This is a genomic window from Phyllobacterium sp. CCNWLW109 (genome assembly GCF_037203905.1).
In the GTDB taxonomy this organism is placed as follows: Bacteria; Pseudomonadota; Alphaproteobacteria; order Rhizobiales; family Rhizobiaceae; genus Phyllobacterium; species Phyllobacterium ifriqiyense.
The window spans coordinates 967,925-1,011,081 of sequence record NZ_JBBCBK010000003.1 but is presented as its reverse complement, the minus strand read 5'-3'; the positions used below and the strand labels follow the sequence as shown (position 1 = coordinate 1,011,081).

Genomic DNA, 43,157 nt, shown 5'->3' with positions numbered 1-43,157 from the left:
GCATTCGGCAACCGCCAGCGGCGCCCCGCCCTCGTTGTGTCGGTATATAGACCCCACTCCACAAAACTGTCAACAACGTTTTTGAACTTATTATGAAAAATATGACAGAGCCTGTGAATTTCGCTTTCGCATATAATTATGTGTCCCAAACTCCGCGTGGCCCTGTGGATAAACAGCGGGGTCACAAACATGCCCGATTTGCGAAATAGCGCTCCTTCACTGCGTGGTGGCTATCCACATAATGAGAGTTAAAGACACGTCGCGTTGACACAGCGATCTTACGGGGGCAAAACTGCGACCGCATGAAATAGCAAGGCGAGGCCGCAAGGCTCGTATGCTGATCATCTCGCAAAGCCTTAATCTGATAAATGGCGATAGGTTCGACACGTAATCGTATGAATGAGTATGAGGGGCATTCTCTGATCGATCCAGGCAATGAGCCTCCGCTGATTACAGACGGGCGCCGAGGGCCTCCGGATCGCCGTGAGGTTTCCGCGCGTTGGCTTGCGGGCACGTTTTTAACCGGCATTACGTCGAGCATGCTTATTGGTGTTGCGCTCTTTGCTGCTCTTGATGGGCGCGAACAACTGGCTACGCCGCCTGAGCTTATGGCGCGCAATGCAATGCCAAGCGCCAATAATAGCGATGTTGTTAAAGGCGCCCGTGTTGCGGCGACCACCCCTATTCAGAAAAACCGCGACCGCCGACGCCTTGATGTATCAACGATGTTTAAAGAGGGTGAACGCGATGTTATTCGTACAATGCCTTTTGAACTCGTTCATATAGCGCTCGCAGATGTTCACAACACCAATCGCAGATATCCTTCATTTAATCCGCTGAATGTGTTTGCCGAAGCAAATGCCAACACCGATCCTGCCCCCCGAACCGGCTTGATCTATGGTGCCAAGGTTGAGAGTGAGGTCAGTCTGCGAACATTGGACTTTCCCTTGGCAACAGCCCAATACGATCCTTCTGACGATCTGAGCGTTGATGAGGTTGAAGAAGTCGTCCGGAATACCGGCGCATTGCTTTCCGATGGTGCCATTCAAGTCGCCTCACTTCATTATGTGGATCCATTGCGCTTTGGTTCCGATGAGGACCCTTACAATTTGCGCAGCCCCCTTGCGGTCAAGATTATTCAAGAAAATGTAAGCGTATCGCCCAGAATGGCTGAGGACGCTGTGAGCGCCGGCTATTCGGAGGAGCTGATTCCATTCCGGCGCGACAATGACGTACTCGCTGCGCTTAGCGATGCCGGCTATGAAGGAAGCGACGCCGAAGGCATGGCAGGGGCAATCTCAAAGCTGCTAAATTCCACGCGACTGAAAGCTGGCAGTGTATTGCGGCTTGGTGTTGAGTCGGAAAACAATACCGACCGGATCATTCGTGCCAGCGTTTATAATCGTTCGACCCATATTCTCACAATCGCTCTCAATGATAATGAGCAATATGTTCCCGCTGATGAGCCGGAGATGACACCGGGACTTCAGGTCGCATTCGACGATAGCCCGCCCGTCATGCGCCGCGCTGAAGACCTGCCGACCGTCTATGATGGTATCTATAGAGCAGGACTGGCATATGGCATGACCGACACGATGATCCAGCAGCTGATAAAGATGCTGGCTTCCGATGTCGATTTCCAGGCTCAACTATCGCCAACCGACCAGCTGGAAGCATTGTTCTCTTTGCCGACAGGCTCCGAGAAAGCCGATGAACAGTCTGAAATTCTTTATGTAGCTGCCAATTTCGGCGGTGATCTGAAAAAGTTCTACCGGTTCCATAGTGATGATGGCACCACGGATTATTACGACGAGAATGGCAAGAGCTCTAAACAGTTCCTGCTGCGCAAGCCTGTTCCAAATGGCGTCTTCCGGTCACCCTTTGGAATGCGTCGGCATCCAATTCTCGGTTATTCGCGCATGCATACCGGCGTTGACTGGTCAGCGCCTCGCGGCACTGCAATCATCGCGTCGGGCAATGGCGTGGTGGAGCGGGCCGGATGGACCAACGGTTACGGCAATCAGACTTTGATTCGCCATTCCAATGGTTATGAAAGCAGCTATTCCCACCAAAACGCTATTGCGAGCGGTGTAACCCCCGGTTCAAAGGTCCGGCAGGGGCAAGTCATCGGCTATGTCGGTTCAACGGGTCTTTCGACCGGTCCACACCTGCATTATGAAGTGATGGTGAATGGGTCGAAAGTCGATCCGATGCGCATACGCCTTCCAAGCGGCGGCGAACTTCGCGGAGATGAGCTCGTAGCGTTCAAGCGTGAACGCGAACGAATCGACCAGCTCATTCAGGATGATGGAACACCGCCGACCAAAGTGGCAGCCAGCGGCTGATCCTATTCGTGGAACTCTACCGTCACGCCTTTTTGCACGAGCTTTGACAGTTCCGTCGCGTCCCAATTGGTAAGACGCACGCAACCATGGCTGTTGGTCTTGCCGATCTTGGAAGGTTCCGGCGTTCCATGAATGCCATAAGTTGGTTTCGACAGTGCGATCCAAACCGTCCCGACCGGACCATTGGGGCCGGGCGGAATTGTCAGCACCTTGTCATTTTCGCCCTGCTTGAAGTTCAGCTTTGGATTATAGGTATAATTGGGATTGAGTGCGATGCGCTCGACCTGAACTGTTCCGGAAGGCGAAGGCGTGTCTGTTGATCCGATTGTCGCCGGATAAGCCACAATCAGCTTGCCCTCGGCATTATATCCACGCACCTGTTTGCGCCCCTTGTCCGCAATGATCTTGGTCACCGCGCCACCGGCATTCTGTCCCGTATTAACAACCTGAATCGTTACCCCGGGCGTATTGAAATCAACGCCCGGATTAATCTCTTTCAGATAATTCTCATCCATATGGAACCGTTCTGCCAGCAATTCGGTCACTGAAGTAAATGCCATGCGCTCAAGCTGAGCTTTGTGAGCATAGTCCTCGGGAATGGAAGCGACATAGGGGTATGCGGCATCCTCCGATGAGATCGTATAAGACGTGAAAGCGGGACCGCCGGTTTGCTCCAGCGAAGCATTGATCCCCTCTTCATTCAGCGGATCAAACTGCTGTCCTGTCATTTCTTCAAATGCGGCGACGGCTTTATCAACGTTACCGCCCTTATGGCCGTCGATAACGCCAGGTGAGACGCCAATTCTGTCGAGCAAGACCTGAATAGCCGTAATCTTCGCCTTGGCGCCCTGCCCTTTCGGCAGTTCGACAGTTGGAGCTGGATTTGGATGAGCTGGAATTTGCTCTTGAGGCGCATCGCTCAACCCGTCAGCTGGAAAATCAGGATCAATGAGATTGGGATCAGATGGCTGCAAACCGGGTTCGCCATTTGCAGGCGGCAAAGGCTCACGGGACACACTTCCATAGTCCTGCTCGGAGGGGCCAGATGGTTGCCCGCCATAGGGATCGTTGGGAATTGCGCCTGTACCGTAAGGATCTTGCGGCGCTTCGGGAAAGTAATCCGGGCTTTCGCCATATTGATCGTTTTGCGGCTCTTCGACAGATACAATCCTGCCGCGGCGATCTACCGTAACCCGGCGGCCATATTCATCAAAGTAGGATCGGAATGCTTCACGGCGCGGACGACGTTCTTGCGGCTCGAATAATTGTGCAACCTCAAAGGATTTCTGGTTGTTCGCATTCACGCCAGGTTCGGCAGCCGCCATTCCCATGCCTATGGTGCCCGCTGAAGCAGCGAGCAGAATCTTCATCAACGAACCGCGGTAGAACGTCATGCCTAAGCTTCCGATTTCTCTAATAACTTGTCATTAATCATAAAATGACGCGTTTTCATGTTTTTATGGTTAATGAATAGAATGATTGTCGCATTTATCGGATGAACGAGACATGAAAATGGCCGCTATGTGGCGGCCATTTTGCATCTTGAGAAAGCCGCCTACGCAGCTTCATTGTCCTCAATGACCGGACTCGCTTTCGAAGCCTTGAAATTGAGCCGGTCCGATCCAGACGTAATCTTGACAGTCGAGCCGTCCAGTATTTCGCCGAGAAGAATCTTCTCCGCTAGCGGATCCTGCACCTGCTTTTGGATAACGCGCTTGAGAGGGCGTGCGCCATAAGCGGGATCATAGCCCTTATCAGCAAGCCAATTTGTAGCATCGTCGTCGATTTTCAGAACGATCTTTCGATCGGCGAGAAGAGCCTGCAAACGCTGGAGCTGGATCGCAACAATGGTGCCCATTTCCTTGCGCTTCAAACGGTGGAACAGAATCACCTCATCCACCCGGTTGAGGAACTCCGGCCTGAACGAGGCTTTGACCACGTTCATCACATTCTCGCGCACATCCTCAACATCCTGGTCCTCACCCAGCGAAACAAGATATTCCGCGCCAAGATTGGATGTCATGATGATCAGCGTGTTGCGAAAATCGACAGTGCGACCCTGTCCATCAGTCAGGCGACCATCATCAAGAACCTGAAGCAGCACATTGAACACATCAGGATGCGCCTTTTCGATCTCATCGAAGAGAACAACCTGATAGGGACGACGACGAACCGCTTCAGTCAGAGCTCCACCTTCTTCATAGCCAACATAGCCGGGAGGCGCACCGATCAAACGGGCCACCGAGTGCTTTTCCATATATTCCGACATGTCGAGGCGAACCATTGCCGTTTCATCGGAAAACAGGAACGAAGCCAGCGATTTTGTCAGCTCGGTTTTACCCACACCTGTCGGTCCGAGGAAGATGAACGAACCGATAGGCCTGTTCGGATCCTGCAAACCGGCACGGGCACGGCGCACTGCTCTGGATACAGCTTGCACGGCCTCGCCCTGTCCAACCACCCGTTTGGCAAGTTCATCTTCCATGCGGAGCAACTTGTCGCGTTCACCTTCCAGCATCCGGTCAACCGGAATGCCGGTCCAGCGGGAAACGACCTGTGCAATATGATCCGGCGTTACGTTCTCCTCAACCATTGAGGTCGAACCGTCATTCTTCTCCGACTCAGCCAGTTGTTTTTCCAATTGCGGGATCGTGCCATAGGCCAACTCACCCGCCTTTTGAAATTCACCATTACGCTGTGCCGATGCCAATGCATTGCGTGCGTCATCAAGCTGACGTTTGAGATCAGCTGCCAGACCAAGCTTCTGCTTTTCCGCCTGCCACGTATTGGTAATTATGGTCGACTGCTCTTCCAGATCGACAAGTTCTTTTTCCAGTCTCTCGAGACGGTCGCGGGAAGCATTGTCTGTCTCAACCTTCAAAGCCTCGCGTTCGATCTTCAGCTGCATGATACGCCTATCGATTTCATCCAGCTCTTCGGGCTTGGAATCCACCTGCATGCGGAGTCGCGCAGCACTCTCATCGATCAGATCAATGGCCTTGTCCGGCAAAAACCTGTCCGTGATGTAACGGTTCGAAAGAGTGGCAGCAGCGACAAGCGCCGAATCGGAAATGCGCACCTTATGATGCTGCTCGTATTTTTCCTTCAAACCGCGAAGAATCGAGATTGTATCTTCAACAGTTGGCTCATCGACAAACACGGGCTGGAAACGCCGCGCAAGGGCAGCATCTTTCTCGACATGTTTGCGATATTCATCAAGCGTGGTGGCGCCAACGCAATGAAGTTCACCCCGGGCAAGCGCTGGCTTCAGCAGGTTCGATGCATCCATCGCACCTTCGCTTTTGCCCGCGCCAACAAGCGTGTGCATCTCATCGATAAACAGAATGATATCGCCATTTGCAGACGTGACTTCGGAAAGCACACCCTTCAGGCGCTCCTCGAATTCACCGCGATATTTTGCACCTGCAATCAATGAACCCATATCGAGGGCCATCAATTGCTTGTCCTTGAGTGATTCAGGCACATCACCATTGATAATACGCAGCGCCAGTCCCTCGGCGATAGCTGTTTTACCAACGCCAGGTTCACCGATAAGCACCGGATTATTCTTGGTGCGGCGCGACAAGACCTGAATTGTCCGGCGAATTTCATCATCGCGGCCAATGACAGGGTCAAGTTTCCCCGCCCGCGCATCGGCAGTCAGATCCCGTGCATATTTCTTCAAGGCATCATAGCTGTTTTCCGCCGAAGCAGAATCAGCCGTCCGGCCTTTGCGGATATCGTTGATAACTGCATTGAGACCCGCAGCCGTAACGCCGGCGCGGCTTAATATTTCCGATGTCTTGGACGATTTTTCGATAGCCATGGCCGTAAGCAGCCGTTCTACCGTGACAAAGCTGTCACCAGCTTTCTGCGCCACTTCCTCGGCTGTAGCAAAAACTTTTGCCAGCGGCTGGGCAAGATAGAGCTGACCATTGCCGCCGGTTACTTTAGGCAAAGCGTCCAGTGCCGCCTGCAGTCCAAGCCGCACATCGGCAATTCGCCCGCCGGCCCTTTCGATCAAGGACGCAGCAAGACCTTCTTCATCGTCAACCAAGACTTTCAGAAGATGCTCTGGGGTAAATTGCTGATTATTGGATGAGAGGGCAAAAGTCTGCGCGGACTGTATGAAACCGCGAACCCGCTCGGTATATTTTTCAATGTTCATTCTTGTCTCCTTTTACCCGGCAACCCGATTTTCGGCATTGCCCGGCGTGTTGGTGACGGATCCCCTGCAACGAGGCAGATCCATTCGCTCGATGCAGATATGGGAATATTATCCCCGGGGTACAAGACCGGATATTCTGCTTTTATGACGCTTTAAATCTAGCATGTATGCCCCCTCCTTGCCACGCCCGCTTTCCGCGTCTGGCTATTGAGATGGTGGGAAAGACGGGCGGTCATCGAAGCGCGTCTTTGTAGTAGGTTAAGCGATCCGAAGACCGCCCGTCCGGCGATTTTGCATTCTGTCCGTTCCGCTTGGGAGGCCTCGGCTACCCAAGGAGTGCCATTTGCGGCACACCATGCGTTAGCCTTGCGCCCCTTAAAGTGCTCGTCCAGCACGCGCCGTTCCTAGTAACGGCAGGGGAACCCTTGGACAGAACGTCCCCGGATGGCGGGTCCGTAACCCGCCATCGGAGGCGCCCATCCTTCCCCAAACTTCGAACGGCTCCGGAAGCTGTTCCCCGCGGGAAGGACAGGAACAGAATAATTCAGTGCGGGAACTGTTGGATAAGTTTGTCGAGATTATTTTAGGAAGGCCAGATTTGCACAAGCCAAGTGCGTCCTTCGACAAGCTCAGGATGAGGGAGATGGGTTGATTGCAGGGAGCCAACTCTTGCAACTATTGCAACTATTGCAACGCTAGCAAGTTGTCGCTGCAACCCACAAAACTTCCCTCATGGTGAGCTTGTCGAACCACGCACCAACTTCAAATGCAGTCAAATAAAAAACGCCACCCGCAGGTTTCCCCGCGGGTGGCGCATTATTCAACTCGATCAGATCAAACGTCAGATTCAGCCGCAGCGCGGCGCTTTTTGACTTCAGCCACAATACTGGCCGGAGAAAGATCCGACGCAGCTTCCGGAGCGTTTGCCGCTTCCGCATTGCCTTCAGTTACCCGTGGCTCACGCGGACGGGCAGGTCTGCGACCACGCGGTGAGCGGCGAACAGCGGGCTTTGCCTCAGCAGCTTCTTCCGAACCAGCAGCGACAGCCTCAACTTCCTGATTTTGAGCAGGTTGGGCCTGCGGCTGACGCTGGCTGACAGTGTCATCATCATAAGCAACCTCGGCGGGCGTGCCTTCGATGACGGGCTGAGGACCGCTGCCATTGATCGGCTGGTGCACAACGCGCTCGGGTCGGTCACGGCGTTCTGAACGTTCCGGACGATCCTGGCGTTCGTGGCGCGGCTGGCGCTCCTGCCGGTCTTGACGTTCAGGGCGTTCCTGACGCTCGGCACGATCCTGACGTTCAGGACGTTCCTGGAACTCCTGCTCGTTATTGCCGACATTGTTGCCGTCGTCTTCGTAATTATTGTCGTCATCCTGTTCCTGATCATCGCGATCGTCGCGCTGATATTGAACGGGTGCTGCGGCCTGTGCAGCCATGATGATTCGATTGTAGTGTTCTGCATGCTGAAGATAGTTTTCAGCCATAACGCGATCGCCCGCACTTTGTGCATCACGTGCAAGGGTCGTATATTTCTCTGCTACGTGCTGAGCATTTCCCCGAATTTTAACGTCAGGACCGTTGCTCTCATAGTTACGGGAAAGTGGGTTAGGACCTTTGCTGCGGTTATTGTTGTTACCGCGTCCGCGCATGCGCCTATTCTGCTGTACTGGCCTCATACTTATCTCTTTTCAGAAAATCAGGGGCGCTCATTTGCTCAACATTTCGAGTCAAAAAGCTTCGCTTCTCAAGTGCCGATCTGAAGCGCGCCCCGCGCTTCAATCGCATCCAAAGTTCATAAAACTTTTGTGCTACCCCAAGAACCATTTCTCCAAAACAAATGTAGGGAGAAATCAAACCCCGGAAATTTGCGTATCAATTATCTTGATAGGCAGAACCAGAGTTGTTCGGTTTCGAGCGGTAACTGGAAACTAGCGGGCTTCTCCGCAAATTCCAAGCCTTTTTTCATTATTTTTCGATTGTTGTGAACAGAAGGGCGCGGTCGTGCCCTCCGAAATCTTGCCTCACACCGCTCATCACGAAATTCCTGGCGTTAAAAATCGCCTCAATATCCTGCCGCTGCCCTGCCCCGATCTCCAGTGCGACCACGCCACCAGGACGCAAGTAACCAGCGGCATGATCAGCAATGATCCGATAGGGCTCCAGCCCGTCTGGACCTCCATCCAGCGCCCGAACCGGATCATGAAGAACAACTTCTCTTTGCAACTGCGCAATATCGCCAGTGCGGATATAGGGCGGATTGGAAATAATCATGTCATATGAACCAGTTAGCTCCGAAAACCAGTTGGATGACAATGCTGCAAAACGCGAAGAAACATTCGAAAGCACCGCATTTTCACGCGCGGTAGCAAGGGCATCGGCCGATATATCCACGCCCACGGCGCGCAATTGCGGCAACTGATCGAGCAGCGAAAGGGCGATCGCTCCTGTTCCTGTTCCAAGGTCAACAATGTCGGCGACACCATGGTTGGAAATGCGGTTTTGGAGAAAGGGCAAAGCCAGTTCCACAAGCGCTTCCGTGTCGGGACGCGGCTCGAGCGTTTCTGTGGAAAGGCTCAATTCAATGCCGAAAAATGCCCGCTTGCCGATAATGCGATGCACCGATTCACCCTTGATTCGGCGAGCAAGCATGGCCTCAAGCGCCTCATATTCATGCTGGCCAAGCTCGCGATTCGGGTTACGGATTATTTCCAGCCTGTCGCAGCCTGCAATCCATTCAAGCAAAAGACGGGCATCAAGCTCCGCAGATTCTATTCCCGCTTCGGCGAGAGAAGCACGCGCGCTCCGCAGAACATTCATCAATTGGTGTCTGTGGTCAGAAGCCGTCATTCATCTGTGCCAGCAAAGCGGTTTGGTAATCGGAAATGAGCGCGCCAATCAACTCATCCAGATCGCCTTCCATGATGCGGTCTAGCTTATAAAGGGTCAGATTGATCCGATGGTCCGTGACCCGTCCCTGCGGAAAATTATAGGTGCGGATGCGTTCGGAACGATCCCCTGAACCGACCTGGCTGCGGCGGGCTTCGGAACGTTCGCTATCTGCTTTTTGACGCTGCATATCGAACAGGCGCGAGCGCAGCACCTGCATGGCGCGGGCGCGGTTTTGATGCTGCGACTTTTCGGCCTGCACAACGACAATTCCAGATGGAATATGGGTAATGCGAACGGCCGAGTCGGTTGTGTTAACGTGCTGTCCGCCCGAACCCGATGCACGCATCGTATCGATACGGATGTCATCGGGGCGAATGTCGATGTCGATCTCTTCAGCCTCCGGCAGCACCGCGACAGTTGCTGCCGATGTGTGGATGCGTCCGCTGGCTTCGGTATCGGGGACCCGCTGGACGCGATGGACACCCGATTCAAACTTCAGTTTGGCGAATACGCCCTTGCCGGAAACCATAGCGATAACTTCTTTGTATCCGCCCGCTTCGCCGTCACTGGCCGAGATCAGCTCAACCCGCCAGCCATTGGCCGACGCGTAGCGTTCATACATGCGGAAAAGATCGCCGCCAAAAAGTGCCGCTTCAGAACCGCCAGTACCTGCGCGTATCTCGAGAATGGCATTGCGCTCATCGGCAACATCCTTGGGCAAAAGCAGAACCTGAATATCCTTTTCAAGCTCTTCAATGCGCTCTTCGATTTCCGGCAATTCAGCTTCGGCAAGCTCGCGCATGTCGCGATCGGTTGAGCCATCATCCAGCATTGCCTGCAAATCAGCCGCTTCGCTGCGGGCGGCAAGAAAATCGCGGATCTTGAATACGACCGGCTCCAGTTCGGAATATTCCGAAGCAAGCTTCACATATGTTTCGGAATCGGGATTGCTCGCCATCTGCGTTTCCATCATCGAAAAACGCTTCAGCAGCTGATCCATGCGATCCTGCGGAATAGACATCAGATTAGCCTCACAGTGATATGCCTGCCCGCTCTGCAAATTTGGTCAGGATGTGGCGCAGCGAGCCGGTATCGCCATGATTATCCATGGCATCAGCGAGTTGCGCCCCAAGCTCGTTCACATCAAGCGAACCAAGCATTGCCTTGATCGGCCCGATGGAAGCAGGCGACATTGAGATCGAGCGAAACCCAAGGCCAAGCAGTGCGAGCGCCGAAATTGGCTTTCCGGCCATTTCGCCGCAAAGCGTTACATCCGTATTATTGCGGATGCCTGCTTCGACGATCTGGCGAAGCACGCGCAGGAATGGCACGGAAAGATTATCGAAGCGGTTGCTAATGATCGAATTGCCTCGATCAACCGCCATGACGAATTGGAACAGATCGTTGGAACCAACCGAGACGAAATCAACCACCGACATCAGTTCGTCAAGTTGCCACAGCAAGGAAGGCACTTCCACCATGGCGCCGATCTTGACCCGGGTTGGCAGATTGTGAGCAAAGCGCGAAAGGTGCTGCACCTCGCGGTTGATCAACTCGCTCGCTTTGCGTACTTCCGCGATTTCAGTGACCATTGGCAGCATTAGGCGCAGCTCGCGCCCGCCAGCAGCCTTCAACAAGGCGCGAACCTGTGTGCGCAATAGCCCCGGGCGATCAAGCGTCAGGCGGATCGCCCGCCAGCCCAATGCCGGATTTTCTTCATGGGTCTCGCTGCGGAAATAGGGCAGTACCTTGTCGCCGCCAATATCGAGCGTCCGGAAAGTCACCGGCTTGTCGCCTGCAGCTTCAAGCACGGAACGATAAAGCCGCTCCTGCTGCTCCGCCCGCGGGAAAGTCGACGCGACCATGAATTGCAATTCCGTCCGGAAAAGTCCGATACCGGCCGCGCCTGCCTCAACGAGTTGCGGCAGATCGACCAGCAAACCCGCATTCATCAGCAAGGTGATCGGCACACCGTCCCTGGTCACCGAAGGACGGTCGCGCAATTCGCGATAAAGTGCCTGACGCTTGGCTCGGAACTTGACCTTCTCGGAATAGGCCGCTTCAACGTCCGATTGCGGACGTAAATGCACCTTGCCATCATCGCCGTCGACAATGATCGCATCATTGTTTTCAGCCATGGACACGACGCCCTTGACCTGACCGGCAACGGGAATACCCATAGCGCGGGCAACGATCACCACGTGACTCGTCGCAGCGCCATCTTCCAGCACCAGGCCTCGCAGGCGTTCGCGCGGATAATCCAGCAGCTCGGCAGCGCCCATGGAACGCGCCACAATGATCGCATCCTTGGCCAGCGATCCAGCCATGGTCTTCACGTCACGGCCCATCAACTGACGCAACAACCGATTGGCGAGATCATCGAAATCGCTCAACCGCTCACGCATATAAGGATCGGTCAGATGCATCATGCGCGCACGTGTGTCGCTCTGCACTTTTTCCACTGCCGCTTCCGCGGTCAAGCCGTTGCGGATCGCTTCTTCAAGACGGCGAACCCAGCCATTATCATGGGCAAACATGCGATAGGCTTCCAGCACCTCGCGGTGCTCGCCCTCAAAGGCCACGTCACGGCGCGACAGCATGTCATCAATAGAAACACGCAATGATCCAAGCGAGCTTTCGAGCCGGTCGATCTCGGCATCAATATCTTCATTGAACAGGTTGGTCACAACAATGCGCGGCTCGTGCAGCACAACATGCCCAAGACCAACACCATCATTGAAAGCACTGCCGGCAAAACTCATCGGCTTGCCCATATCGAGTTCTACGCCCGGACGCGCCAGCCGCGTAAGACTGCCCGCTGCAACCATCTCGGCCAACACCATGGCCGTGGTTTCCAACGCCTCAATCTCATCTTCGCGGTAGACCCGCTTAGTCCTGTTCTGGACAACGAGAACGCCGAGGGTTCGCCCTGCCCGCAGGATAGGTACACCAAGGAATGAATTGTAAATTTCTTCCCCTGTTTCCGGCAGGTAGGCGAATGCCGGATGGGTTTGCGCATCTGTAAGATTGAGTGGACGCGCACTAGCAGCAATCGTACCAACAAGACCTTGACCAAGGCGCAGTTGCGCCAGATGAACGGCCGACGGGTTCAAACCTTCGGTGGCATAAAGCTCAAGCACGCCATCGGAACGCAGCACATAAAATGAGCACACTTCCGCGACCATGTTCTGAGCAATGTCGCGAACAATGCGGTCAAGCCTCTCCTGTGGCTCAAGAGCCTCCGCCATCAATTCGCGGAGCCGCTTCAGCATGACACGAGGGCCGGTTGTCTGCTCGCGCGTGGGCACCATTTGCTCCATAGCATTTATTGGCAGAGCCGGAATGACCTTGCCAATGTGAACTTTAGATCATCTTAGTCGGCAGAAATACCGGCAAACAGAATCTCTTCTGTCAATGCTTATCCAGACCGTAGACAGAATGCAAAGTGCGTACTGCAAGTTCTGCGTATGGGCCGTCAATTAGAATGGAAATCTTGATTTCCGATGTGGTGATAGCTCGGATATTGATGCCCTTGTCAGCAAGCGCCCGGAAGGCCGTTGCTGCAACACCCGCATGGCTGCGCATGCCGATGCCGATTACCGATACTTTGACCATGCCAGCTTCCGACTGGATAATATCGCAGCCGATTTCGGCTTTGACCTTTTCCAGCACCGCAAGCGCCTTATCAAGATCACCGGATGGAACGGTGAATGTCATATCGGTCTTGGTGCCGTCTTCGGACACATTCTGTACGATCATGTCGACATTGATATGGGCCTCAGCAAGCGGGCCAAAAATACCTGCCGAAATACCCGGACGATCCGCAACGCGGCGAAGCGATATCTGCGCTTCGTCCTTGGCATAGGCAATTCCTGTGACAACCTGCTGTTCCACGATTTCTTCCTCGTCGCAAATAAGAGTACCGGGCGGATTGATCAGATCACCCATGCCCGGTGCATCGGGGTCTTCGAAACTGGACCTGACAAATGTGCGCACTTTATGCACCATGGCAAGCTCGACCGAGCGCACCTGCAAGACTTTCGCGCCAAGCGAAGCCATTTCCAACATTTCTTCAAATGAAATGCGCGAAAGGCGGCGCGCCTTGGGCTCAACCCGGGGATCGGTGGTGTAAACACCGTCGACGTCCGTATAGATATCGCACCGATCCGCCTTGACCGCTGCTGCAATGGCGACAGCACTTGTGTCCGAGCCGCCGCGTCCGAGCGTAGAAATGCGATTGTCCGGGCCGATACCCTGGAATCCGGCAATAACAGCCACCTGACCTTCCTCGAAGCGCTCAATCAGGAAGGAGCCGTCAATATCGGTAATACGCGCAGCACCATGCGCATTGTCTGTTTTGATGGGTATCTGCCAGCCTTGCCAGGAGCGTGCATGGACGCCCATCGCCTGCAAAGTGACCGCGAGAAGACCGGCCGTTACCTGCTCACCGGAAGCAACGATGGCATCATACTCGCGCGCATCGTGCATCGGCGATGCTTGGCGCGTCCAGGCAACGAGTTCGTTGGTTTTGCCCGCCATGGCCGAGACAACCACTGCGACTTCATGACCGGCATCGACTTCACGTTTGACATGCCGGGCCACATTACGGATGCGGTCGATATCGGCCACCGAAGTGCCACCGAATTTCATCACAATGCGAGCCATGGAATTACCGTTCTGGAAAGGCCTGAAATTATATTGGAAGAGAACCAGTCGAATGAACAGGTTCCGCGCCAGTTGAATGCGGCTTCCCATAACCAAATTATGACATAACTGCAAGAACGCGGGACGATTTGCGCCTTGACATTTTTTACGTGAATGGGCCACTCGATAGGAAGAGCAAAGGATAAGGCAATGGCCCAGGCAGAACGCAGTACAATTGATGCCGTAGAAGTGGAGCGTTTTTCACGCATGGCTGCGGAGTGGTGGAACCCACAAGGCAAGTTCCGCCCGTTGCACAAGTTCAATCCGACCCGTCTTGCCTATATCAAGGAAAAGGTCTGCGCTCACTATAATCTCGACCCGAACAGCCCCCAGCCATTCAAGGGTCTGCGATTCCTCGATATTGGTTGCGGTGGCGGGTTGCTGTGCGAGCCGATGGCACGGCTTGGCGCGACGGTAGTCGGTGCCGATGCTGGCGAAACCAATATTGAAGTTGCCAAAATTCACGCCGCCCAAAGCGGGCTGGACATTGACTACCGGGCAACCACTGCGGAAGCTCTGGCCGAAGCCGGCGAAAAATTCGACGTTGTTCTCAACATGGAGGTCGTCGAGCACGTGGCTGATGTTGATCTGTACATGTCCGCCTGTTCGCAAATGGTCAAACCGGGCGGCATGACCTTCGTCGCTACGATAAACCGGACATTGAAAGCCCTTGGCCTTGCAATTTTTGGCGCGGAATATGTGTTGCGCTGGTTACCGCGCGGAACCCATCAATATGAAAAGCTTGTGCGCCCTGAAGAGCTGGAAACTGCGCTCAGCACAGCCGGACTGACTGTTACCGAGAAAGTCGGCGTGACCTATAATCCCTTTGCCGATAGCTGGAACCGCTCAAACGATACCGATGTGAATTATATGGTGCTGGCTGTTCGAAACTAAACCACGCCAGACCTAAGCAATCGTCTATCCTGCTTTTGTCGCCATCAGTTGCGCCTTCGTGGTCATGCCCACACCAACTGTAATAATTGCCGCCCCCAGCCACGTCGTCAGCCCATAGGTTTCTCCCAAAAACAGGGTTCCTGCCAGTAAGGCTACCGCCGCTCCAACATATCCTATCTGGCTGAGATAAACCGGGCCACCAACCGCTTGCAGCCGGAAGTAGAGTGCAAACATGCAGGTGGAGGCCAGAATTTGCGCTAGCACCAGCCACGGCACATTAGCCAACGGCGCAACTGGAAAGCCACCGGTCATGAGCCAGATAGCTGGCACCAGCATGACCGCCGTCACGATATGGCTCCCTGCCGCCAATTCAGTCGGGTCAGCACCTTTGGGCCAATCAATGGTGCGATAAACATTGCCCAAGGCAAGAAGAACCGGAATCAACAGGCCGATTATAACCCAGAGCGGTTCGGCTGGCTGGCCCACCTGACCGCGGGTAAATCCAACGATCACTGCGCCGATAAAACCAACCAATATGCCCAAAAGTCCAAGCAGGCTGGGGCGTTTGAGTTTGAACAGGATCGACAGCATCAAGGTGAATACTGGCGAAAGCGTATACATGATGCCCGTATAGCCAGACCCAAGATGCGGGATAGCCGAAAGCGTCATGACATTAGGCACGGCATAGGAAATAAATGCGGCGATAAGGTAATAGCGCACCATATGCGCGTCCAGCCGCGGGCGTTTGCCCATAAGCAGGAAGGCAATCAGCAAAACGGTTCCCGCACCGGTTGAAATAACGAAAGCCCAGAGCGAAGGCGCAATCCCGGCAGAAAAAGCCAATTTGCCGAATGGCAAAGTCAGCCCCAAAAACGCCCCTGTTAAAAGCAGCAGCAAGGGCGCGGAATTCAAAAATTGCATGGAAAATCACCCGGGCGGTCAGAATCGACCACCGCACCATAGACCTTAGTGCTATGAGATCAATTGTGATCTTCGGGAAAGACAGGAAGCGGCATGACATCCACGCCATCTTCCAGCAGGGCTTCCACATCTTCGGGAGTGGCTTCGCCATAAATGCCCCGCGCCTCGGCCTCGCCGAAATGAATTTTGCGTGCCTGTTCCGCAAATTCCGCGCCAACATAATCCGCATTCTCGCGGACCTTCTTGACCATTTCCTTCATTTCCTTGGCCATTTCGCTCATGGCAATGGCAATTTTCTCTTTTTGCCTGCCTGTCGAAACAGAAGGTGCCATTAGAGCTTTGCCGACCTTGTTCGAGCCGCATGATGGGCAGCTTACGAGACCTTTTTCAGCCTGAGAATCGAAGTCGTCATTGCTGCGGAACCAGCCTTCAAATTCATGGTCCTTGTCGCAATGAAGAGAAAAACGGATCATGACGCGTCTGCCAGTCTTTCGCTCCGGCCATCATTCTCGACAAGCACGCCGAACGGGCGGGCATTTTTCAAATTAGGCACTTTGGCACGGGCAGCCGCACTCAATGCCGGATCAATATCAGCAATGATGATCGCAGGATCGGCATGTGCCGCTTCAGCCAGAACTTCACCCCAGGGCGCGACAATGATGGAATGGCCAAATGTCTCGCGGCCATCTTCATGGACGCCACCTTGCGCAGCAGAAATCATGAATGCACCATTTTCAATTGCGCGTGCACGTTGCAGCACATTCCAGTGGGCTTCGCCCGTCTGGCGGGTAAAGGCCGCAGGCGCAGTGATGACCGATGCACCAGCCAGTGCCTGCGCCCGGAACAATTGCGGGAACCTGACATCATAACAAATGGCCAGACCCAGCTTGGCAAATGGCAAATCAAGAACCACCGTATCGTTGCCAGGCGAATAGACAGCAGATTCGCGCCAGCTCTCGCCATTATCCAGATCAACATCGAACATGTGGATCTTATCGTAGCGTGTCAGGATATTTCCGTCCGGACCGAAAAAGAAGGCACGATTGGCAATTTTGCTATCCTCAACCGCAATGGCCGTCGAGCCGATATGAAGGTGAATTTTGTGACGCGCCGCCAATTCGGAAGCTGTGCGAACAATTATGTCCTCGCTCTCGCCCCTTAAGACGCTGGCAAGGGCCTTGCGATCCCGCTGCAGCGCCCCGGTCATTTCCGGGGTTTGCACATAGACCGCCCCTTTGCCAACAGCATCGTCAACATAATCAACGAGATCAGCAGCATTGCGCTGCGGGTCGACGCCCGAGCGCATCTGGATAGCGGCAGCACGAAATACACTCATTCCACTGTCCTTAAACGAGTTCGCCAGTCTTCAACAGTCCGTCAAGTCGGCCTTGGCTTTCAAGCGCGTAGAGATCATCACAACCACCAACATGGGTCTTGCCTATGAAAACCTGAGGAAATGTTGTGCGCCCATTGGCACGAGCCAGCATTTCCTGCCGTGCATTTGGTTCCACAGTTGCATTGTGCTCAACAAAGGCTACGCCTTTTTTCTCAAGCAAGCCTACAGCTGCCGTGCAAAAGCCACAGCCGTTACGCGTATAGATTGTCACATCGACCATCATGGCACTCCAATTTTTCCCTTATATAGGCGTGAAAACCTGACGGGAAAAGGCCCGTTCGTTGCGCAAAAGCCAGCTTAGACAGACAATTCGTCTCCCATAACCCTGGCGAAGGTCAATACATCGACACTTTTTGCTCCAGCCCGCAGGAGTGCGCGGGTTGCTGCCTTAACCGTCGCGCCAGTCGTATAGACATCATCGATCAGAAGAACATTGCGCCCTCGAACCTTTATCTCCTGCGCCTCAGGCACTTTAAAGGCACCGCGAACATTTGTAAGGCGCTGGCTCGGACCAAGCCCCACCTGTTGCCGCGTTTTTTTGATGCGTTTGAGGGCGTCAGGTTCAAAGGCTTTGCTGCTGACATTCGCCAGATAACGGGCAAGCTCTGCCGATTGGTTGAAACGGCGCAACCAGAAACGCCTCGCATGCAGCGGCACTGGCACGATCACGTCACAATCATCGATCAGTTCGCGCCCTGCCCGCGCCATCCACCCTGCCATCCAGCGGCTTAGATCGGTGCGATCATTATATTTGAGCCGGTGAATCATATCGCGAATGACGCCTTCATGAATTGCAACGGCGCGGGCACGAGCAAAGGGCGGCATATCCGCGATTGCTTCAGCCGAAAGAATTTCAGAACCCAGATCATGGCTGAAGGGCGTTCCAAGCACCGGGCAATAGGGCTTTTCGATAAATCTGACCTTGGTCCAGCATGTTCCGCACAAGGAACCGGGTTCAGCCACATGCTTGTCACATCCGGCACAAACAGGCGGGAAAAGCACATTAAACACCTCCCGCACGGCACTGCGCGCGCCTATGCCGATGCTTGTGCGGACAGTTTTCCCGATAGTTTTCATTGCAATTCATGTCCAAGCGACGCATCTACCGGGCAATTATACATTCATCAGAGAAATTCGGAATGGATCGGCATCAGCTATTCGATCGAACTTTAGTTCTACAAAGAAGATTACGCGCGCTCAAACAGCACGGAACTTCTGCCGACTTTCTGCTCGCACGCGCAGCCGACGATCTTGAAGAGCGACTATCGGCTGTCGAGCGCCAGTTCGAAGTTGCGATTGACCTCGCCAGCCACACAGACCTTGCAGCCGAAGCGATGCAGCGCTCGGGCAAGGCTTCGATCATCATTCGCATTGACGAAGCTGCGCCGTTCCTGACAACCCGCTTTCCCGCAATTGTCGCCGATCAGGAAATATTGCCACTTGGAGCTGCAAGCATTGACCTTGCGGTTTCCTTGCTGTCCCTGCATTTGACAAATGACACACCGGGGACCTTGCTCCAGATAAGGCGGGCATTGAAGCCGGATGGGCTGTTTCTCGGCGCCATGGCCGGTGAGAACACTCTGACCGAACTGCGCGAATGCCTGATTGCCACTGAGAGTGAAATCAGCGGGGGCGTATCACCGCGTGTCGCACCGTTTGCCGATGTGCGCGATGTCGGCGGTCTGCTGCAACGGGCGGGTTTCACATTGCCCGTCACGGATATTGAAACCTATACGGTGCGATATGATAATCTTTTCGCGCTGATGCGCGACTTGCGGGCGATGGGTGTCCAGAACAGCCTTTTCGGGCGTTCCCGTAAGCCGCTGACCCGGCAATTCTTCATGCGGGCAGCAGAAATCTATGCCGAACGCTTTAGCGATCCTGATGGCCGCATTCGCGCGACATTTTCATTCATTTGGATGTCTGGCTGGGCGGCGCATGAATCGCAACAAAAGCCGCTCAAACCCGGCTCTGCGAAGGCTTCGCTGGCAGATTTCCTTAAAGAAGCTGAAAAAGATTAAAGCCCCTAACAGTCGCCTGTTTTCGTACCATCGCTTTTGAGAATGCAAACCGAATTTGGCGTGCTTTGCAGCACGCTGCGGCGGACCGTATAGGTCGATGGATCAGCTTTCTTGATTGATCCTGTCTGGATTTCGTCCAGCGAGCGTCCTGCCGAATAATCCACGACAGCTTGACTGCTCCGATTGGCAAGCGGGGCTATGATCAGCGCCAATGCGACGGCAGCAGAGCCAAACAGCAATGTAATCCGCAGGATTCCTCCAGCTGCCCCGGACAAACCGCCGGTTCGCATCATCAGATCATCATCGATGTAATCGTTTTTGCGCGCCATAAACCACCTGAAAAATGCGCCTCAAGAATGTTTAAAAGTCGCTCAATCAGGTGAAGGATGAATTAACCGTTAGAGTTAACGGGCGAGAATACAACTTAACATTGTATAAAATTACAGAAGATCGATCAAAAACGGTATGAGCGGAATATCGGCTGCGGGCATTGGATAGTCACGCATATCTTTAGGACGCACCCATTTCAGCGCCTGCCCCTCCATCGAACGGGGCATGCCTTCGTAACGCCGGCAAATGAACAGCGGCATGAGAAGATGGAATTTCTCATAGGTGTGGCTGGCAAATGTCAGGGGTGCAAGACAGGCGGGCTTGACCGTAATGCCAAGTTCTTCTTGCAGTTCTCTGATAAGGCTGGCTTCCGGAGTCTCGTTCGGTTCAACCTTACCTCCGGGAAACTCCCACAGCCCTGCAAGTGATTTTCCCTCCGGACGCTGCGTCAACAGCACCCTTCCGTCGCTATCGACCAAGGCACAGGCCGTGACCAGCAGAATCGGGAGTGTTTTGTCAGTCATGTTCTGCCCGCCAGTAAGCGTATCGGTATGCTTCTTTGAATCCCATGGATTGATAAAGGGCGATGGCGCCTGCATTACCCGCTTCAACTTGAAGCCACGCCTTGCGGGCACCTTGCATGACTGCCCACTTCAGTGCCGTTTTCACAATGGCGCGCCCATGCCCGCGCCGGCGCTCAAGTTCTGCCGTTTCGATTCCAAGCAGCCCAGCCATCGCGCCGTCACATATGCAAATAGCCGCTGAGACAGGTACATCTGCGTCTTCGCGGACAAACAGGCCTTTTGCCGGTCTTATGGCGTTGATCACGTCGACCAGGCTGGATTTCTTTTCAGGTGATTCTGCCTGAACACGCAACGAGGCAGCGGCGAACCGATCAGTATCCCTCTCCGGTTCCTGCTCTCTCGCATCGGATAGATCGACATCCGCCAAATCCGCAATCATCACCAGCGATTCGTCGAATCGTGTCCATCCGGATTTTTCCAGATAGGATTCAAGCTTTTGCGGTGCCAAGGGAGAAAGTCTGAATATAAGCGCACGACCTGCGGCCCGAAACCGCTCCGCGGCCGTGGCCACCCGCTTTTCAATATTCTCCGTATCACCCGGATCAAGCGGATTAACCGAGTTCAGCCGTTTTGCCGGATGATTTGGAGTGATTCGGATACTCCAGCTTCCGTCATAATGGACGGATGAAGCTGGCCACGCCCGGAAGCCCAGCGCCTCTATCTGCCTGACTTGCGTTAAAGCGAACGGCATCAGCTGCGGTAATCACCATTGATCGCCACATATTCCTTGGTCAGATCGCAAGTCCAGACTGTGGCTTTGCCTTTACCAAGACCGATATCGGCGCGAATTTGGATATCTTCGTTCTTCATATAGGCCGAGGTCGCAGCTTCCGAATAATCCGGATCGCGTTCCCCTTCGCGGGCAACGCGGATGTCGCCGAACCAGATTGCCAGAAGATCGCGGTCTGCTGGTTCGCCAGCCTTACCCACAGCCATGACAACCCGGCCCCAATTGGCGTCCTCACCAGCGGCTGCTGTCTTGACCAAGGGAGAATTGGCAATGGACAAGGCAATCTTTTTGGCTGATTTGTCCGATTTTGCGCCGGTGACCGTGATCTCCAGCATCTTGCGGGCACCCTCACCATCGCGCACGACCTGCAAAGCCAGATTCTTGAGAATGCGTTCCAAAGCCTTTTCAAAGGGCTTGAGACGCTTGTCTTTCAGTTTGGTGACAGGCGCCGCACCGCGTTCGGCAGCCGAACCGGTCGCAAAAAGCAGCAAAGTGTCGGACGTGGATGTGTCGCTGTCGACAGTTACTGAATTGAAGCTCTTGCCCACCGACTTGGAAAGAAGTTCCTGCAAAACATCGGAAGCGATCGGAGCATCTGTTGCAACGAATGAGAGCATCGTTGCCATATCCGGCGCGATCATCCCCGCGCCCTTGGCGATTCCGTTGATGGTAACGGGAACCCCGCCTAGCAATACGGTTTCCGTGGCAACTTTTGGGAATGTGTCGGTCGTCATGATCGCACTGGCCGCATCCTGCCAACGTCCGGAGACTGCCTGCTTTGCCATGTCGCCAAGCAGATGGCTGAACTTTCCGGCATCAAGCGGCTCACCGATTACGCCAGTGGAGGCAAGGAATATCTCACCTGGCTTGCACCCTACAGCTTTGGCAGCAGCAGCAGCAGTGACCTTGGTTGATTCCCTACCCTTTTTGCCCGTGAATGCGTTGGCATTGCCGGAATTGACAATAACGGCGCGCGCATAACCACCTTTCAAGCTGGATCGGCAGAAATCCACCGCAGCAGAGGGGCATTTCGAACGGGTGAAAACGCCCGCCACAGCTGCTGGCTTATCGAAAACCATCATGACAACATCGGTTCGGCCTTTATATTTTATGCCTGCCTCAGCCGTCGCAATCCTGACCCCCTGAATCTCGGGCATTGCTGGATAATGTTTGGGAGCAAGGGGCGAAACCGCTGTGGACATCTACAACCTCGAAGATGGAAATGAAGGATCGAAAGGAGTAAAGGCCCGCTCTTTACCAGCGGGCCTTTGATTTTTACTGCTGGCCTTCGGTGGCTGCCTTGAAAGCTTTTTCAACTTCGGGGTCGGCATAGACAATCTTCAGCGATGTCCGCTCCTGCTTGATCAAATCCGTATACCGATCGCGGATCAACATGGACTTGACCTGATCCTTCACCTGATCAAATGCTGGCGGCTGCTTGGCACGCTTGTCTTCAAGCTTGATCACATGGAAACCGAATTGAGTCTGCACCGGAGTCTTCGAGTATTTTCCAATCTCGAGCTCGTTTGCTGCCTTTTCGAACTCTGGAACCATTTGCCCCTGTCCGAAATATCCAAGGTCACCACCCTGAGCGGCGGAACCGTCTGTCGATTTTTCCTTGGCAATGTCCTCGAACGAGGCTCCACCATCCAGCTGCTTGATGATTGCTTCCGCTTCTTCCTTGGTCTTCACCAATATATGACGGGCGCGAACTTCATTCGTCGCTGGCATTGCAGCGATTTCCTTGTCGTAGCGCGCGCGGACATCCGCATCCGTGATCTTGTCGATAACCTGCTGCTTGAAATATTCATTGTGCAGGGCGCGTTCTTTGAGGAAGGCCATGCGCGACTTGAAATCCGCCGTCTGATCGAGCTTATCTGCCTCGGCCTTCACAGCAAACGCCTTGATATCAATAATTGCTGCAAGAGCGGCAACGCGACGCTGCTCTTCAGGCAATTGGGAAATCTGCGGGTCGAGATCTGCGGATGCCTGATCCAGATCCTTCTGCGTAATCTTGTTGCCATTCACAGTGGCAATAACCGTTGTCGGGTCCAGCGGGGCAGCTTTTGCAGCCGGTGCGGGGGTCGCATCCTGGGCCAACGCGCTGTTTTGGACCATGGCCACTGTGGAAACGCCCGCCAAAAACGTGGCTACAGTCATCAATGAAATCGTCTTACGCAATAGTTTCATTTTCAATTTTCTCCTTGGGAGGATCGGTACGAGCTACGAATATGGCAGAATTTGGCCGTAGTGAAGCAACGCTTCAACATTGACATCATTCAAGGCCCCTCTTATCTGTCCAACGGCTTTGCGTCCAGATAGCTTGGCAGAAGTTGCTTTATACCTTTGACTTGTTAGCTCAGATATATGGCAGCTTTGTAGTTCCGGACATCAGACGCTTCAAATGCCGGGACTCACCGGCAGAACGTATTTAAAGAGAGGACCAGGGATGGTCAGTTTCGGCGGCTTAGCTCGCAAGCTTTTTGGCTCTTCAAACGAGCGTCGCGTAAAAGGATTCAAGCCTCGCGTTGATGCAATCAATGCGCTTGAACCGGAAATTTCGGCCTTAACGGACGAACAACTCAAGGGCAAGACTGCGGAGTTCCGAGCGCAGTTGGCAAATGGCACAAAGCTGGATGACCTGCTGGTGCCCGCATTTGCTGTGGCACGCGAGGCCGCCAAGCGCGTTCTCGGCATGCGTCCCTTCGACGTCCAGCTTATCGGCGGCATGGTCCTGCATGGGGGCGGCATTTCGGAAATGCGGACCGGTGAAGGCAAGACACTCGTCGCGACCTTGCCGGTTTATCTGAATGCGCTAGAGGGCAAGGGTGTTCACGTCGTTACCGTCAACGACTATCTGGCCAGCCGCGATGCGCATTGGATGGGCCAAATCTATAATTTCCTCGGCCTAAGCTACGGCATCATCGTCCACGGACTCGATGATGAAGAACGCGCCAAAGCCTATAATGCCGATATTACCTACGCGACCAATAATGAGCTGGGCTTCGATTATCTGCGCGATAACATGAAGTATGAGCGCGTGCAGATGGTTCAGCGCCCGCACAATTATGCCATCGTCGACGAAGTGGATTCGATCCTTGTCGATGAGGCGCGTACGCCGCTGATCATTTCAGGCCCGCTGGATGACCGCTCCGATTTCTATAATCTCATCGATACATTCATCCTGCCCCTGCAGCCGGAAGATTATGAAATCGATGAAAAGCAGAAAACCGCAATCTTCACGGAAGACGGCACGGAAAAGCTGGAAAACCTGCTTCGCGATGCCGGACATCTGAAGGGTGATGGTCTATACGATATTGAGAACGTTGCCGTCGTCCATCACGTCAATAATGCACTTCGCGCTCACAAGCTTTTCCAGAAGGACAAGGATTACATCGTTCGCAACGATGAAATCGTCATCATTGATGAGTTCACCGGCCGCATGATGCCGGGCCGCCGTTTCTCGGAAGGTCTGCATCAGGCGCTTGAAGCCAAGGAACATGTGACAATCCAGCCGGAAAACCAGACACTGGCTTCAATCACTTTCCAGAATTATTTCCGCATGTACAAGAAGCTGGCCGGTATGACCGGTACGGCCTCCACCGAAGCGGAAGAGTTCGGCAATATTTACGGTCTTGAGGTTACGGAAATTCCGACGAACAATCCGGTCAAGCGTCTGGATGAAGATGACGAAGTTTACCGGACTGTCGAAGAAAAATATAAAGCCATTGTTCGCGATATCCGCGAAGCAGCGGCAAAGGGCCAGCCTGTCCTCGTCGGTACGACCTCCATCGAGAAGTCCGAGCAACTGGCCGATCGCCTGCGCAAAGAAGGTTTCAAGGACTTTCAGGTTCTGAACGCCCGGTATCATGAGCAGGAAGCCTATATTGTGGCACAGGCGGGCGTGCCGGGTGCTATTACAATCGCTACGAACATGGCTGGTCGCGGCACCGACATTCAGCTCGGCGGCAATCTCGAAATGCGCATTGCGCGTGAACTCGACGACATGCCTGCTGGCGAAGAGCGCAAGGCCAAGGAAGACGCTATTCGTGCCGACATCGCTGTCCTGAAGGAAAAGGCACTGGCTGCCGGTGGCCTTTATGTTTTGGCGACGGAGCGGCATGAAAGCCGCCGCATCGACAATCAGCTGCGCGGTCGTTCAGGCCGTCAGGGTGATCCGGGCCGTTCGAAATTCTTCCTGTCCCTGCAGGACGATCTGATGCGCATTTTCGGTTCGGAGCGCATGGATGGAATGTTGCAGAGACTGGGTCTCAAGGAGGACGAAGCCATTGTCCACCCTTGGATCAACAAGGCACTCGAAAAAGCGCAGAAGAAGGTCGAAGCGCGCAACTTCGATATCCGCAAGAACCTTCTGAAATATGACGATGTGATGAATGATCAGCGTAAAGTGATCTTCGAGCAGCGTCTCGAAATCATGGATGGCACGGACCTCAGCCAGACGACCAAGGAAATGCGCGAGGACGTGGTTGAGGACCTGACCAACCGGCATACGCCGGAAGGCGCTTATGCGGAACAGTGGAACATCAAGCAGCTGGATGAAGACGTCCGCAATATTCTCAATCTCGACCTTCCGGTAACAGATTGGGCGCTTGAAGATGGTATAACGTCAGATGATGTTCGTGAACGCCTGTTCGACGCGGTCGAAAAGGCGGCGGCGGATCGTGCTGAGCGCTTTGGGCCCGAAATCATGGCCTATGTCGAAAAATCGATCATACTTCAGAGCCTTGATGCGCTTTGGCGCGAGCATCTGGTCAATCTTGACCACTTGCGGTCGGTTGTCGGTTTCCGCGGATATGCCCAGCGTGACCCGCTCAACGAGTATAAGACCGAAGGATTCGAGCTGTTCCAGACAATGCTGGTCAACCTGCGCCAGAACGTGACATCGCAATTGATGCGCGTTGAACTGGTTCGGGATGCGGCAGCTACTCAAGAGCCGGAATTGCCTCCGATGGAAGGCCATCATATTGATGGCACGACCGGCGAAGATGATTTCGGCGAAGGCAGCATGCTTGCCGTGCAAGAAGATTTGCGCATCGTGGATCCGGCGGATCGCGACCCCAATAATCCACAAAGCTGGGGCAAGATTGGCCGCAACGAAGCCTGTCCTTGCGGCTCGGGCAAGAAGTACAAACACTGCCACGGCTCTTTTGCCTGATTACAAAAAAGGCCGCTTCAATGCGGCCTTTTCATTACCGAGCATTCGTGTCTACTTTTCGAACCGTTTCTAAAGGTTTACTGAGTAAAGCTCCCTCATTGGCCATAATTGGAGCTGCCCCTTGCGATTTTCTGCGGTACAGACTGCAGACCGGTTTCTGCCGGAGAAACTGACCCGCCAGCTCCATCCATGGCTCCTTCGCCTGGATGCTTTGCTCGACGGGACCAATCAGCATGCCGTAGCGCAGCGCGTTTCGTTGATTGCTTTCGGCATTCGTATTATCAGTGCAGCCATAGCTCTCCTATCGCAGGTCATATTCGCCCGCTGGATGGGGCAATTTGAATATGGAATTTTTGTTCTCGTATGGGTGACAGTCGTCATCCTTGGCAATCTTTCCTGCCTCGGCTTCCAGACCAGTATTATCCGCTATGTCCCGGAATATCTTGAGAGCAACCAGCTAAATCGCCTGCGCGGTATCCTGTTTACCAGCAAGATATTTGCCATATCCATGACGACCTTTCTGGCGCTTGCCGCCGCGGCAGGCATTTATCACTTCCGCGATGCGCTGGAAGCTTACTATGTCACGCCCTTCCTGCTTGGATTTGTTTGTCTTCCGATGATCGCCCTCGGCGATACGCTTGACGGCACAGCACGCTCACGCTCATGGGTTCTGGTTGCCCTCACCCCAACCTATATCGTCAGGCCGGTCCTGACCCTCATCATCATGAGCATTGCCCATGCGGCCGGCTTTACGCCCACAGCTATTATCGCCGTGATCTGCTCAATTATCGCGACCTATCTTACAACGCTGGTTCAATTGCTCGTGGTCAATAACCGGTTCAAGTCTGTTATTCCTCCTGGAAACAGGTCCATTCGTTTCGGCGAATGGTTCACAGTCTCGCTACCTATCTTCCTTGTTGAGGGCTTTTTCTTTCTTCTCACCAATGCGGACGTGCTGATGGTCGGGCGGTTCATGGAGCCTGACAAGGTCGCCACCTATTTTGCCACTGTGAAACTTCTGGCTCTCGTGCACTTTGTCTATTTCTCGGTAAAAGCCGGTGCCGCGCAGCGATATTCCGAACTGATCCATACAACCGACCACGCCCAACTGGCTGCATTTGCAAGAGACACGGCGCGCTGGACATTTTGGCCCTCTCTTGCAATGGCGCTGGTGCTGCTTTTGCTGGGCAAACCACTGCTCTACCTGTTCGGTGACGAGTTCACGGAGGGCTATCCCCTCCTTTTCATCATGGTTATCGGTGTGGTTGCCCGGGCGTCGGTTGGGCCGGCTGAAAGCCTGCTGAACATGGCCGGAAAGCAAAAAATCTGTGCTGCGGTTTATGCTCTCACACTGATTGTTAATATCTGTCTCAGCATTGTGCTCATCCCGGCCTATGGTTTGACCGGAGCCGCATGCGCCACCGCTTTTTCAATGGTATTTGAAGCTGTGACCTTAACGCTGACTGTTTACAAACGTCTGAACATTACGATGTTCGTTTTTGCCGGCAGGGTAATCGAGAAACCTGCCAAGGAAGAAGTCTGATGGCCGCGATCCCGCTCCTTGAAGAACTCGCCGGTGGTCCTTCTGCGCATATCATTGCGCAGTTGTCGGGCATGGATTCTTCGCGCGATGCGACAAAGCAGTTCGAGGAAACTCTTAGCACGCACGCCATTCCCCGCAAGCTTTCCATCTATTCGGCTTCCGCCGGTTTTGAGCTCCTTGATGAGCTGGAATATCTCACCTACCGGACGATCGAGCCAAACATCTTTTTCAATCCCCGGTTTCTGGCGCCCGCCATGCCACGCCTCGATGACAGGCAGGTCCGGTTCATGGTTATGCGCGACGAGAACGACATCAAAAGCCGCCTGCGCTTCCTGATGCCCTACACGATAGAGCGCCCGGGCTTTGCTTTTTCAGGTTCGATCTTGCGCGCTTGGGCGACGCCGTTTGGACCACAGGGAACGCCTTTGATCGATCGCGACGACCCCGTTGGCGTTCTGAATGATCTCTTCGATATGCTGGGCCGCAAACATCTGAAACTACCGGAAATCCTGGTTTTCCCGGATATGCTGCTCGACCGCCCGGTGGCGCAGCTTATCCGTTCAATAGCCATGGAACGGAACCTGCCACTGGTCACGACGCACCAGATGGAACGTCCCGCAATTGAAAGTACCAAAGAGGGGGCCGAATATTTACGCGAAGCCATTGGCGCAAAACATACCAAGGAGTACCGCCGGCTCTGGCGGCGTCTCTCAGAAAAAGGCGCCCTCACTTACGTCGTCAGCCGTAGCGAAGAGGATATAAGACACAAACTCGAGGATTTCCTGGCACTGGAAGCCAGTGGCTGGAAGGGACAGCGCGGCTCGGCGATGGCCGTAGACCGTTTCCGTGCGGCCTTTGCACGTGAGGCCGTCAACAATCTTGCTGCACGTGATCTGGCTCGCATCCATACGCTGGAATTGGATGGCAAAGTAATCGCGGTGCTGATCGTGTTCATCGAAGCGGGCGACGCGTGGACTTGGAAAACCGCCTATGATGAGCGTTTGGCGAGTTTCTCGCCGGGTGTTCTTTTGATGATTGAAGTGCTGAAGAATCATTTGGAAGATCCCAATATTGACCGGACTGATTCTTGCGCCGTGCCGGATCACCCCGTTGCGTCTCGTCTTTTCCAGGAGCGGGAGAAAATCGGAACTCTGGTCATCGGCCTTACCCCGCAAGCAGATCGCGCCACCCGGCAGGCGGCTTCGCAGATCCACCTTTACCGGCGCACCCAGAATATTGCCCGCCTCATGCGCGAGCGCTTGCGCAATTTGACCGGACGAAACTAGGCCCTTTCTTGCTTATGCTTGGCATAGCCCAGATTTATCAGATGGCGCATGACATCGGCCGGAACATCAGCATCTGAAAACTGGTCATGATATGCTCCCGTATGCTCGAAGGGGTTTTCAGATACGTGGTCCCCATTGTTTTCGGCATCCGACCCCAACAGCACATAAGCAGCATGCCCGGCGCTCTGCAGTGTAAACCCGCAATAGTCGGCAATGTCTGCGGCGATCTTCTCGGGATACTGCAGCAAGTCCTCCTGTCTTATTGCAAGGTGATCAACCCGATCTTTCCATGAAAGCCAGGCTTCAATGGAATTCACCCACCGTTTGAAACCTGGGCCGGGATCTTTCTCTATGGTCTTGCGTAACATGCTGGCGACAACGTCGCGCCCATCACGATAAATGTAGATAATTTTGGCATTAGGAAAATGGGCTTTGACAGCGTCAACGTGGAAAACATAATCCGACCACTTGTCTCCCCAACGCCAAGCATCACGCCTGCCATAGACCGAGTGCAAGGCTGCCGAATAACCTTGCTCCGCCTCCAAACCTGTCAGCTCGATTTTATAGTGCCAGAACTGCAGCCAAAGGTTTTTCTCCACTTGAGCACGTTTGTTCTCAAGCCACTCAGCCAATGAAAACTGCTCTTGCCAAGCGGGCCACGCAAACAATGCCCATTCATTGGAAATCATCATTCCATTATCGTTCAAAATCCGAACAATGGCGGTCGTACCACTTCTTTGACACCCGCAAACTATTATCGGGCTGCCTTCAGCATGTTCATTCATTAATCTTCCCCAATTTAGATTTATTTTCTACAGGATCGGAAGAACTCACAATACAGATCACGACAAAATAGCCCCCAACACATTGATTTAATATTGTATCTTCTCGCCCTTGAGAAGTTTGATCGAGCAAAAGACAGCGCGATGGCGCCGCCCTGAGAAAACATCTCAGCTGAAATCCGTTTCACACACGGCCCATCACGCGCTAAACAGACGACTACCGCTGATCAATTGGAATGAAGCCTATGACCGATACAGTTACCGACCGCTTTCTTCGCTATGTCGTGATCGACACCCAGTCGGATGCCAGTTCTTCAACACAGCCCACGACCCAGAAGCAGCTTGATCTTGGCCGCATACTTGTCGCTGAACTGCTCGAAATTGGCCTGACCGACGCCCATCTGGACGAACATGGTTATGTCTATGCAACCATCCCCTCCAATGTCGACAAGGACGTGCCGGTCATTTGTTTCTGTTCGCACATGGATACGGCGCCCGATTTCACAGGGACAAATGTGAAGCCCCAACATGTGCTGAATTATCAAGGCGGGGACATTCAGCTGACCGGAGATACGCAGCAGATCATTCGCGTGAAAGATCATCCTGTCCTGCTTGATCAGATTGGCAACGACATCATCACAACCGACGGCACCACTTTGCTTGGAGCCGACGACAAAGCGGGTCTCGCCGAGATCATGACGGCTGCGCAAATCCTCATGGATAATCCCGACATCAAACATGGCACCATTCGCATCCTGTTTACGCCGGATGAGGAAGTAGGGCGCGGCGCTGACAAGGTTGACCTTGAAAAGCTCGGTGCGCAATTTGCCTATACTGTCGACGGTGAAACCGCCGGACATATTGAAGATGAGACATTCTCGGCAGATGGCGTTGAGATCACCATTCAGGGTGTCGCAATCCATCCGGGTTTTGCCAAGGACAAGATGGAAAACGCCATCAAGATCGCCAGCGCGATTATTGCCGCTTTACCCAAGAATATCGCCCCCGAAACGACTGAAGGCCGCGAAGGTTTTATTCATCCGGTCAATATTACGGGTTCCATGGAAAAGGCCACGCTCGCCCTTATCATCCGTGACTTTAACGATGAGGGTCTGGTGGTAAAGGAAGCCATGCTGGAAGATCTGGTCAAGAAAGTGATCTCCGATTTCCCCGGCTCTTCTTACAAATTCACTGTGAAACAGCAGTATCGCAATATGAAAGCGATTCTCGACCGGAACCCCGAGATCGTGGAAAACGCAATCGAAGCGATTCGGCGCGCGGGCATGAAACCCGTGCGCGGCAGCATAAGAGGTGGCACGGATGGCTCACGACTATCCTATATGGGCCTTCCTTGCGCAAACCTCTTTGCCGGCGGCCATGCCTTTCACTCGCCGCTAGAATGGGTCAGCAGGCAGGACATGGAAAGAGCTGTAAAGACAATCGTGGAACTTGCCAGGATATGGGAAGAGCGCGCGTGAGGGCAAACTTAATTCCACCAGTGTGTAACTGAGCAATACTTGAGAGTTTTTGGGAAGTCACGTTTTACACAGCGGCGCCTATACGCAATTTGGTACTCAAGATGGCGGTGGGGCCGTTGACCAAGCTTCAGAATCCGTGTCTCCTCTTTAAGAAAGGGAGACACATATGCCATTAGCTGAAACCATCTTTGTAACATTTCGGAAGAAAGATGACAGGTTTACTGGCCATTCCATAGCCTTCGAACGACCGTCACCAGAAACATTCAAGAATTGGTCTAAGGCCGTGGATGAAACACCGGCGACTGATGGTGATGAGAACAAAGCTACCGAATTAGAGTCTCATTCATTTAAGAACGTAATCTCTTCTTTCTTGTCGATGATGGCGACTTATCGCAACGTAATATCGTCTACAATTGAACTATCTCCTTTGATATCAACTGCAATTGCCAATCAAGAAATTGGAACCTTCGTCGCAAATAATGGCTTAAAAATTCCAGAGTTTGAAAATGAAAACTTCTCCGTCTACGAAATATCACAAGGCTACTTTAGTACTTTGGTGCAAAAGCATGAAGCTTCCATGGCAGCCATTAAGGGCGCTGAGCACCTTCCTGAAATCTCCGTAATCGGTCTTATTAGCGTCTATGATGCCTATTTGGCGAAGCTTTTAAAGGTCGTTTTCAAGACGCACGAGGAAATGATTCTAACATCGGATCGTGAGATTAAGTACTCTGATTTGCTCAAGTATGGCAGCTTGGATGACGCCAAGAACCAGATAATAGAGAAGGATGTGGAATCTGTCATACGAAATAGCCATCATGAGCAGTTTTCTTGGATGGAAAAGAAATTCAGTCTCCCCCTTAGGAAAGATCTCAAAGTTTGGCCAGACTTTATCGAATTGTGTGAACGTAGGAATTTATTGACTCACACTGGTGGCCTGATCTCGGAACAGTATCGAACAAATTGCATGGCCCACGGAAAAAACATTCAATTGGAAATAGGCCACCGGTTAGTAACCGACGCGACTTACTTTAAAGATGCGGTCCAGATCGTGAGTGAAGTTGGCCTAAAGCTAGGTCATGTTTTATGGCGTAAATTTGTGGATAGGGAACGAGAGGCTGCAGACTCTGCCCTTAATCAAACCGGATTGGATTTAATAATAGCGCGCGAGTATTTCTTAGCTGAAAAATTGCTTGAACTAGGAGCTTATACTTTTAAGAGCCATGGGTCTGATTCTACGCGACGCATGATGATAATCAATATGGCCAATGCCGTGAGACTCCAAGGAAACGGGCAGAGAGCTAAACAAATATTGGATAAGGAAGATTGGTCAGCGACTGGCCTAAACTTTCAGGTATGTATTGCGGCTGTACGCGACAATATTGAAACGGTATGCAAATTGATGCGCCAAGGCGGGAAGGACGGTCCATTACAAGCTGAGGATTACCGCGATTGGCCGGTATTTCGAGGCATGAGACACTTGCCGGAGTTCCGGGACGCCTACAGAGAAGTATACGGTCAAGAAATACTATCTCAAGAAAACCTTACAATGCCTCAAACTCCTACAAATGTAGCTACAAAGAAATTAGTAAGTCAGAAAAAACTCAAAGTTATTGAAAACAGCCAGCATAGTTCAACGCATACAGCCAACGGCGTCTCAAACAAAACGGCGTCTTCGTAAACATGATATATAAGAAGCTTATAATATTGATCCATTAGCAGCCGAAAGCCACTTCTTGTTGGTGCCCCTTGCCGGAATCGAACCAGCACTCCTTGCGGAACCTGATTTTGAGTCAGGCGCGTCTACCAATTCCGCCAAAGGGGCCGCCAAAAAGCGTCGGAGATAAGCGAACTCAACTCCGTGACAGCCAAATACATGCACAGGGCACCTTCGGTCAACAGCAATAAAAGCTTTTTCGCGGATAACGCACTCGTGTGTTGCCCCTGCCAGCGGTCAAAGCTAGAGGCGGGTGCAAGAATACCTGCCAGCGAGGTTGCGAAAATTGATCGTCCCGATTCCATTTGGCGAATGTTTGCTCTAAGAGACCTTGCATATTTACTCCAGGCGGGAACCGATAATGCTGCGCAGACTGTATGATTGGACAATGTCACTGGCCGCGCGCAAGTCGGCTGAAGCATGGCTTGCGGTCATTGCCTTTGTCGAAAGCTCTGTTTTCCTCGTTCCCGCAGACGTGCTTTATCTGCCGATGGCCCTTGCCCGTCCCGAACGGGCCTATCGCTATGCGCTGGTTGCCACTATTGCCTCTGTGCTTGGCGGAATAGCCGGCTGGATGCTGGGCTTTTATGCTTATGAAACCCTCGCCAAACCGATACTTGAAATGTATGGCAAGCTTGATGCCTTTGAGGCCATGCGCGGCTCCACCAGCGCTGATGCGATCCTGCTCCTGCTTGTAACATCGGGACTTGCTCACCTGCCTCCCATCAAGATAGTCACCATTCTTTCAGGCGCGGCGGGTATCAACATCTGGCTGTTCATCGTCTCGGCAATTATCGCACGCGGTGCGCGCTTCTTCTTTCTCGCATGGCTTTTGCGCCGTTACGGCGAACCGATCCGCGATTTTATCGAAAAACGCCTCGGACTCATTGCCGGTGCAGCGGCGCTCATCCTGATTCTGCTCTACGCCGTGTTCCATTATCTTCATCTGTAGTTGCGTCAATTCAAGAGGACCAGCGCCGTCATGACCAATACCAAACCCCATTTGAAGACCGCACTTTTTCTGCTGCTGGCCATGATTGTCACAGTCGGCTCGGCATTGGGTTTTCAACATATTGGCGGCTACCTCCCCTGCAAGCTATGCCTTGAGCAGCGCTATCCCTATTATGCCGGTATCCCCCTGATGGTGCTGGCGGTTGCTTCATCATCCCTGAAATGGCCCGCAGGTCTGACGCGATTGCTTCTGGCTCTGGGCGGCCTGCTCATGCTCATTGGCCTTGGTCTTGCAATATTTCATGCGGGCGTGGAGTGGAAATTCTGGGCAGGCCCAACTGATTGCACGGCGGTGGCAATGTCGATCACAACGGACGCAGGCAGCCTTCTAAGCGATATGAATTCTGTTCGCCCGCCTGCATGCGATACCGCTGCTCTGCGCGTTCTCGGCCTGTCCTTTGCTGGCTGGAATGCCATTGCAAGCTTGGTTCTGATGATCGTAGCATTTCGCGGCGCAGCGAAATCCTAAATCTAATCCACAACGCAGAAACCTTCTGAGAATTCATCTCGATGAGTCAGGTGATGTGATTTTTGAGAACCGTAGCGCAGCGAACTTTCGGGTTCGTGAGCAACGGAAGCGCAGAAAATTGCAACAGATGGCCATCGGGGTGGATTGGCAGGAGGTTTCTACGGCTCGAGCTCGACATCCCAATAAAGATAATCCATCCAGCTTTCATGCAGATGGTTTGGCGGGAACATGCGGCCATTATTATGCAGATCGTGAACTGTCGGCGGGTAAGGCTTTTGCCTCGGCCACATCTTGGCGCGATCCGGCATAAGGCCTCCCTTGCGTAGATTGCAGGGCGAACAGGCAGCGACAACATTTTCCCAAACTGTTTCGCCACCGGCGCAACGGGGGATGACATGGTCGAATGTCAGATCTTCTTCCGAACCGCAATATTGGCATTCGAAGCGATCGCGCAGGAAAACATTAAACCGCGTAAAGGCCGGGTTGCGCGACGGCTTGATATAGCTTTTCAGCGAAACGACACTTGGCAAACGCATCGCGAATGAAGGCGACGAGACTTCATGCTCGTATTCGGCCACGATATTCACACGGTCAAGAAAAACCGCCTTGATCGCGTCCTGCCAGGACCAAAGCGACAAGGGATAATAACTGAGCGGACGATAGTCCGCATTAAGTACCAGAGCCGGCAGTCCGTCCGGCGAGACGGCTATTGTCAAGGAATCAACTCCAATCCAACCATCAGGCCTTCATATTGTAAGCTTGACGTGACAGGAATGTGAAGCGAATTGCTGCGCGGCAGCAGAAAAAGCACCGTTATTTCAACTTCATGCGACGGGTGTAGCATCACGGCCACGGGTTGCGGCGTAGTAAGCCCAGAAAAGTCTGGCAGCCACACCCCGCCAAGGCGACCAGCGCTCGGCAAAAATCTTCAATGTTTTCGAATCCGGCCGCACTGATTCGCCATATGCATGCGCATAGGCATGTTGAAGCGCGACATCCCCTGCGGGAAAGACATCCGCATGACCGGCTGAAAAAAGCAGATAGACCTCGGCGGTCCATGGGCCAATCCCCTTGACGTTCGTCATCACCTGCATCGCCTCTTCGATGGGCCGCTCACAAAGGTCGAACAGGTCGAGTTCGCTGGCGACGATCGATTGGCTTATCCGGGCGAGCGTCGCCTGCTTGGCGCGGGAAAGACCCGCGATTCGCCACGCTTCCTCGCCCCCTGCCAGATAGTTTTCCGGCGTCAGCGGGTCGATAACGCCAATGAGGCGTTTCCATATAGAATCGGCGCTCGCCTTGGACACCTGCTGGGAAACGATGACCGATGCCAGGCTTTCAAAACCCGGCGCGGAGCGACGCAAAGGCAATGGTCCAGCCTTCTCCGCAACCACCGCCAGTTCGGGATGAGCGCGCAACAGGTCCGCAAGGCCTTCGGCAATATCGTCGAGTGTATCAATTCTGCGCATATGTCTTCATCCTTGCATGATCCGGCAAACACCGTATCAATGAGTGTGAACAACGCCAAGAATGTCCAGCGCGCATGACAGTTCCGGTTTTCAGATTCGCACCCAGTCCCAATGGCTCCCTTCATCTCGGCCATGCCTATTCCGCTCTTCTGAATCAACAGATGGCACAGAATATGGGTGGCCGGATGCTGCTCCGCATGGAGGATATAGATCGCGAACGCTGCACACCCGAACTTGAGCATTCAATGCTGAATGACTTGGAATGGATTGGCCTGAATTGGGAACAGCCTGTTCGCCGCCAGTCGGAACATTTTCCAATCTATCAGGAAGCTCTGGATCGCCTCGTCAAAATGGAACTTGTCTATCCGGCATTTCTTAGCCGCAGTGGTATCAAGCGGGAGATCGAGCGTTCCAACATGGATGATTGGCCGCGCGATCCGGACGGCGCGCCATTCTACCCTCCGATTGAACGCCTGCTTTCAAAGCGCGAACAGCAAACACGCATGGCAAGGGGAGACCCTTATGCCTGGCGTTTGAACATGGACCGCGCGCTTGAGGCGGCAGGAACGCAACTGATCTGGCATGAATTTGGTTCGCGTGAACACAAGGTCAATGCCCGGCCTCAGGACTGGGGCGACGTCATCATCGCCCGACGCGATATGCCCACCAGTTATCATCTCTCCGTCGTTATTGATGACGCCTTGCAAGGCATTAGCCATGTGGTTCGTGGCAAGGATCTCTATCACGCCACCAGCGTTCACCGCCTGCTTCAACACCTCTTCGGCATTGAACCGCCGCTCTACCACCATCATAGGCTCGTTCTGGATAATGACGGCAACAAATTATCGAAAAGCCGCAGGGATACGTCCCTGCGATCTTTGCGTGAGCGAGGGGTAACACGTCAGGAGATATGTGATTTGATCGGTTTATGATCTATCGCATCTCACTTTGCGGGTATAAGTCAGTTGTCTCCTTCAATGATCCGGCTGTACCCCCAATGTCCGTACGCTTCCTTCCAGCCCTGTTCGTTCTTCTGTGGGCTACCGGCTTTATCGGCGCGCGCTACGCGATGCCCTATATGGAACCGTTTCTGTTTCTCATGGCACGCTTTGCCATTGCAGGCGCAATATTAGGCGTATGGGTTATTCTGGCGGGCAATAATTGGCCCGATAGGCGCGGAGCGATGCACGCAATCATCGCCGGCTGTCTGATCCATGGCGCTTATCTCGGAGCTGTGTTCTGGGCCATTCACAAGGGCTTGCCCGCTGGCATGTCTGCATTGGTCGTCGGCCTGCAACCCCTGATCACTGCGCTGATTGCGGGTGTAACGCTTGGCGAAAAAATACAGCCGCGCCACTGGGCGGGACTGGGTGTCGGCTTCATCGGTGTCGCCATGGTGCTTTGGCCGAAGCTTTCGATTTCTGCCGATGGTATTACCCCGGCAACTGTCGGCGCTTCGATCTTTTCGGTCATTGCCATCAGCATCGGCACCGTCTGGCAGAAACGCTTTGTTGGTCAGATTGATTTAAAGGCAGGAACAACCTTGCAATATCTGGGTGCGATGGTGGTCATGGCAATCATGACATTGTTGTTCGAGACTCATGAAATCATCTGGTCAGGCTCACTGGTATTCGCCATGTTCTGGCTGGTCGTCGTTCTTTCCATCGGCGCGGTCCTGCTGCTGATGATCCTGATCAACCAAGGCGCAGTCTCGAAAGTCGCGTCGCTGTTTTATCTCGTGCCCGGCGTCACGGCCCTGATGGCCTATGTCCTTTTCGGGGAGACATTGACGTTATTTCAGCTGGTTGGCATGGCCATTGCCACGTTGGGCGTTGCGCTTTCTACCGCAGGTCAAAGCCGCCGCGCCACCCTTCCCTCGCGATAGATAATAATCGCAGCGTTTATTTCAGCTCCGATAATGAAGATGGCTGCGATTATATAAAGGAAAACAATAGCGGCCATAATCGAAGCAAGTCCCGCATAGGTCGAGATATAAGACGCAAATGTCTCTAGATAGCTGGCAAAGATCGTGGCCCCAATAGTCCAGGCAATCAGTGTAAGCAGAATGCCGGGCAGAATATCCACAAAACGCCTGTGCCCTGCTGGCAGCCAGAGATGAACCACAAGAAGGCCGATGATGAGCACGGCCGATGCAATGCAATAGCGCCAGAAACTGATCGTTCCCGATAGAAGATAAATTTCAGGATACCATTTCGAAGCAATCCGCATCGCCAGCGGGGCAAGCACCAGCAGAAAGCTGATCGCCATGATGCCGATGGTCGCGATAATCACATAGCCAAGACTTTGCAGACGGCAATAAATGATCGAGCGCGTATCCACCACACGATAAGCCCGGTTGAGCGCGACCCGCAAAGCTTCAATACCATTGGATGCAAAGTAGGCAGCGGCAATCACACTGATTGTCAACAACCCGCCGCGCTGCACATTGAGAACATTGCTCACTTCCTGCTTGATTGGGTTGGCGATCACCTCCGGCCAGGTGTCGAATACGACATGCACTGCCGTCTCGGTAAAAGCACTTGCTCCGAGAAAACTCGCCAATGCCGTGGCAAAAATCAGAAACGGAAAAAGCGCCATGATTCCTGACAGCGCAACATGGCTCGCCAGTGCCCATCCATCATCCGTGCTGAAATGCCCCAGAGCGTCACCAAGAATACGCCGAAGAAAACCATATAGTTTACGCATCAATGCAGGTTTGCCCCCATGGTCATGTACGCGAGATTGCAAGGCACAAGCGAATATGTGAAGTGTTTTTTTGCGCAACCTATTGAATCGAAACCATGCCCCGTTCCAGAACGATTTTGATTACAGGATGTTCCAGCGGCATGGGCGCTTATTGTGCACGCGCCCTGAAGGCTGATGGCTGGACCGTTTTTGCTACTGCCCGCAAATTATCTGACATAGATGATCTTAAAGCGGAAGGCTTTTCGGCTCATTACCTTGACTATAGCGAGGCGCAATCCATCAGGGATACGGTCAGGGCTGTTCTTGAACAGACCGGCGGCACGCTCGACGCACTCTATAATAATGGCGCTTACGCGGTGCCCGGCGCTGTGGAGGATTTGCCGACAACGGCGTTACGCGAGCAATTTGAAGCAGCATTTTTTGGTTGGCATGAGTTGACGCAACTTATTGTTCCGGTGATGCGGCGGCAGGGTCATGGGCGAATTGTCCACTGTTCATCAATTCTCGGCTTGGTACCCATGAAACTGCGCGGAGCTTACGTCGCTTCGAAATTTGCACTCGAAGGGTTGATGACAACACAGCGGATGGAACTGGCTGGCTCCGGCATTCATGTATCGCTGCTCGAGCCGGGGTCGATCGAGTCCCATTTCAGGACCAATGCGGCGGCCCAAATAAGCAAATATATCGATATTGAAAAATCAGTGCATCGCGAGCAATACGAGAGAGAAATCGCCAAATTCTCACAGGCAAAGCCGCCACGATTCGCGCTTGGGCCAGATGCCATTTACAAGGTTCTGAAACACGCATTGGAAAATGAGCGTCCCAGACCCCATTATGTGGTGACGGTTCCAGCTAAGCTGGCAAGTTTTGCCAAAAGAATGCTATCGGCACGTGCGCTATATCGCATGCTTGCGAGCCAATCATGACAGGAGCAGACTGCAAGTCAGCCTGATAAGGAATAACATCATGGACATCATCTTCAAGTTTCTGGCAATTGTCGCCATTGCCGCCGTCGCTATCGTGCTTCTCGTCGGTCTGCGCAACATGATGAAGGGCGGCGATGCCAACTTCTCCAACAAGATGATGCAACTGCGTATTCTGCTGCAGCTCGTTGCCATCATCCTGATTGTTGGCGCCATCTACTTCCATCGCGCTGCAGGCTAGGGCGAATATAATGGTCAAGCTCAACAAGATTTATACGCGCACCGGCGATGATGGCACCACCGGCCTCAGCACTGGAGCGCGCCGTTTAAAGCATGACTTGCGCGTAGAGGCTTACGGCACTGTGGACGAGGCAAATTCCTTTGTTGGCCTCGCCCGATTGCATACGGAACGGGATTATCCCGAACTCGATGCCATGCTTTTTCGCATCCAGAATGATCTTTTCGATCTCGGGGCTGATCTTGCCACCCCGGATACGGGTGAAACTCTAGCCTACGAGCCTTTGCGGATCATCGATACCCAGGTTTCAAGAGTTGAAGCTGATATTGACCAACTGAACGAAAAGCTTGAACCTTTGCGCTCCTTCGTGCTGCCGGGAGGCTCCCCTGCATCAGCCGCTTTGCACCTGGCGCGCACGGTTTCGCGCCGTGCAGAACGTCAAATGGTCGAGCTTTCTCAAAGGCCCGATGAGATCGTCACGCCCGCCGCATTGAAATACATCAACCGCGTTTCCGATTTCCTGTTTGTTGCGGCTCGGGTTGTCAATGACAATGGCGCGAAGGACGTGTTATGGGTGCCGGGTAAAAATCGCTGACAGGCCTGAGGCAGGAACCCGGAATTAATGTTCATTCCACTATATGACGCCAATCGCCTCAAATACATCAAACTACAATATGTTACGCTTTCACTCATTGTTTTGAATGTTATGATTTTTGGGCTTGTGGCCTTTTTCGATCCGGACACCCAAAAAGCCTCAATGATATTTGGCTACATCCCCGCCGTAGCGCAGGGTCTGGTTGTTCGTCCGCCGGAATATGACTTCATAGCTAGTGGATGGACCTACATCACCTATACGTTCATGCATGCCGACATCTACCATCTCGGCGGAAATATGCTGTTTCTCTGGGTCTTCGGCGACAATGTCGAAGATGCCATGGGGCATATAAAATTTCTGATCTTTTATTTTCTTTGCGGTGCCGGCGGTGCCTTAATGCACGGTTTTGTTTTTTCCGACTCTCATGGCCCATTGATTGGCGCATCGGGAGCGATATTCGGGGTTGTCGCCGCTTATCTCATGCTTCACCCACGGGTCTGGGTTTGGGTCTTCGCCTTCGGACGCATTCCTTTGCCGCTTCCGGCAATCTATCTGCTTGCACTTTGGATCGCCGAACAGTTCTTGATGCTCTTCGTACATGGCGATGAACGCATCTCCTGGTCGGCCCATGTCGGCGGAATTATTTCGGGCGCATTGCTGGTCGGTATTCTCAAACGCTGGAGCATTCCGCTGTTTGATCGCACCATTGTCACACCTCGCGCCGTCGTGACCGAAGACAAGCAAAACAATGAGGCCTGAAGCCGCGGCTTCAAGGTAGCGAAGAACTTACCTGTCTAAATTGGAAATCTGCTGGAGGTTGTTTGTAGACAATACCAAAGCTTTGGCTCAAATTCACCACGCACATTGGTTTCGGTGCGCTTCCAGTGTCCACGTCACGTCTCTCGATATCCGGTAGAAAGACACCAATGTTTATTCCACTGCATGACGCCAACAGCTTAAAATACATCAAGCTGCAATATGTGACACTTTCGCTGATAGCGCTGAATGTCATCATTTTTGCGCTGACCAGCATTGCCGGAGATCATGCGGAAGCCACAATTATTGGACTTGGCTATATACCCGCCATTGTCCATGACCTTGCAGCTCTGCCTGCAGCCTATGATATTGTGCCGCCAAATGCCACTTACATCACCTACGCATTTCTCCATGCCGACATTTTCCACCTCGGCGGCAATATGCTGTTTCTCTGGGTATTTGGAGACAATATTGAAGACGCTCTCGGCCACGTAAAATTTTTGATCTTCTATCTTTTATGCGCGGCGGCGGGAGCTCTTCTCCATGGCGTCATTCTGCCGGATTCAGAAGCACCATTGATAGGCGCTTCCGGTGCCATAGCGGGTATTGTTGCCGCCTATCTTATACTCCATCCTCGCGTGAAAGTATGGGTTCTGGCCTTTGGACGAATTCCGCTGCGCATCCCGGCGATCTATCCACTCGTCCTTTGGGTTGCCCTGCAATTCGGTATGCTTTTGTGGGGTGGCGATGAGCAAATATCGTGGCCGGCGCATGTAGGCGGGATTATAGCAGGTGCATTGCTCATTCTCATTTTGAAGCGCCGCAATGTTCCGCTTTTTGACCGTGCCATAGTCTCTCCGCGTGCCGTCGTGGTCGAAAAAGAGCCAACTATCGCAGTCACGCAAACCGAGCCTGCGAAATGGGGCAGATAGACCCACATCATTCAATCGGTTGAAGTACAGATTGTCGCATACCGCGCATTGACCTTTACGTCACTCATATTTACGGTCCCGCGCTGTTCAGACACAAACGTGTCGCTTTTTTCACCTCAATGTCGGCATCCGGCAAGCAGGTACTGTGATAGGACAGTTAAAGCTGTCATTTGAATGTTGAAGAGGGAGTCCCCATGAAAGTCCTCGTACCGGTAAAGCGGGTAGTCGATTACAACGTCAAGATCCGCGTCAAAGGTGACGGTTCAGGCGTTGAGCTTGCAAATGTGAAAATGTCGATGAATCCGTTCGACGAAATCGCGGTCGAGGAAGCGCTTCGTTTGAAGGAAGCCGGCAAGGTCGAGGAAGTTGTCGTCGTGTCGATTGGCCCGGCGCAGGCGCAGGAAACTTTGCGCACAGCACTCGCCATGGGTGCGGACCGTGCCATTCTGGTCAAGGTCGACGATATTGTCGAGCCGCTGGCCGTCGCCAAGATTTTGAAGGGCGTCGTTGAAGCCGAACAGCCGCAGCTCGTTATTCTTGGCAAGCAGGCAATCGATGACGATGCCAACCAGACCGGCCAGATGCTGTCAGCGCTGCTCGGCTGGAGCCAGGCCACCTTCGCCTCCAAGGTTGAACTTGGTGACAAGTCGGCCAAGGTAACACGCGAAGTTGATGGCGGCCTGCAGACCATTGAAGTCACTTTGCCGGCAATCGTCACCACCGATCTGCGATTGAACCAGCCGCGTTATGCTTCGCTGCCCAATATCATGAAGGCTAAGAAGAAGCCTCTCGATGAGAAGTCAGCTGCTGATTACGGCGTTGACACTGCGCCGCGCCTCAAGGTCCTGAAGACTGAAGAGCCGGGTGGACGCAAGGCTGGTGTGAAGGTCAAGGACGTTGCGGAGCTTGTCTCCAAGCTGAAGAACGAAGCTGGCGTTCTTTAAGGAAAAGGATAAGGAATTCACCATGGCTATTCTTCTTTTTGCCGAACACGATAACGAAACCCTTTCCGACCAGACAGCCAAGGCTTTGACCGCAGCGCTCGCCATCGGTTCGGATGTGCATGTGCTGGTAGCCGGAAAAGGCGCCAAGG

At 53.3% G+C, this 43,157-nt stretch carries 40 protein-coding genes and 1 tRNA gene (1 of these 41 cut by a window edge); 19 read left to right on the top strand and 22 right to left on the bottom strand.

Annotated elements, in window-relative coordinates:
* Window positions 1-368 precede the first annotated feature (368 nt).
* Window positions 369-2,345, top strand: a complete 1,977-nt coding sequence (locus V9K92_RS15470) for a M23 family metallopeptidase (protein WP_307280025.1) — start codon at window positions 369-371, stop codon at window positions 2,343-2,345.
* Between the two features lie 2 nt (window positions 2,346-2,347).
* Here the strand turns inward: V9K92_RS15470 and V9K92_RS15465 are convergent, their stop codons facing one another.
* From V9K92_RS15465 to V9K92_RS15435, 7 genes are all read right to left on the bottom strand, one after another.
* Window positions 2,348-3,739 carry a L,D-transpeptidase gene (locus tag V9K92_RS15465; protein WP_370878731.1) on the bottom strand — a complete coding sequence of 464 codons (1,392 nt, stop codon included), beginning with the start codon at window positions 3,737-3,739 and terminating at the stop codon, window positions 2,348-2,350.
* A 161-nt stretch (window positions 3,740-3,900) separates the two neighbouring features.
* Window positions 3,901-6,513 carry an ATP-dependent chaperone ClpB gene (clpB, locus tag V9K92_RS15460; protein WP_336442371.1) on the bottom strand — a complete coding sequence of 871 codons (2,613 nt, stop codon included), beginning with the start codon at window positions 6,511-6,513 and terminating at the stop codon, window positions 3,901-3,903.
* Between the two features lie 834 nt (window positions 6,514-7,347).
* Window positions 7,348-8,193, bottom strand: a complete 846-nt coding sequence (locus V9K92_RS15455; RefSeq protein ID WP_115055417.1) for a DUF4167 domain-containing protein — start codon at window positions 8,191-8,193, stop codon at window positions 7,348-7,350.
* A gap of 289 nt (window positions 8,194-8,482) precedes the next feature.
* Window positions 8,483-9,364 (bottom strand): peptide chain release factor N(5)-glutamine methyltransferase, encoded by an 882-nt coding sequence (prmC, locus tag V9K92_RS15450; RefSeq protein WP_337354364.1) that lies wholly within the window; start codon window positions 9,362-9,364, stop codon window positions 8,483-8,485.
* Complete coding sequence (gene prfA / locus V9K92_RS15445) at window positions 9,351-10,430, bottom strand: peptide chain release factor 1 (protein WP_115055570.1); 1,080 nt, start codon at window positions 10,428-10,430, stop codon at window positions 9,351-9,353. Before prfA ends, prmC begins: the two co-directional genes overlap by 14 nt.
* Window positions 10,431-10,437: 7 nt before the next feature.
* The gene (ptsP, locus tag V9K92_RS15440) at window positions 10,438-12,717 is read right to left on the bottom strand and encodes a phosphoenolpyruvate--protein phosphotransferase (RefSeq protein WP_115055421.1); all 2,280 of its coding nucleotides are present in this window, start codon (window positions 12,715-12,717) and stop codon (window positions 10,438-10,440) included.
* A 100-nt stretch (window positions 12,718-12,817) separates the two neighbouring features.
* A complete protein-coding gene (locus V9K92_RS15435; protein WP_115055423.1) occupies window positions 12,818-14,071 on the bottom strand; it encodes an aspartate kinase in 1,254 nt (417 codons plus the stop codon).
* Window positions 14,072-14,260: 189 nt separating this feature from the next.
* On the opposite strand from V9K92_RS15435, the gene ubiG reads away from it, so the two are divergent.
* Window positions 14,261-15,004 (top strand): bifunctional 2-polyprenyl-6-hydroxyphenol methylase/3-demethylubiquinol 3-O-methyltransferase UbiG, encoded by a 744-nt coding sequence (ubiG, locus tag V9K92_RS15430; protein ID WP_337354363.1) that lies wholly within the window; start codon window positions 14,261-14,263, stop codon window positions 15,002-15,004.
* 24 nt (window positions 15,005-15,028) lie between these two features.
* Here the strand turns inward: ubiG and V9K92_RS15425 are convergent, their stop codons facing one another.
* The 5 genes from V9K92_RS15425 to V9K92_RS15405 form a co-directional block, all read right to left on the bottom strand.
* A complete protein-coding gene (locus tag V9K92_RS15425) occupies window positions 15,029-15,925 on the bottom strand; it encodes a DMT family transporter (RefSeq protein WP_115055426.1) in 897 nt (298 codons plus the stop codon).
* A 59-nt stretch (window positions 15,926-15,984) separates the two neighbouring features.
* Entirely contained in the window at window positions 15,985-16,398 is a 414-nt protein-coding gene (locus tag V9K92_RS15420; RefSeq protein WP_115055428.1) for a DUF1178 family protein, read from the bottom strand.
* A complete protein-coding gene (locus V9K92_RS15415) occupies window positions 16,395-17,261 on the bottom strand; it encodes a carbon-nitrogen hydrolase family protein (RefSeq protein WP_307280052.1) in 867 nt (288 codons plus the stop codon). The genes V9K92_RS15420 and V9K92_RS15415 overlap by 4 nt, the downstream gene beginning before the upstream one ends.
* A gap of 10 nt (window positions 17,262-17,271) precedes the next feature.
* Window positions 17,272-17,541: a glutaredoxin 3 gene (gene grxC / locus V9K92_RS15410; protein WP_115055572.1), complete on the bottom strand. Its 270-nt coding sequence runs from the start codon at window positions 17,539-17,541 to the stop codon at window positions 17,272-17,274.
* A gap of 77 nt (window positions 17,542-17,618) precedes the next feature.
* Window positions 17,619-18,398: a ComF family protein gene (locus V9K92_RS15405; protein WP_337354362.1), complete on the bottom strand. Its 780-nt coding sequence runs from the start codon at window positions 18,396-18,398 to the stop codon at window positions 17,619-17,621.
* A gap of 62 nt (window positions 18,399-18,460) precedes the next feature.
* On the opposite strand from V9K92_RS15405, the gene V9K92_RS15400 reads away from it, so the two are divergent.
* Window positions 18,461-19,342 carry a methyltransferase domain-containing protein gene (locus V9K92_RS15400; RefSeq protein WP_337354361.1) on the top strand — a complete coding sequence of 294 codons (882 nt, stop codon included), beginning with the start codon at window positions 18,461-18,463 and terminating at the stop codon, window positions 19,340-19,342.
* Window positions 19,343-19,347: 5 nt separating this feature from the next.
* Here V9K92_RS15400 and V9K92_RS15395 read toward each other — a convergent pair whose 3' ends face one another.
* The 5 genes from V9K92_RS15395 to V9K92_RS15375 all read right to left on the bottom strand — a co-directional run bounded on the left by V9K92_RS15395 (window position 19,348) and on the right by V9K92_RS15375 (window position 23,176).
* Window positions 19,348-19,671, bottom strand: a complete 324-nt coding sequence (locus V9K92_RS15395) for a hypothetical protein (RefSeq protein ID WP_307280062.1) — start codon at window positions 19,669-19,671, stop codon at window positions 19,348-19,350.
* A gap of 111 nt (window positions 19,672-19,782) precedes the next feature.
* Complete coding sequence (locus V9K92_RS15390) at window positions 19,783-20,196, bottom strand: (deoxy)nucleoside triphosphate pyrophosphohydrolase (RefSeq protein WP_336442361.1); 414 nt, start codon at window positions 20,194-20,196, stop codon at window positions 19,783-19,785.
* Window positions 20,189-20,947 (bottom strand): GNAT family N-acetyltransferase, encoded by a 759-nt coding sequence (locus tag V9K92_RS15385; protein ID WP_337354360.1) that lies wholly within the window; start codon window positions 20,945-20,947, stop codon window positions 20,189-20,191. The genes V9K92_RS15390 and V9K92_RS15385 overlap by 8 nt, the downstream gene beginning before the upstream one ends.
* A complete protein-coding gene (argJ, locus tag V9K92_RS15380) occupies window positions 20,947-22,188 on the bottom strand; it encodes a bifunctional glutamate N-acetyltransferase/amino-acid acetyltransferase ArgJ (protein WP_115055440.1) in 1,242 nt (413 codons plus the stop codon). Before argJ ends, V9K92_RS15385 begins: the two co-directional genes overlap by 1 nt.
* Before the next feature lie 73 nt (window positions 22,189-22,261).
* Window positions 22,262-23,176 carry a peptidylprolyl isomerase gene (locus tag V9K92_RS15375; RefSeq protein WP_307280070.1) on the bottom strand — a complete coding sequence of 305 codons (915 nt, stop codon included), beginning with the start codon at window positions 23,174-23,176 and terminating at the stop codon, window positions 22,262-22,264.
* A 259-nt stretch (window positions 23,177-23,435) separates the two neighbouring features.
* Here V9K92_RS15375 and secA point away from each other — a divergent pair, with 259 nt between their 5' ends.
* The 3 genes from secA to bspF all read left to right on the top strand — a co-directional run bounded on the left by secA (window position 23,436) and on the right by bspF (window position 28,991).
* A complete protein-coding gene (gene secA, locus V9K92_RS15370) occupies window positions 23,436-26,162 on the top strand; it encodes a preprotein translocase subunit SecA (protein WP_307280073.1) in 2,727 nt (908 codons plus the stop codon).
* Between the two features lie 121 nt (window positions 26,163-26,283).
* The gene (locus V9K92_RS15365; RefSeq protein WP_115055446.1) at window positions 26,284-27,705 is read left to right on the top strand and encodes a lipopolysaccharide biosynthesis protein; all 1,422 of its coding nucleotides are present in this window, start codon (window positions 26,284-26,286) and stop codon (window positions 27,703-27,705) included.
* Window positions 27,705-28,991, top strand: a complete 1,287-nt coding sequence (gene bspF, locus V9K92_RS15360; protein ID WP_336442358.1) for a type IV secretion system effector crotonyl transferase BspF — start codon at window positions 27,705-27,707, stop codon at window positions 28,989-28,991. The genes V9K92_RS15365 and bspF overlap by 1 nt, the downstream gene beginning before the upstream one ends.
* On the opposite strand, the gene V9K92_RS15355 is transcribed toward bspF, so the two are convergent.
* Window positions 28,988-29,776, bottom strand: a complete 789-nt coding sequence (locus V9K92_RS15355) for a sulfotransferase family protein (protein WP_307280081.1) — start codon at window positions 29,774-29,776, stop codon at window positions 28,988-28,990. The two genes, bspF and V9K92_RS15355, sit on opposite strands and share 4 nt — an antisense overlap.
* A gap of 242 nt (window positions 29,777-30,018) precedes the next feature.
* On the opposite strand from V9K92_RS15355, the gene pepT reads away from it, so the two are divergent.
* Both pepT and V9K92_RS15345 read left to right on the top strand, forming a co-directional pair.
* A complete protein-coding gene (pepT, locus tag V9K92_RS15350; RefSeq protein ID WP_336442356.1) occupies window positions 30,019-31,251 on the top strand; it encodes a peptidase T in 1,233 nt (410 codons plus the stop codon).
* Between the two features lie 166 nt (window positions 31,252-31,417).
* Entirely contained in the window at window positions 31,418-32,929 is a 1,512-nt protein-coding gene (locus V9K92_RS15345; protein ID WP_337354359.1) for a hypothetical protein, read from the top strand.
* A gap of 59 nt (window positions 32,930-32,988) precedes the next feature.
* Here the strand turns inward: V9K92_RS15345 and V9K92_RS15340 are convergent.
* Window positions 32,989-33,073: transfer RNA gene (locus V9K92_RS15340), tRNA-Leu, on the bottom strand.
* A gap of 253 nt (window positions 33,074-33,326) precedes the next feature.
* Between V9K92_RS15340 and V9K92_RS15335 the strand changes: the two genes are divergently transcribed.
* A complete protein-coding gene (locus tag V9K92_RS15335; protein ID WP_115055459.1) occupies window positions 33,327-33,917 on the top strand; it encodes a YqaA family protein in 591 nt (196 codons plus the stop codon).
* Between the two features lie 30 nt (window positions 33,918-33,947).
* The gene (locus V9K92_RS15330) at window positions 33,948-34,445 is read left to right on the top strand and encodes a disulfide bond formation protein B (protein WP_336442353.1); all 498 of its coding nucleotides are present in this window, start codon (window positions 33,948-33,950) and stop codon (window positions 34,443-34,445) included.
* A 158-nt stretch (window positions 34,446-34,603) separates the two neighbouring features.
* Here V9K92_RS15330 and V9K92_RS15325 read toward each other — a convergent pair whose 3' ends face one another.
* The gene (locus V9K92_RS15325) at window positions 34,604-35,161 is read right to left on the bottom strand and encodes an HNH endonuclease (protein ID WP_008127884.1); all 558 of its coding nucleotides are present in this window, start codon (window positions 35,159-35,161) and stop codon (window positions 34,604-34,606) included.
* Window positions 35,162-35,269: 108 nt separating this feature from the next.
* Entirely contained in the window at window positions 35,270-35,914 is a 645-nt protein-coding gene (locus V9K92_RS15320; RefSeq protein ID WP_337354358.1) for a DNA-3-methyladenine glycosylase family protein, read from the bottom strand.
* Window positions 35,915-35,988: 74 nt separating this feature from the next.
* Between V9K92_RS15320 and gluQRS the strand changes: the two genes are divergently transcribed.
* Entirely contained in the window at window positions 35,989-36,846 is an 858-nt protein-coding gene (gene gluQRS, locus V9K92_RS15315; RefSeq protein ID WP_337354357.1) for a tRNA glutamyl-Q(34) synthetase GluQRS, read from the top strand.
* 65 nt (window positions 36,847-36,911) lie between these two features.
* Entirely contained in the window at window positions 36,912-37,799 is an 888-nt protein-coding gene (locus tag V9K92_RS15310; RefSeq protein ID WP_337354387.1) for a DMT family transporter, read from the top strand.
* Here the strand turns inward: V9K92_RS15310 and V9K92_RS15305 are convergent.
* Window positions 37,766-38,620 (bottom strand): YihY/virulence factor BrkB family protein, encoded by an 855-nt coding sequence (locus V9K92_RS15305; RefSeq protein ID WP_115055466.1) that lies wholly within the window; start codon window positions 38,618-38,620, stop codon window positions 37,766-37,768. The two genes, V9K92_RS15310 and V9K92_RS15305, sit on opposite strands and share 34 nt — an antisense overlap.
* Window positions 38,621-38,715: 95 nt before the next feature.
* Between V9K92_RS15305 and V9K92_RS15300 the strand changes: the two genes are divergently transcribed.
* From V9K92_RS15300 to V9K92_RS15270, 7 genes are all read left to right on the top strand, one after another.
* On the top strand, window positions 38,716-39,546 hold the full coding sequence (locus tag V9K92_RS15300) for an SDR family oxidoreductase (protein ID WP_336442350.1): 831 nt from the start codon (window positions 38,716-38,718) through the stop codon (window positions 39,544-39,546).
* 40 nt (window positions 39,547-39,586) lie between these two features.
* Window positions 39,587-39,784 carry a twin transmembrane helix small protein gene (locus tag V9K92_RS15295; protein ID WP_307280322.1) on the top strand — a complete coding sequence of 66 codons (198 nt, stop codon included), beginning with the start codon at window positions 39,587-39,589 and terminating at the stop codon, window positions 39,782-39,784.
* Window positions 39,785-39,794: 10 nt separating this feature from the next.
* Entirely contained in the window at window positions 39,795-40,376 is a 582-nt protein-coding gene (locus tag V9K92_RS15290; protein ID WP_307280325.1) for a cob(I)yrinic acid a,c-diamide adenosyltransferase, read from the top strand.
* A 27-nt stretch (window positions 40,377-40,403) separates the two neighbouring features.
* On the top strand, window positions 40,404-41,135 hold the full coding sequence (locus V9K92_RS15285; protein WP_337354356.1) for a rhomboid family intramembrane serine protease: 732 nt from the start codon (window positions 40,404-40,406) through the stop codon (window positions 41,133-41,135).
* 167 nt (window positions 41,136-41,302) lie between these two features.
* Window positions 41,303-42,064, top strand: a complete 762-nt coding sequence (locus V9K92_RS15280; protein WP_337354355.1) for a rhomboid family intramembrane serine protease — start codon at window positions 41,303-41,305, stop codon at window positions 42,062-42,064.
* A 194-nt stretch (window positions 42,065-42,258) separates the two neighbouring features.
* Window positions 42,259-43,008: an electron transfer flavoprotein subunit beta/FixA family protein gene (locus V9K92_RS15275; protein WP_307280332.1), complete on the top strand. Its 750-nt coding sequence runs from the start codon at window positions 42,259-42,261 to the stop codon at window positions 43,006-43,008.
* 22 nt (window positions 43,009-43,030) lie between these two features.
* Window positions 43,031-43,157: the 5' portion of an FAD-binding protein gene (locus V9K92_RS15270; protein ID WP_115055481.1), read on the top strand. Its footprint extends 803 nt past the window's final position; the window shows 127 of its 930 coding nt (coding positions 1-127); its start codon is at window positions 43,031-43,033; its stop codon lies off the right edge, out of view.

Bases quoted from the DNA above. Each gene is read 5' to 3' on its own strand.
- V9K92_RS15335 (WP_115055459.1), top strand. From the start codon at position 33,327: ATGCTGCGCAGACTGTATGATTGGACAATGTCACTGGCCGCGCGCAAG.
- V9K92_RS15405 (WP_337354362.1), bottom strand. From the start codon at position 18,398: ATGAAAACTATCGGGAAAACTGTCCGCACAAGCATCGGCATAGGCGCG.
- secA (WP_307280073.1), top strand. From the start codon at position 23,436: ATGGTCAGTTTCGGCGGCTTAGCTCGCAAGCTTTTTGGCTCTTCAAAC.
- pepT (WP_336442356.1), top strand. From the start codon at position 30,019: ATGACCGATACAGTTACCGACCGCTTTCTTCGCTATGTCGTGATCGAC.
- ubiG (WP_337354363.1), top strand. From the start codon at position 14,261: ATGGCCCAGGCAGAACGCAGTACAATTGATGCCGTAGAAGTGGAGCGT.
- gluQRS (WP_337354357.1), top strand. From the start codon at position 35,989: ATGACAGTTCCGGTTTTCAGATTCGCACCCAGTCCCAATGGCTCCCTT.
- V9K92_RS15300 (WP_336442350.1), top strand. From the start codon at position 38,716: ATGCCCCGTTCCAGAACGATTTTGATTACAGGATGTTCCAGCGGCATG.
- clpB (WP_336442371.1), bottom strand. From the start codon at position 6,513: ATGAACATTGAAAAATATACCGAGCGGGTTCGCGGTTTCATACAGTCC.
- bspF (WP_336442358.1), top strand. From the start codon at position 27,705: ATGGCCGCGATCCCGCTCCTTGAAGAACTCGCCGGTGGTCCTTCTGCG.
- V9K92_RS15435 (WP_115055423.1), bottom strand. From the start codon at position 14,071: ATGGCTCGCATTGTGATGAAATTCGGTGGCACTTCGGTGGCCGATATC.
- V9K92_RS15285 (WP_337354356.1), top strand. From the start codon at position 40,404: ATGTTCATTCCACTATATGACGCCAATCGCCTCAAATACATCAAACTA.
- V9K92_RS15415 (WP_307280052.1), bottom strand. From the start codon at position 17,261: ATGAGTGTATTTCGTGCTGCCGCTATCCAGATGCGCTCGGGCGTCGAC.
- V9K92_RS15470 (WP_307280025.1), top strand. From the start codon at position 369: ATGGCGATAGGTTCGACACGTAATCGTATGAATGAGTATGAGGGGCAT.
- grxC (WP_115055572.1), bottom strand. From the start codon at position 17,541: ATGGTCGATGTGACAATCTATACGCGTAACGGCTGTGGCTTTTGCACG.
- V9K92_RS15400 (WP_337354361.1), top strand. From the start codon at position 18,461: ATGGATCGGCATCAGCTATTCGATCGAACTTTAGTTCTACAAAGAAGA.
- argJ (WP_115055440.1), bottom strand. From the start codon at position 22,188: ATGTCCACAGCGGTTTCGCCCCTTGCTCCCAAACATTATCCAGCAATG.
- V9K92_RS15390 (WP_336442361.1), bottom strand. From the start codon at position 20,196: ATGACTGACAAAACACTCCCGATTCTGCTGGTCACGGCCTGTGCCTTG.
- V9K92_RS15425 (WP_115055426.1), bottom strand. From the start codon at position 15,925: ATGCAATTTTTGAATTCCGCGCCCTTGCTGCTGCTTTTAACAGGGGCG.
- V9K92_RS15355 (WP_307280081.1), bottom strand. From the start codon at position 29,776: ATGAATGAACATGCTGAAGGCAGCCCGATAATAGTTTGCGGGTGTCAA.
- V9K92_RS15330 (WP_336442353.1), top strand. From the start codon at position 33,948: ATGACCAATACCAAACCCCATTTGAAGACCGCACTTTTTCTGCTGCTG.
- V9K92_RS15455 (WP_115055417.1), bottom strand. From the start codon at position 8,193: ATGAGGCCAGTACAGCAGAATAGGCGCATGCGCGGACGCGGTAACAAC.
- V9K92_RS15375 (WP_307280070.1), bottom strand. From the start codon at position 23,176: ATGAAACTATTGCGTAAGACGATTTCATTGATGACTGTAGCCACGTTT.
- V9K92_RS15395 (WP_307280062.1), bottom strand. From the start codon at position 19,671: ATGGCGCGCAAAAACGATTACATCGATGATGATCTGATGATGCGAACC.
- V9K92_RS15310 (WP_337354387.1), top strand. From the start codon at position 36,912: ATGTCCGTACGCTTCCTTCCAGCCCTGTTCGTTCTTCTGTGGGCTACC.
- V9K92_RS15290 (WP_307280325.1), top strand. From the start codon at position 39,795: ATGGTCAAGCTCAACAAGATTTATACGCGCACCGGCGATGATGGCACC.
- V9K92_RS15385 (WP_337354360.1), bottom strand. From the start codon at position 20,947: ATGCCGTTCGCTTTAACGCAAGTCAGGCAGATAGAGGCGCTGGGCTTC.
- prmC (WP_337354364.1), bottom strand. From the start codon at position 9,364: ATGACGGCTTCTGACCACAGACACCAATTGATGAATGTTCTGCGGAGC.
- V9K92_RS15305 (WP_115055466.1), bottom strand. From the start codon at position 38,620: ATGCGTAAACTATATGGTTTTCTTCGGCGTATTCTTGGTGACGCTCTG.
- V9K92_RS15275 (WP_307280332.1), top strand. From the start codon at position 42,259: ATGAAAGTCCTCGTACCGGTAAAGCGGGTAGTCGATTACAACGTCAAG.
- V9K92_RS15345 (WP_337354359.1), top strand. From the start codon at position 31,418: ATGCCATTAGCTGAAACCATCTTTGTAACATTTCGGAAGAAAGATGAC.
- V9K92_RS15320 (WP_337354358.1), bottom strand. From the start codon at position 35,914: ATGCGCAGAATTGATACACTCGACGATATTGCCGAAGGCCTTGCGGAC.
- V9K92_RS15295 (WP_307280322.1), top strand. From the start codon at position 39,587: ATGGACATCATCTTCAAGTTTCTGGCAATTGTCGCCATTGCCGCCGTC.
- ptsP (WP_115055421.1), bottom strand. From the start codon at position 12,717: ATGGTGCCCACGCGCGAGCAGACAACCGGCCCTCGTGTCATGCTGAAG.
- V9K92_RS15420 (WP_115055428.1), bottom strand. From the start codon at position 16,398: ATGATCCGTTTTTCTCTTCATTGCGACAAGGACCATGAATTTGAAGGC.
- V9K92_RS15465 (WP_370878731.1), bottom strand. From the start codon at position 3,739: ATGACGTTCTACCGCGGTTCGTTGATGAAGATTCTGCTCGCTGCTTCA.
- V9K92_RS15280 (WP_337354355.1), top strand. From the start codon at position 41,303: ATGTTTATTCCACTGCATGACGCCAACAGCTTAAAATACATCAAGCTG.